General features: G+C 70.9%; 50 protein-coding genes (1 of these 50 running past the window's edge). 16 read left to right on the forward strand and 34 right to left on the reverse strand.

Annotated elements, in window-relative coordinates; all coding sequences use genetic code 11:
* Together sucD and sucC are read right to left on the reverse strand one after the other, a co-directional pair.
* Positions 1–218 carry the 5' end (the start) of a succinate--CoA ligase subunit alpha gene (sucD, locus tag BIU89_RS06900; RefSeq protein WP_071245403.1) on the reverse strand. 670 nt of this gene lie to the left of the window's left edge, so the window shows 218 of its 888 coding nt (coding positions 1–218); it begins with the start codon at positions 216–218; its stop codon lies beyond the left edge, outside the window.
* A gap of 11 nt (positions 219–229) precedes the next feature.
* Entirely contained in the window at positions 230–1,399 is a 1,170-nt protein-coding gene (gene sucC, locus BIU89_RS06905; protein ID WP_071245405.1) for an ADP-forming succinate--CoA ligase subunit beta, read from the reverse strand.
* 242 nt (positions 1,400–1,641) lie between these two features.
* Between sucC and BIU89_RS06910 the strand changes: the two genes are divergently transcribed.
* The 7 genes from BIU89_RS06910 to BIU89_RS06935 all read left to right on the forward strand — a co-directional run bounded on the left by BIU89_RS06910 (position 1,642) and on the right by BIU89_RS06935 (position 7,095).
* The gene (locus BIU89_RS06910) at positions 1,642–3,273 is read left to right on the forward strand and encodes a RecQ family ATP-dependent DNA helicase (protein ID WP_071245407.1); all 1,632 of its coding nucleotides are present in this window, start codon (positions 1,642–1,644) and stop codon (positions 3,271–3,273) included.
* A gap of 229 nt (positions 3,274–3,502) precedes the next feature.
* Entirely contained in the window at positions 3,503–3,802 is a 300-nt protein-coding gene (locus BIU89_RS06915; RefSeq protein WP_071245409.1) for a hypothetical protein, read from the forward strand.
* A 76-nt stretch (positions 3,803–3,878) separates the two neighbouring features.
* Entirely contained in the window at positions 3,879–4,211 is a 333-nt protein-coding gene (locus tag BIU89_RS06920) for a hypothetical protein (RefSeq protein WP_071245411.1), read from the forward strand.
* On the forward strand, positions 4,208–5,041 hold the full coding sequence (locus BIU89_RS06925; RefSeq protein ID WP_175474983.1) for an oxygenase MpaB family protein: 834 nt from the start codon (positions 4,208–4,210) through the stop codon (positions 5,039–5,041). The genes BIU89_RS06920 and BIU89_RS06925 overlap by 4 nt, the downstream gene beginning before the upstream one ends.
* Before the next feature lie 65 nt (positions 5,042–5,106).
* Complete coding sequence (locus BIU89_RS18455; protein ID WP_175474984.1) at positions 5,107–5,253, forward strand: hypothetical protein; 147 nt, start codon at positions 5,107–5,109, stop codon at positions 5,251–5,253.
* Positions 5,254–5,275: 22 nt separating this feature from the next.
* The gene (locus BIU89_RS06930; protein ID WP_071245413.1) at positions 5,276–6,385 is read left to right on the forward strand and encodes a hypothetical protein; all 1,110 of its coding nucleotides are present in this window, start codon (positions 5,276–5,278) and stop codon (positions 6,383–6,385) included.
* Positions 6,386–6,456: 71 nt separating this feature from the next.
* Entirely contained in the window at positions 6,457–7,095 is a 639-nt protein-coding gene (locus tag BIU89_RS06935) for a pyridoxal 5'-phosphate synthase (protein WP_071245415.1), read from the forward strand.
* 35 nt (positions 7,096–7,130) lie between these two features.
* Here the strand turns inward: BIU89_RS06935 and BIU89_RS06940 are convergent, their stop codons facing one another.
* The 6 genes from BIU89_RS06940 to BIU89_RS06965 form a co-directional block, all read right to left on the reverse strand.
* The gene (locus BIU89_RS06940; RefSeq protein ID WP_254791524.1) at positions 7,131–9,572 is read right to left on the reverse strand and encodes a GNAT family N-acetyltransferase; all 2,442 of its coding nucleotides are present in this window, start codon (positions 9,570–9,572) and stop codon (positions 7,131–7,133) included.
* A complete protein-coding gene (locus BIU89_RS06945; protein WP_071245417.1) occupies positions 9,569–10,972 on the reverse strand; it encodes a lysine N(6)-hydroxylase/L-ornithine N(5)-oxygenase family protein in 1,404 nt (467 codons plus the stop codon). Before BIU89_RS06945 ends, BIU89_RS06940 begins: the two co-directional genes overlap by 4 nt.
* Positions 10,969–12,393, reverse strand: a complete 1,425-nt coding sequence (locus BIU89_RS06950; RefSeq protein WP_071245419.1) for a pyridoxal phosphate-dependent decarboxylase family protein — start codon at positions 12,391–12,393, stop codon at positions 10,969–10,971. Before BIU89_RS06950 ends, BIU89_RS06945 begins: the two co-directional genes overlap by 4 nt.
* A 98-nt stretch (positions 12,394–12,491) precedes the next feature.
* Complete coding sequence (locus BIU89_RS06955; RefSeq protein ID WP_083404227.1) at positions 12,492–14,474, reverse strand: LamG-like jellyroll fold domain-containing protein; 1,983 nt, start codon at positions 14,472–14,474, stop codon at positions 12,492–12,494.
* A gap of 99 nt (positions 14,475–14,573) precedes the next feature.
* The gene (locus tag BIU89_RS06960; protein WP_071245421.1) at positions 14,574–17,021 is read right to left on the reverse strand and encodes an ATP-dependent helicase; all 2,448 of its coding nucleotides are present in this window, start codon (positions 17,019–17,021) and stop codon (positions 14,574–14,576) included.
* A gap of 12 nt (positions 17,022–17,033) precedes the next feature.
* Positions 17,034–18,044: a glycerophosphodiester phosphodiesterase family protein gene (locus BIU89_RS06965; RefSeq protein WP_071245423.1), complete on the reverse strand. Its 1,011-nt coding sequence runs from the start codon at positions 18,042–18,044 to the stop codon at positions 17,034–17,036.
* Between the two features lie 106 nt (positions 18,045–18,150).
* Here BIU89_RS06965 and BIU89_RS06970 point away from each other — a divergent pair, with 106 nt between their 5' ends.
* Both BIU89_RS06970 and BIU89_RS06975 read left to right on the forward strand, forming a co-directional pair.
* The gene (locus BIU89_RS06970; protein WP_071245425.1) at positions 18,151–19,146 is read left to right on the forward strand and encodes a DUF817 domain-containing protein; all 996 of its coding nucleotides are present in this window, start codon (positions 18,151–18,153) and stop codon (positions 19,144–19,146) included.
* Positions 19,147–19,177: 31 nt separating this feature from the next.
* Positions 19,178–20,041 (forward strand): Bax inhibitor-1/YccA family protein, encoded by an 864-nt coding sequence (locus tag BIU89_RS06975; protein WP_071245426.1) that lies wholly within the window; start codon positions 19,178–19,180, stop codon positions 20,039–20,041.
* A gap of 421 nt (positions 20,042–20,462) precedes the next feature.
* Here the strand turns inward: BIU89_RS06975 and guaA are convergent, their stop codons facing one another.
* Genes guaA through BIU89_RS07000 form a run of 5 tightly spaced genes read right to left on the reverse strand, consistent with a single transcriptional unit; the run spans position 20,463 to position 25,264 of the window.
* Positions 20,463–22,043 (reverse strand): glutamine-hydrolyzing GMP synthase, encoded by a 1,581-nt coding sequence (gene guaA / locus BIU89_RS06980; protein ID WP_027466690.1) that lies wholly within the window; start codon positions 22,041–22,043, stop codon positions 20,463–20,465.
* Positions 22,040–22,486, reverse strand: coding sequence for a DUF3817 domain-containing protein (locus BIU89_RS06985; protein WP_027466691.1), 447 nt, complete (start codon positions 22,484–22,486; stop codon positions 22,040–22,042). Before BIU89_RS06985 ends, guaA begins: the two co-directional genes overlap by 4 nt.
* 10 nt (positions 22,487–22,496) lie before the next feature.
* The gene (locus BIU89_RS06990; protein WP_071245427.1) at positions 22,497–23,273 is read right to left on the reverse strand and encodes an SURF1 family cytochrome oxidase biogenesis protein; all 777 of its coding nucleotides are present in this window, start codon (positions 23,271–23,273) and stop codon (positions 22,497–22,499) included.
* Between the two features lie 5 nt (positions 23,274–23,278).
* Positions 23,279–24,730, reverse strand: coding sequence for a cation:proton antiporter (locus BIU89_RS06995; protein ID WP_027466692.1), 1,452 nt, complete (start codon positions 24,728–24,730; stop codon positions 23,279–23,281).
* Positions 24,731–24,733: 3 nt separating this feature from the next.
* Positions 24,734–25,264, reverse strand: a complete 531-nt coding sequence (locus BIU89_RS07000) for a cation:proton antiporter regulatory subunit (RefSeq protein WP_017885470.1) — start codon at positions 25,262–25,264, stop codon at positions 24,734–24,736.
* 75 nt (positions 25,265–25,339) lie between these two features.
* Between BIU89_RS07000 and BIU89_RS07005 the strand changes: the two genes are divergently transcribed.
* Entirely contained in the window at positions 25,340–25,843 is a 504-nt protein-coding gene (locus tag BIU89_RS07005; RefSeq protein WP_071245428.1) for a hypothetical protein, read from the forward strand.
* Positions 25,844–25,931: 88 nt separating this feature from the next.
* On the opposite strand, the gene BIU89_RS07010 is transcribed toward BIU89_RS07005, so the two are convergent.
* The 7 genes from BIU89_RS07010 to BIU89_RS07040 form a co-directional block, all read right to left on the reverse strand.
* On the reverse strand, positions 25,932–27,818 hold the full coding sequence (locus BIU89_RS07010) for a glycerol-3-phosphate dehydrogenase/oxidase (RefSeq protein WP_071245430.1): 1,887 nt from the start codon (positions 27,816–27,818) through the stop codon (positions 25,932–25,934).
* Between the two features lie 62 nt (positions 27,819–27,880).
* On the reverse strand, positions 27,881–28,999 hold the full coding sequence (locus BIU89_RS07015) for a GuaB3 family IMP dehydrogenase-related protein (protein ID WP_027466694.1): 1,119 nt from the start codon (positions 28,997–28,999) through the stop codon (positions 27,881–27,883).
* A gap of 226 nt (positions 29,000–29,225) precedes the next feature.
* Entirely contained in the window at positions 29,226–29,417 is a 192-nt protein-coding gene (locus tag BIU89_RS18060) for a hypothetical protein (protein ID WP_027466695.1), read from the reverse strand.
* Positions 29,418–29,740: 323 nt separating this feature from the next.
* Positions 29,741–30,547 carry an ABC transporter ATP-binding protein gene (locus BIU89_RS07025; RefSeq protein ID WP_071245432.1) on the reverse strand — a complete coding sequence of 269 codons (807 nt, stop codon included), beginning with the start codon at positions 30,545–30,547 and terminating at the stop codon, positions 29,741–29,743.
* Complete coding sequence (locus BIU89_RS07030) at positions 30,544–31,434, reverse strand: ABC transporter ATP-binding protein (protein ID WP_027466697.1); 891 nt, start codon at positions 31,432–31,434, stop codon at positions 30,544–30,546. The genes BIU89_RS07025 and BIU89_RS07030 overlap by 4 nt, the downstream gene beginning before the upstream one ends.
* Positions 31,427–32,413, reverse strand: a complete 987-nt coding sequence (locus BIU89_RS07035; protein WP_027466698.1) for a branched-chain amino acid ABC transporter permease — start codon at positions 32,411–32,413, stop codon at positions 31,427–31,429. Before BIU89_RS07035 ends, BIU89_RS07030 begins: the two co-directional genes overlap by 8 nt.
* A 12-nt stretch (positions 32,414–32,425) precedes the next feature.
* A complete protein-coding gene (locus BIU89_RS07040) occupies positions 32,426–33,736 on the reverse strand; it encodes a branched-chain amino acid ABC transporter permease (RefSeq protein ID WP_027466699.1) in 1,311 nt (436 codons plus the stop codon).
* A gap of 326 nt (positions 33,737–34,062) precedes the next feature.
* Between BIU89_RS07040 and guaB the strand changes: the two genes are divergently transcribed.
* Positions 34,063–35,565, forward strand: coding sequence for an IMP dehydrogenase (gene guaB / locus BIU89_RS07045; RefSeq protein WP_027466700.1), 1,503 nt, complete (start codon positions 34,063–34,065; stop codon positions 35,563–35,565).
* A gap of 499 nt (positions 35,566–36,064) precedes the next feature.
* On the opposite strand, the gene BIU89_RS18760 is transcribed toward guaB, so the two are convergent.
* Positions 36,065–36,349, reverse strand: coding sequence for a hypothetical protein (locus tag BIU89_RS18760; RefSeq protein ID WP_139178856.1), 285 nt, complete (start codon positions 36,347–36,349; stop codon positions 36,065–36,067).
* A gap of 24 nt (positions 36,350–36,373) precedes the next feature.
* Between BIU89_RS18760 and BIU89_RS07055 the strand changes: the two genes are divergently transcribed.
* Together BIU89_RS07055 and BIU89_RS07060 are read left to right on the forward strand one after the other, a co-directional pair.
* On the forward strand, positions 36,374–36,667 hold the full coding sequence (locus BIU89_RS07055) for a hypothetical protein (protein WP_139178858.1): 294 nt from the start codon (positions 36,374–36,376) through the stop codon (positions 36,665–36,667).
* A 166-nt stretch (positions 36,668–36,833) separates the two neighbouring features.
* A complete protein-coding gene (locus BIU89_RS07060; RefSeq protein WP_071245439.1) occupies positions 36,834–37,235 on the forward strand; it encodes a VOC family protein in 402 nt (133 codons plus the stop codon).
* 93 nt (positions 37,236–37,328) lie between these two features.
* On the opposite strand, the gene BIU89_RS07065 is transcribed toward BIU89_RS07060, so the two are convergent.
* The gene (locus BIU89_RS07065) at positions 37,329–38,129 is read right to left on the reverse strand and encodes an SDR family oxidoreductase (RefSeq protein ID WP_071245669.1); all 801 of its coding nucleotides are present in this window, start codon (positions 38,127–38,129) and stop codon (positions 37,329–37,331) included.
* A 262-nt stretch (positions 38,130–38,391) separates the two neighbouring features.
* On the opposite strand from BIU89_RS07065, the gene BIU89_RS07070 reads away from it, so the two are divergent.
* Positions 38,392–39,720, forward strand: a complete 1,329-nt coding sequence (locus BIU89_RS07070) for an ABC transporter substrate-binding protein (protein WP_071245441.1) — start codon at positions 38,392–38,394, stop codon at positions 39,718–39,720.
* Between the two features lie 154 nt (positions 39,721–39,874).
* Here the strand turns inward: BIU89_RS07070 and rarD are convergent, their stop codons facing one another.
* Both rarD and groES read right to left on the reverse strand, forming a co-directional pair.
* On the reverse strand, positions 39,875–40,837 hold the full coding sequence (rarD, locus tag BIU89_RS07075) for an EamA family transporter RarD (protein WP_071245443.1): 963 nt from the start codon (positions 40,835–40,837) through the stop codon (positions 39,875–39,877).
* Positions 40,838–41,002: 165 nt separating this feature from the next.
* Positions 41,003–41,299, reverse strand: coding sequence for a co-chaperone GroES (groES, locus tag BIU89_RS07080; protein ID WP_017885484.1), 297 nt, complete (start codon positions 41,297–41,299; stop codon positions 41,003–41,005).
* A 160-nt stretch (positions 41,300–41,459) separates the two neighbouring features.
* On the opposite strand from groES, the gene BIU89_RS07085 reads away from it, so the two are divergent.
* A complete protein-coding gene (locus BIU89_RS07085) occupies positions 41,460–42,662 on the forward strand; it encodes a class I SAM-dependent methyltransferase (protein ID WP_071245445.1) in 1,203 nt (400 codons plus the stop codon).
* Positions 42,663–42,704: 42 nt separating this feature from the next.
* On the opposite strand, the gene BIU89_RS07090 is transcribed toward BIU89_RS07085, so the two are convergent.
* From BIU89_RS07090 to glmS, 10 genes are all read right to left on the reverse strand, one after another.
* A complete protein-coding gene (locus BIU89_RS07090) occupies positions 42,705–43,460 on the reverse strand; it encodes a DUF4190 domain-containing protein (RefSeq protein WP_071245451.1) in 756 nt (251 codons plus the stop codon).
* Positions 43,461–43,615: 155 nt separating this feature from the next.
* On the reverse strand, positions 43,616–44,671 hold the full coding sequence (gene tsaD / locus BIU89_RS07095) for a tRNA (adenosine(37)-N6)-threonylcarbamoyltransferase complex transferase subunit TsaD (RefSeq protein WP_071245453.1): 1,056 nt from the start codon (positions 44,669–44,671) through the stop codon (positions 43,616–43,618).
* Entirely contained in the window at positions 44,658–45,203 is a 546-nt protein-coding gene (gene rimI / locus BIU89_RS07100; RefSeq protein ID WP_139178860.1) for a ribosomal protein S18-alanine N-acetyltransferase, read from the reverse strand. The genes tsaD and rimI overlap by 14 nt, the downstream gene beginning before the upstream one ends.
* A complete protein-coding gene (gene tsaB / locus BIU89_RS07105; protein ID WP_083404244.1) occupies positions 45,200–45,835 on the reverse strand; it encodes a tRNA (adenosine(37)-N6)-threonylcarbamoyltransferase complex dimerization subunit type 1 TsaB in 636 nt (211 codons plus the stop codon). Before tsaB ends, rimI begins: the two co-directional genes overlap by 4 nt.
* Positions 45,836–45,855: 20 nt before the next feature.
* Entirely contained in the window at positions 45,856–46,218 is a 363-nt protein-coding gene (locus BIU89_RS07110) for a GNAT family N-acetyltransferase (protein ID WP_368073332.1), read from the reverse strand.
* A 92-nt stretch (positions 46,219–46,310) separates the two neighbouring features.
* Positions 46,311–46,820: a tRNA (adenosine(37)-N6)-threonylcarbamoyltransferase complex ATPase subunit type 1 TsaE gene (gene tsaE / locus BIU89_RS07115; RefSeq protein ID WP_175474986.1), complete on the reverse strand. Its 510-nt coding sequence runs from the start codon at positions 46,818–46,820 to the stop codon at positions 46,311–46,313.
* Positions 46,817–47,983 (reverse strand): alanine racemase, encoded by a 1,167-nt coding sequence (gene alr / locus BIU89_RS07120; RefSeq protein WP_175474987.1) that lies wholly within the window; start codon positions 47,981–47,983, stop codon positions 46,817–46,819. The genes tsaE and alr (BIU89_RS07120) overlap by 4 nt, the downstream gene beginning before the upstream one ends.
* A complete protein-coding gene (alr, locus tag BIU89_RS07125) occupies positions 47,980–49,083 on the reverse strand; it encodes an alanine racemase (RefSeq protein WP_071245459.1) in 1,104 nt (367 codons plus the stop codon). Before alr (BIU89_RS07125) ends, alr (BIU89_RS07120) begins: the two co-directional genes overlap by 4 nt.
* On the reverse strand, positions 49,080–49,475 hold the full coding sequence (locus BIU89_RS07130) for a holo-ACP synthase (RefSeq protein ID WP_071245460.1): 396 nt from the start codon (positions 49,473–49,475) through the stop codon (positions 49,080–49,082). Before BIU89_RS07130 ends, alr (BIU89_RS07125) begins: the two co-directional genes overlap by 4 nt.
* A gap of 8 nt (positions 49,476–49,483) precedes the next feature.
* Entirely contained in the window at positions 49,484–51,331 is a 1,848-nt protein-coding gene (gene glmS, locus BIU89_RS07135) for a glutamine--fructose-6-phosphate transaminase (isomerizing) (protein ID WP_071245461.1), read from the reverse strand.
* A 70-nt stretch (positions 51,332–51,401) separates the two neighbouring features.
* On the opposite strand from glmS, the gene BIU89_RS07140 reads away from it, so the two are divergent.
* On the forward strand, positions 51,402–51,887 hold the full coding sequence (locus tag BIU89_RS07140; RefSeq protein ID WP_071245463.1) for a glutathione peroxidase: 486 nt from the start codon (positions 51,402–51,404) through the stop codon (positions 51,885–51,887).
* Positions 51,888–51,940: the final 53 nt, after the last annotated feature.

Genomic DNA, 51,940 nt, shown 5'->3' on the forward strand with positions numbered 1-51,940 from the left:
GAGACGTCGGCACCGGTGGTGTCGATGGCCTCGCGCACCGAACCGAAGACCGGCAGCGACACGTCGCCGTGGGTGACGGTGGTGCCGGCCTTGCGGGCGTTCACGCCGCCGACGACGTTCGTGCCGGCCTTGAGCATCAGGGCGGTGTGCTTCGTGCCCTCGCCACCGGTGATGCCCTGGACGATGACCTTGGAGTCCTTGTTGAGGAAGATCGACATGGTCAGTCCCTTCAGGCCGCTGCGGCGGCGAGTTCGGCGGCCTTCTCGGCCGCATCGTCCATGGTCGCGGCGACGGTGACGAGCGGGTGCGCTGCCTCCGCCAGGATCCGGCGACCCTCTTCCACGTTGTTGCCGTCGAGGCGCACGACGAGCGGCTTGGTGGCCGCGTCGCCGAGGATGCCGAGTGCGGCGACGATGCCGTTCGCGACGGCGTCGCAGGCGGTGATGCCGCCGAAGACGTTCACGAACACGCTCTTCACCTGCGGGTCGCCGAGGATGACGTCGAGGCCGTTGGCCATGACCTCGGCCGAGGCGCCGCCGCCGATGTCGAGGAAGTTGGCGGGCTTCACGCCGCCGTGGCGCTCACCGGCGTAGGCGACGACGTCGAGCGTCGACATGACGAGCCCCGCGCCGTTGCCGATGACGCCGACCTGGCCGTCGAGCTTGACGTAGTTCAGCCCGTGGGCCTTCGCCTTGGCCTCGAGCGGGTCCTCGCTGGCGGTGTCCTCGAGCTCCTTGTGGCCCTCGTGGCGGAAGTCGGCGTTCTCGTCGAGCGAGACCTTGCCGTCGAGTGCCAGGATCTGGCCGTCGCCGGTGCGGACGAGGGGGTTCACCTCGACGAGGGTCGCGTCCTCGCCCTTGTAGACGTCGTAGAGCTTCACGAAGACGTCGGCGACGGCGTCCCGCAGCTCCGATGGGAAGTTCGCCTGCCGAGCGATCTCGAGCGCGGCGGCCTTGTCGATGCCCGTCAGCGGGTCGACCTCGACCCGGGCGAGCGCCTCGGGCTTCTCGACGGCGAGCTGCTCGATCTCCATGCCGCCCTCGACGCTGGTGAGCGAGAGGTAGGAGCGGTTGGCCCGGTCGAGCAGCACGGAGAAGTAGAACTCCTCGGCGATGTCGGCACCCTGGGCGACCATGACGCGCTGGACGGTGTGGCCCTTGATGTCGAGGCCGAGGATGGCCTGCGCGTGCTCGAACGCCTCGTCCGGGGTCTTCGCGACCTTCACGCCGCCGGCCTTGCCGCGACCGCCGACCTTCACCTGCGCCTTGACGACCACGACGCCACCGATCTTCTCGGCCGCCGCCTTCGCCTGCTCGGGGGTGTCGGCGATGATCCCCTGCAACACGGGGACGCCGTAGGACTCGAAGAGGTCCCTGGCCTGATACTCGAAAAGATCCACGCTGTTCTTCTTCCCGCACGGTTCGTGCGATCGGCATCGGTTTCCCGGTCGCGCTCTCCACATCGAGGGTCGCTCGATGTCGAGACAACGGCCGCCACGCAGCCTAGCGCTGCTCGGTGGACGGCCGGTGCACGTCGGGGCACACCCGAGGACAAGCCGATCGGGACCGGGCACCGGAACCGCATGAGCCGCTGCGCGCACCGCTGGGACGGGCCCGAGCTCCCGCTCGGCACTGTGGATCGGTGCAACCCGAACTCCGTACCCGCGCCACCGAGGTCTTCGGCTGGAAGCTCCGCCCCGACCAGGAGTCCGTCATCGACGCGGTGCTCGAGGGCCGCGACGCCCTGGCGGTCATGCCCACCGGATCGGGCAAGTCCGCGATCTACCAGGTCGCCGGCCTCGGACTGGACGGCCTCGTCGTGGTCGTCTCCCCGCTCGTGGCGCTGCAGGAGGACCAGGTGGTCGGGCTCGAGCACCATCCCGACGCGCCCAGAGCCGTCGCCCTGAACGCCACGAAGAAGGCACGGGACGTCGCCGATGCGTGGGACGCCGTCGCCGCGGGCGAGGTCGGCTACGTGTTCCTCGCCCCCGAACAGCTGGTGAAGGACGACGTGCTCGAGCGCCTCCGCGATGCCGGGGTCGCGCTGGTCGCCGTCGACGAGGCGCACTGCATCTCGTCGTGGGGTCACGACTTCCGACCGGACTACCTGGCGCTCGGCGAGGTCGCGGAGCGCCTGGGCCGCCCGCCGGTGCTCGCCCTGACCGCGACGGGTTCCGCTCCGGTCCGCGACGACATCGTCGAGCGGCTCGGCATGCGCGACCCGTTCGTGCTCGCCTCGGGGTTCGACCGTCCCGGCATCCGGCTCGAGGTGGTCCGGCACGCCGAGGACGCCGAGAAGCGCCAGGCCGTGGTCGACCAGGTCGCCGAGCTCGACGGACCCACGGTCGTCTACGTCGCCACCCGCGCCGCGACCACGGAGTACGCCGACGCCCTCGCCGCCCGTGGTCGCCGCTCGCAGCCGTACCACGCCGGCATGCGGGTGGCGGAGCGCGAGGCCGTGCACACCGGGTTCCTGGACGGCGACGTGGACGTGGTGGTCGCGACGAGTGCCTTCGGCATGGGCATCGACAAGCCCGACGTCCGGTACGTCGTGCACGCCGACGTCCCAGAGTCGATCGACGCCTACTACCAGGAGATCGGGCGAGCCGGGCGGGACGCGGAACCGGCCGGCGCCACCCTGCACTACCGCGCCGAGGACTTCGGCCTGCGCACGTTCTTCGCGTCCGGCTCGCCGCGACCCGCCTCGGTCCGGGCCGTGTTCGACGCCGTCCCGGCGACCGGCTCGATCGCCCGCTCCGCACTGGTGGAGGCCGCTGGTCTGTCGGCCCGCACCGCCGGTCGAGCACTCAACGCCCTGCTCGACGCCGGCGCCCTGCGCGACGACGTCGACGGTGTCTCCCGGGTGCCGGACGGCCCGCAGGACGCCGACCGTGCGGCACGTGCGACAGCCGACCGTGCCGCCGAACGGGAACGGGTCGAGGAGTCCCGTATCGCCATGATGCGCCAGCTCGCCGAGACGACCGGGTGCCGCCGGCAGTTCCTGCTCGGCTACTTCGGCGACGAGCTGCCGGAGCCGTGCGGGAACTGCGACACCTGCTCGTCCGGCACGGCTCGCGAGGCCTCCGCCCACGTCGCCGACGGTGCGAACGACGAAGCGTGGCCGCCGGATGCGCGCGTCGAGCACGCCGAGTGGGGCACGGGCGTGGTGATGAGCACGGAAGAGGACCGCATCACGGTGTTCTTCGAGTCCGCCGGCTACCGCACCCTCGCACTCGCCGACGTCGAGCAACGCGACCTGCTCGAACGCGTCTGACCGAAACCAGGACGGATCACGCACGAAGCGCACCGGTCCGGACGACCCGGGCGGGGAAGGCGCGGTCGCTCGACCACCCGTCGGCGACCGCGCTCCACTCCCCCGAGCATCGGCGATGCTGCCGTGGCGGTGTGACCGGCAGGTGACGCCCGGGTGAACACGACACGAAACCGGACGGCCGCCAAGCGCCGGCGGGTAGGCAGGAAGCCCGCAACGGAAAGGAACCACCATGAGCGACCCCGGCATCAGCCCCGTCGACGACTTCGAGTCCCAGCAGCGTCGCGACGACGACATCGACCGTGAGCACGTCGGCCCGTACGAGGTGGACGAGGCCGAGGAGTCCCTCGAGACGGTGACGAACGACGCGGTCGCCGGCGAGACGGTCGAGCCCCAGCCCGGTGACGGCTCCGACGACGGTCCGACCGGTGGCTCCCCGCGCGAGGGTTCGCCCGACCTGTGGGAGCACGAGAACGAGCAGGACGAGGACCGCGCCGACCTCGGCAACGACCTCGGCAGGAAGCCGCTCTGAGCTGATCAGGCTCCCCCGGAACACGGCTCGGTAGCATCGGGCCGTGTTCCGACGAGTCCGAGCCAGCGTCCGCAGCATGCCCTCGGCAGCGCGGCTGCTGGCGGTCGCGGCCCTGCTCCTGGTCGCCGCCGCGGCACACCTCGCCGCCCGCTCGGAGCCCGGAGGCCGCTGGGTCCCGCTCCTCGTCGTCGGCGTCGTCGGTGCGGTCGTCACCGGATCACCGGCCCGCCTCTGGCCGCTCCCCGCGATCTGGCTCGTCGCGACGCTCCTCGCCCAGACCGGTGACGCACCCGTCGACGCCTCGTGTGCACTGGTCGCCCTGGTCGTCGGCGCCGTCGCGCTCCTGGCGGCGATCGCCGTGGACCTGTGGCCCGTCCTGCGGGCGCGACGCCGACGGGGTGCGGCGTGACCACCCCACGGCCTGGAGGCGCGACACACGACCCGCACCGTGCCTCCCGTCCGCCTGCTGGGCGCGTCCACGACCGTCACCTGCGTCGGTTCCTCGCCGACAGCACCCCCGTGGCCGCGGGCGGCCGCGCCATCCTGCTGCAGATCGCCGACCCGGTCGTCGCGGCCGGTGTCCGACGGCACTCGGACTTCGCCCGGCGACCCCAGCAGCGGCTCGCGCACACCCTGATGTTCGTCTACGCCGTCGTCATCGGCACGGAGACCGACTCGGCGACCGCGGCCGGCTTCGTCAACCGTGCGCACCGGCCCGTCGCCGGCGCCGACGACGTCGACCGGCAACTCTGGGTGGCCGCCACCCTGTTCGACTCCGCCCGGCGGGCGCACGACCTGTTCGGCACACGCGTCTCCGCGGCCCGCGCCGAGCAGGTCCTCGCCGCCTACGCCCCGATCGCGACCGCGCTGCGGGTGCCGCCGGAGCGTTGGCCGACCTCGGTGGCGGCGTTCGACCGGTACTGGCAGCGGACGCTGGAGGGGCTCGAGGTCACCGACGACGCCCGCGGGGTCGTCCGCGACCTGCTGCACCCGCGGTTCGCGCCGCTGTGGGTGCGGGCGGCGATGCCCCTCGTCCGCATCGTGACCGTGGGGATGCTGCCGGAAGGGGTGCGCACGGCGTACGGCTTCGCGTGGGGGCCGCGGGAGGAACGGCGTTTCCGGCACACCGTCCGGGTGGTGTCCGGGGTGCGGGCGCTGGTGCCGAGCGCGCTGCTGCGGCTGCCGGGTCCGTTGCTGCTGCGGGCGATGCGGCGGACCGCCGGGCGACACGTCACGTGACCCAGCTCGGTACGTCGCGCCGGACTCCCCGAGCGCTGACCGCCGGCGCACGGTTGGGTGGGTGCATGTCCTCTGCCTCGCTCTCCGGTGACGACTCCCTGCACCTGCCCGAGTTCGACGACCCGCACGCGGCCCTGCAGGCGTCCTGGCGCGAGACGATGCAGCAGCTCCGGTTCTCCGAGCTCGTGTCGGTGCAGGTCCCGACGCCGTGACACGTGGACACGGCGGGCGGCGATGACGACGTACGACCGGATCGCGTACCGAAACGGCACCAGCGCCCCGGCGACCGTCACGGTGGAGGTGGACCTGACGAACCCCGACCACCAGGTGCACTCCACGGTGACGGTGTCACTGCTGGGCGTCGAGCACTCGGCCACGGCCGACAACGCCTTCGAGGCGCTGAGCCTGGTGCGCGCGGCACTCGACCGCGACGGGTGGCTCCTGGGCGTGCAGGGGGCTTGCGTCGACGTGTGGCCGAGCGGGATGGCACGCCAGCAGGGTGGTGGCCTGCGTGCGTACCGACACCGCCGCGGTCGTCGTCCACGCCTCGACGACCTGGTCGACGTGTTCGCCCCGGCCGACGGACGCCTCGGCACGGTGGAGGCACAGCGGGCGTTCGTCGGAGTGAAGCCGCTGGTCGCGCGACCAGAGGCCGTCGACGACACCGAGTCGATCGCCACCTCGACCACGCTTGCTCCGACCAGCTCCATCGACGGACGGTCTTCCCTGATCGATCGCCTCCTCGGTCGCACGCAGCCGGCCTCGTGGTCGGCACCGCAACGGTGGACCGCCGTGCGGGCGACGCTCGGTGACGCCCTGACTCCGGCCGAGTGGTCAGAAGCGGAAGTGCTCGCCGGCACGGTACTGACCGGCCGGCACCAGCCGAGCACGCACCGGATCACCCGAGCGGTGGGGTGGGACGACGAGGACACCCGGTGGGCCGACCTCATCGACGTCGCGGTCGAACCGAACGGCACGATCGGCATCCGGGTGTTCCGCAGGCGGTACGTCGAGCGTCCCGGAGCGCCGTTCGAGGTGGTGCACGACACCCGCCTGGACGACCTGCCACCGACGGAGTTCCGCCCGAGCGGACTCGAGACGTCCACGCGCCAGGACCAGGTGGCCGCGCTCTGGCAGCACCTCCGTCGGCTCGCGCTGATCCCGGACGAGGCGCTGTCCGTCATGTTCTGGCCGGATCACGGACGTGTCCCGACCGGCAGCGACGACGACCAGGGGCGAACCGTCACGTTCTCGGGCCCGGCGGACGGATCCGTCTGGACCGTCCTCGTCAGTGCGGTCGGACACCTCCGCATCACCCGGACGCTGCCGTCCGCCACGTCCTGACGAGGCCGAGGTCGACCCCGGCCTACGACCCCTTTCGAACACCGAGCCCTCGGGCACGGTTGGGTGGGTACATGTCCTCTGCCCCGCTCTCCGGTGACGACTCCCTGCACCTGCCCGAGTTCGACAGCCCTCCGGCGTCTCCGCTCGACCTCGCTCGCGACTGGCTGTCCGCGGCGCAGGACCGACAGGTCTCCGAGCCGTTGTCGATGACCCTCGCCACGGCCGGGGCCGACGGCCGTGTGTCCGCTCGCACCGTCGACGTGAAGCGCATCGAGGCGGACGGACTGGTCTTCGGCACGTCGGAGGACAGCCCGAAGGGGCGGCAGCTCGCCGAGAACCCGCACGCGGCCCTGCAGGCGTACTGGCGCGAGACGATGCAGCAGCTCCGGTTCGAGGGCCACGTCGTCCGGCTGTCGGACGCCGAGTCCGACGCCCTGTTCGCCGACCGCTCCCCGAAGTCACGCGCGGCGACGGCCATCGCAGACCAGTCGGCCGTGCTCGAGCCGCGGACCCTGCAGGACCTGATCGACGACGCGAACGACCTGCTCGACGACTCCGGCGACGACGTCCCCCGGCCTGCACGGTGGGTTGGCTGGCGTCTCGAGCCCGACATCGTGGAGTTCTGGCACGGCAGCCGCGACCGGATGCACCGACGACTGCAGTACGCATTCACCGAGGGCGCCTGGACGGCCACCCGCCTGCAGCCGTAGTCGGCGCGGCTCCCGCACCGAGAGCCCCCGCCCCTCTACCGCCCGATCGGGTTCGCCATCGCCCCCGCCCGGATGAGCGACGCCGACTGGTCCGCCAGGTCCACCATCGACAGGGTGTTCCGCAGCTGCAACCGGTTCAGGCACGAGTGCTCGAACGTCGGCACCCGCAGGTCCAGGGGACGACGGCGGTCCGGGTGCGCGGCGGCGTGGGCGTCGATGCACTCCCCCACGACCTGCCAGAAGCGGGACTCGGGCAGCACCGCGTCGTCGTCGAGGATCGCGGCGACGAACCGGAGCACCCCGTCGAACACGTCGGTGAAGACCGCGAGCGCGGCCTCGTCGTCGGACACCGGGTGCACGATCCGGTCGATGTCGGCGGGGACCGGCCGGTCGTCGTGCCGACCGAGCACCGCGGCCTCCTCGCCGATGTCCTTCATCACTGCCCGGACCACGACGCCGTCGCGCACGACGAGCACCAGGTTCTCGCCGTGCGGCATGAACACCAGGTCGTGCACGGTCAGGCAGTGCACGACGGGCAGCAGGTAGGCGTCGAGCCAGCGCCGGACCCAGACGTCGGCGGGCAGACCAGAGGCCTCGATCAGCGCCGAGACCACGGCGTTCCCCGTGGCGTCCCGGTGCAGCAGCGCCGCCATCGTCAGCAGCCGCTCGCCGTCCGTCGCCCGCGGCAGCGGGCTCTCCCGCCACAGGGCTGCGAGCATCTTGCGCTGCGGCGAGGACACGTCGACCCGGTGGTAGGCGTCCCCCGTGTAGCCGATGGCGGCGTGCTCCCGGAGCACCGAGAACCCGGCGGCGGCGAGCGTGGGGTCGGCGGAGACGATCGACTCGACCCAGTCGTTCACGGCCGGGGTGTTCCGCATGTACGCGGGCGACATCCCCCGCAGGAACCCCATGTTCTGCACGGCGAGCGCCGTCTTCACGTACGAGCGTGCCGGCTCGGTGCGGTTGAACGCGGTGCGGATGGACTGCTGCGGCTGGTACTCGTCGGGTCCCTCGCCCAGGTCGACCAGGTCCTGTCGCCCCAGGTCGGGCGCGAAGGTCACGGCGATCCGGTGCTGCCACTGCCACGGGTGCACGGGCAGCCACACGTAGTCGTCGGGGTCGAGCCCGCGACGCTCCAGCGTGGCACGGAACCCGGCCACGACCGCCGGTGGCAGCTCTGCCTCCCAGTGCGCCTGCTCGGTCCGGTCGGCGGCGAGCGCCAGGTGCGTGTGCTCGCGTCGGGCAGCGAGCCACCGGTACCGGAACCGGCCGCCGGACTCCGGCGCGAACGCCCGGTACTCGTCGAGCCCGAACCCGATCCGGCCGTTGGCAGCGACGAACGCCGGGTGCCCCTCGGTCATCGCCGCCTCGACGTCCTGGAACGACGCGACGACGTCCTCGACGGACCCGGCCGATCCGGACGACCCGGCCCCGCCCCGCCCCCGTGCCAGCTGCCCGGCCGACCGTCCGCCCCGCCGGTGCTTCGCCGCGGCACTCGCCAGCGTCGACGCGATCTCCTCCAGGTACGTGCCGAGCAACTCGTCGGGGATCCCGAGCACCGCGCGCAGCTCGAGCACGAGCTCCTGCGCGCTGAGCGGCGCCGGCACCCCCGCACGGGTCCGCGTCAGCGAGGCCTCGTCCATCGACCAGTGCTCGAGCACGTGCTGCCGGGCCCGGAACCGGTAGGTCGACTCCCCCGCGTCGAGCCGCCACCCGTCCCCGTCCGGTACGGGTGCGATCAGCCGTTCGTGGGTGAACTCCGCGATCGCCTTGGCGACCAGGTGCCGTTCGGCGGGTTCCAGGTGCTCGGGCCGCAGGTGTGCGGCCGGCCCGTCGTCGTCGGGGACGCCGATCCGGTCGGTGTCGAGCACCGACAGCAGGGCCCGCTTGCCGTCGACGTCCACCTGTCGCAGGGCGCGGAACCCGACCTCGGCGTTCTTCGCCTGCACGGCGGTGTTGCGCACGTCGGGTTCGACGACGACCCGGCGTGCGCCGAGGGCGTCCCGGCAGTGCTCGACGACGGCACGCATCACCGCGCTGGTCAGTCCGTGGACACGACCCTCGGCGGGCACCGGCGCGACGAGTAGGTGCATGCCGACGTCGCCGGGTTCGGCCGCCCACACGTCGGTGAGCAGGACGGCGGAGGGGTCGTAGGTCTCCGCCAGGAAGCACGGTTCGCCGTTCCGGCGGCCGAGCCACGCTGCCTGCGCGGGGTCCGCCTGCACGCCGACCAGGTAGGCGCGCACCCCGTCCACGTCGAGGTCGCCCATCTCCCACCACGACGACGCCGGGTGGGCGAGCCACGACTGCACGACGGCGGCGTCGCGTTCCGGGTCCACGGGCTCGACGGTCAGGAGGCCCGGCTCGGCTCCCCCGGACGCGGTCGCCCCGTGCGCGTCGACCGTCGCAGTGCCCTCCACACCGGTGCCCGCCGAACGGGCGCCCGTCACACCGGTGCTGCCGACGACGGCGCTCATGCGGACACCTCCGCCCGCTCGGACGCGCGCGGGGCCGGCGCGCGCTCCGCGGCGCCGGGGCGGGCGGTGGACGGCTCCGAGGCGGGCAGGCCGAACTCCTGGAAGGCGATCCGGGCCTCCAGGCCGTACACGGGGCGACCCGTGACGGACCGGATGATCGACGCGTTCCGCCACGCACCCATGCCGAGGTCGGGCGCGGTCAGGCCGTGCGTGTGCTCCTCGGCGTTCTGCACCCAGATGCGTCCGCCCAGGGTGTCGACGTGGTGGTCGCGGGCGACCGCCAGGCGACCGTGGGAGTCGCGGGCGACGAGGTGCTCGACCGGGTCGAGGAACCGCGGGACCCGCGGGTTGTACCCGGTGGCCAGCACCAGCTGCTCGACCTCGTGCTCGTACGTCTGGTCGAGCTGCTCGTGGCGGAGCGTCAGCCGGTACGTGCCACGGTCGGCGAGCCAGGCGGCGTCGACGACGCTCGTCTCGGTCCGGAGCGTCGTCGGGACCGGGCCGCGCGCGCTGATCCGGTAGAGCTGGTCGTACAGGTCGTCGACCAGGTCGGCGCTGATGCCCTTGTACAGGCCACGCTGTTCCCGCCCCAGGCGGTCGCGGACGGCTTCGGGCAGCCCGTGGAAGTGGTCCGTGTACTCCGGGCTCGTCATCTCGAGGGTGAGCTTGGTGTCCTCCATCGGGAAGAACCGGGGCGAACGTGTGATCCAGTCGAGGCGGTACCCGTCCTGCCGGATGTCCTCGAGCAGTTCGCGGTAGACCTCGGCGGCGGACTGCCCGCTGCCGACGACGGCGATGGACCCGGCGTCGCGCAGGGCGTCGCGGTTCGGCAGGAAATCGGCGGAGTGGACGGCCGGTCCGCCGATCCCGCGCAGCGGGGCGGGGACGGACGGCTCGGTGCCGATGCCCACGACGACGTGGTGTGCGCGGTACGTCTCGGGACCCTGATCGGTCTCGGCGTGCACCGTGAACGTGTCGGTGACCGGGTCGTGCTCGACGGCGGTCACCCGGCGGCCCCACCGCAGGGTGTCGAGCCGGTCGGCGGCCCAGCGGCAGTAGGCGTCGTACTCGCTGCGCAGGGGGTGGAAGTCCTCGCGGATGTAGAACGGGTACAGGCGCCCGGTCTCCTTGAGCCAGGCGAGGAACGAGAACGGTGAGGTCGGGTCGGCCATCGTCACCAGGTCGGCGAGGAACGGCACCTGGATCGTGGCGTCGTCGAGCATCATGCCGTGGTGCCAGGCGAAGCCGTCGGCGGCGTCGAGGAACACCGCGTCGACGTCGGCGATCGGGTCGGTCAGGCAGGCGAGGCCGAGGTTGAACGGGCCGATGCCGATGCCGACGACGTCGTGCACGGCGGGGTCGGCAGTGGTGCGGTCGGCGGCGGTGCGGTCGGCGGTCATCGGTTCGCTCCCTCGGTCTCGGTGGTGGCTGCGCGCACCCGGGCGGCCGTCGCGACGACGTGCTCCAGCGACGCGCGCATCTGCTCCGCCGTCGTCTCCGGGTTGAGCAGCGTGAGCTTGTTGCACGGCCGGCCGTCGATGACCGTCTTGGCGATCAGCACCCGGCCCTCTGCGAGCAGGGCCGAGCGGATCGGGGCGACCAGCGCGTCGGCGGCCTCGTCCGTCATGCCGGCGGGCTGCCAGCGGAACAGCACCGTGCTGAGCTGCGTCGGCGCGACGAGCACCAGGTCGGGGTGCTCCTCGACCATCCGGTGGGTGACCACGGCGAGGTCGATGACGGCGTCGAACGCGGCCCCGATCGCGTCGGCACCCGTCGCCCGCAGGGTGGCCCAGAGCTTCAGTGCGTCGAACCGGCGAGTGGTCTGCAGCGACTTGTCGACCTGGTTCGGCTCGGCGGCGTCCTCGGGGTTCAGGTAGTCGGCGTACCAGGCGGTGCGGCGCAGGTCCTCCGGGCGCTGCACGAGCAGGGCGCTCGACGACACCGGCTGGAAGAACGACTTGTGCAGGTCGGCGGTCACGCTCCGGGCCCGTTCGACGCCGTCGAGCAGGTGCCGGCGGGTCGGGGACACGAGCAGCCCGCAGCCGTACGCGGCGTCGACGTGCAGCCAGACTCCCTCGAGATCACAGACGTCCGCGATCGGCTCGAGCGGGTCGATCACCCCGCGGTCGGTGGTGCCGGCGGTGGCGACGACGGCCATCGGCGTCTGCCCGGCTGCGCGGGCGGCGGCGATGGCATCGGCGAGGGCGGCGGGCACCATCCGGCCGGCGTGGTCGGTGGCGACGGCGACCACGGCCTCGAGCCCGAGCAGCCGCGCCGACTTCGCGATGCTGAAGTGGGTCTCCGCGGTCGTGAACACGGTGCCGCCGGTGCCGAGGGCCTCGCGCGCCAGCAGCAGGGCCTGCAGGTTCGACTGCGAGCCGCCCGAGGTGAAGATGCCGTCACCCGCGGCGAACCCGATCCGACCGGCGAGCCAGGCGACGACGTGCCGCTCGATCTCGGTGCCGATCCGGGACTGGTCCCAGGTGTCGACCGACGGGTTCACGGCGGCCAGGACCGACTCGGCGGCGACCGCGGGCAACGCGACCGGGCAGTTCAGGTGCGCGAGGTACGCCGGGTCGTGGAACCAGACGGCCTCACGGACGAACAGCTCGTCGAGTTCGGCGAGCGCGCGGTCCGTCCCGAGGGGTTCGGCGTCGAGGTCGACGTCCTGCACCCGGGCCCGGAGGACCTCGGGAGCGGTGTCGGTCGTCGGACGGTCGGCGGCGGCGAAGCGGTCGGCCAGACGGTCCACCGTGGACGTCACGGCGGAGCGGTAGCGCTCGGCGGTGGCGGTGGTCAGGAGTTCGATGGGAGGTGTCACGTTAGGTAAGGCTAACCTCACAAAGCGCGATCGTGCCACCCGAACGAGGGGCGCGCCGAACGGCCGGGCGTGTCAGACGCCCGTATGCCGGCGGGGTGTCAGGCGTTCATGAACTCGCTCGGCTGCAGCGCCCGGCCGACGATGCGCACGTCGCCGATCGACCCGACGTACACCTGGTCGAGCTTGCCGCCGTAGCGGTAGCCACCGAGCAGCCACGGCTTGCCGATCGTGCTCAGACCGCGGTTCGGGGTGGACGGGTTCCGCACGACCGGGCACCCGTCGACGTACAACACGGTGTGGCTCCCGTCGTTCACCACGGCCACGTGCCACCAGGCCCCGAGCGGCAACTCGTGCCCCCAGTTCGTCAGTGACCCGTCCTGGCTCGCCGGGTACACGCACCACTGCAGTTCGCGGTCCCCCGACAGGCTCAGGGTCACGGCAGGTTCGTCCGGGTCACCGTCGGCTCCGGTCGCCTTCCCCACCTGACCGGCGCTCGAGTACTGCGACAGCAGGGCGCTGAACCCGTTCGCGCTCGGGTCGAACGTGGTCGGTAGCGCGAAGAACGCCTCGACCGTGTAGCCGTGGGGGAACCGGGTCCGGTTGAGCGGAGCCGCGTCGACGGTCTGCAGGTGGTCCCCACCGCTCTTGCCGCCCTGCAGCGCGAGGCCGCCGGCGCCCGGCTGGTCGGCGTGGTGCGCCGCCGTCCAGCGCAGCGCCCCCGCGACGGCACCGGTCCGGCGAGCGACCACCAGGTCGTTCCCCCGCCCACTCTGGTCGCGCACCCGCGTCGTCGGCGCGAGCGCCGCCCCGTCCGGGTTGCCGTCGAACCGCCAGTACGCCAGCGTCCCCGGCACCAGCATGCGTGCCGCCGGCCGGGAGGCCCGTGGTGCGACCGGCGCGAACCCCGCGAAGCGTGCGTCGAAGTCCACCGCCACGGTGAAGCGGTCGACGTCACCGCTGAGGGTGATCTCCTGGGCCGCGAGCTCGTTCGTCTCGCCGAGCCCACCGGCGAGCAGGAACGGCGACAGCGTCTCGACGTCGATGACGTTCCGCTCGAGGTCGACGTGGTACAGCCGGATCATGGCCGCTCCGCCGTAGTAACGGTTCTGGTAGTTGGTCAGGTGCAGGGCGACGTCGTGCCCCACGGCGTTCTTCGCCGTCGTGCGGCCCGGCCCCCAGTAGTGCCCGTTGAGCGTCAGGAACACCTGGTCGTGCTTCGAGATGAAGGAGTCCCAGAGCTGCTGGCCGTAGGGGTCGAACGCCGCTCCACCGCTGGCGTCCGAGTCGACGAGGGCGTGCGTCGTGAGGATGACCGGGGCGTGCGGCCGTGCCGCGAGCACGGAGCTGGCCCAGGCGAGCCCGCTCGCGCTCGTCCGCCAGTCGAGCGCCAGGACGACCCACTCGCGGCCGGCCGCGGTGAACCGGTGGGCGGTGTTGTAGCCGTCCGGGCTCGAACCGATCCAGCCCGGGGCCCTCCGGAACCGCTGCGGACCGAACACGTCGAGGTACGGGGTTCGGCCACGCTGGTCGTCGGTCGAGGAGTCGACGTCGTGGTTGCCGGCGAGCACGCTGTAGGGCGCACCGGCACGATCGAGCACGTCGAAGACCGCGCCGGACGCACGCATCTCGGACGCCGCACCGTTCTGCGTCAGGTCGCCGAGGTGGATGAGGAACACCGTGTTGTGCCGGGCCTGCTCGCGGACGACGTACTCGAGCGAGGCGCGCATCGGCGCCGGGTCCACCGCGGCGCCGTCGAACATGTACTGCGTGTCCGGCATCACGGCGACGGTGAAGCGTGGCGAGGTCGTGTCCGGGCGCCACCGTCCGGTGTGCCCGCGCGCCACCGCGGCCTGAGCGGCGGCCTCGGTCGATCCGCCCAGCGCCGCCGGGGCGACTGCGGGTGCCGCGGTCAGCGCATCGGCGACGGCCGGGGCACTGCCGAAGCCGTTCGAGGCCACGAGACCGGCGGCACCGGCGAGTCCGGACCCGACCAGGAAGCCCCGGCGGGAGACCGGGATGCGCTTGCTGCGGTCTCCGGCGTGGTCGTTGGCGTCGTCACGATCGTCAGGGCTGTTCTGCACAGCACCGCACCGTACGGACCGCGGGGGAACGCCCTGGGTCCGTTCCGTGAACTCCAGACCGGCTGCGGCTGCCGGTTCGGTGTGGACCGGTGAGGGCTCCTACAGCTTCTCGATCGGGGCGATCTTGATGAGGAGCTTCTTGCGGCCCGCGGAGTCGAACGCGATCTCGGCGATGCGCTTGGCTCCCTGACCCGTCACCGCGGACACCGTGCCCTCGCCGAAGTCGACGTGCTTGATGCGGTCGCCGGCCACGAGTTCCATGTCGCCGTTGTCGCGCACCTGCCCGGACACCCGGTTCGCCCACTCGGTCTTCGGGCGGGTCTTCGACGCTGCCGCTGCGCGGTCGTACGAGCCGCCACCCCAGCCGCCACCACCGCGGTAGCCCCCGCCGCCGCCACCGCCGCCGAAGCCGCCGTCGCGCTTGGCGTTCAGGGCGCGGGGCTGTGTGCCACCACGGCTGTTCGCCATGCCCGGGGACTGCTTCCACTCGATGAGCCCCTCGGGGATCTCCTGCAGGAAGCGCGAGGGCATCGCCACGTTCACGTCGCCGAACTGGGCACGGGTCATCGCGAGGGACAGGAACAGGACCTTCTTGGCGCGGGTGATGCCCACGTAGAACAGCCGGCGCTCTTCCGACGGCCCGCCGGGCTCGTTGGCGGACATCCGGTGCGGGAGCAGGTCTTCCTCGACGCCGGTCAGGAACACCGCGTCGTACTCCAAGCCCTTCGCGGTGTGCAGCGTCATGAGCGACACCGTGCCCGACGAGTCGTCGAGCTCGTCCGCCGCGGCGACCAGCGAGACCTCGGTCAGGAAGTCCGACAGCGTGCCCTCGGGGTTGTTCTTCTGGAACTCACGCGTCACGGCCACGAGCTCGTCGATGTTGTCGGCACGGGCGGCGTCCTGCGCGTCGGGCGACTTCCGCAGGTTGTCGAGCAGCCCGGAACCGTCGAGCAGTTGCGTCAGGGTGTCGACCACCGGCTGCGTCGGGGCCTTCTCGGACACGGAGTCGAGCAGCGCCGCGAACTCGGTGATGGCGTTCCGCACCTTCGGCCCGAACCCGAGCGCACCCGCGTGCCGCAGGGCGTCGCGCATCGTGGTCTCGTGCTCGTCGGCGTAGCGCTGGAGCGTGGTCTCGGTGACCGAGCCGATGCCGCGCTTGGGCACGTTGAGGATGCGGCGCAGGGCCATCGGGTCGGCCGGGTTGGCGACGGTGATCAGGTACGCCATGGCGTCCTTGATCTCGGCGCGCTCGTAGAACTTCGTGCCGCCGAGCACCCGGTACGGGATCGCCGCACGGATGAAGATCTCCTCCAGCGCACGGGTCTGCGAGTTGGTCCGGTAGAACACCGCCATGTCGCGGTAGTCCATGCCGTCTTCACGCAGGCGCTGGATCTCGTCGGCGACGAACTGCGCCTCGTCGTGGCCGGTGTACCCGGTGAAGCCGACGATCTTCTCGCCGGCACCGACGTCGGTGAACAGGCTCTTCGCCTGGCGGTCGAAGTTGTTCGCGATTACCGCGTTCGCCGCGTCGAGGATGTTCTGCGTCGAGCGGTAGTTCTGCTCGAGCAGGATCGTCTTGGAGTTCGGGAAGTCCCGCTCGAACTCGACGATGTTGCGGATGTCCGCCCCGCGGAACGCGTAGATCGACTGGTCGGAGTCGCCGACCACCGTCAGGGACGCGGGCGCGATCGACCCGTCGGTCTCCCGCATCCGGGCGACGTGCTGGCCGGAGTCCTCGAGCTTGTCGACCTGTTCGACCGGCACCGGGCGGGTGAGCTCACGGATCAGGGCGTACTGGGCGTGGTTCGTGTCCTGGTACTCGTCGACCAGGATGTACCGGAAGCGGCGCTGGTACAGGGCGGCGACGTCCGGGAAGGCCCGGAACAGGAACACCGTCTGGCCGATGAGGTCGTCGAAGTCGAACGCGTTCGCCCGGCGGAGTTCGTTCGTGTAGCGCCGGAACACCTCGGTGAACATGACCTCTTGCGGGTCGTTCACGTTGATGTTGCGCGCGTAGGTGTCGATGTCCTGCAGCTCGTTCTTGAGCTTCGAGATCTTCGACGCCGCGGCACCGACGGTCAGCCCGAGGGAGTCGGCCTCGAGCTCCTTGATGATCCGCTTCAGCAGCGCCTTGGAGTCGGCGGAGTCGTAGATCGTGAACGACTGCGGGAACCCGAACCGCTCGGCTTCGCGCCGCAGGATGCGCACGCACGCCGAGTGGAACGTGGAGATCCACATCCCCTCGGCCTCGCCACCGACCAGGGCCCGGACGCGCTCGCGCATCTCGGCCGCGGCCTTGTTCGTGAACGTGATCGCCAGGATCTGCGACGGCCAGGCTTCGCGGTTGGCGAGCAGCAGTGCGATGCGGCGGGTGAGCACGCTCGTCTTGCCGGAACCGGCACCGGCCACGATCAGCAGGGACTCGCCGCGGTACTCGACGGCTTCCTTCTGCTGGGGGTTCAGACCCGCGGTGAACGGGTCTTCGTACGCGCGGGCACCGGCGCCCGGTTCGGGCGTCGATTCGAAGGGGTCGAGCACGATCGTCATGTCCGGGACAGTCTAGGCGGGACCCCCGACAGCGGACCGGGCGAGCACCGCCAGGTCCGGGTGGTCGGCGAACACCCCGTCGAGTCCGGTGCGGATCACGGACGTGAACCACCGCTCCCAGTCGCCGAACGCCGCGACGTCGCCACCACGACGCAGCGGCGACGGCAGGAACCGGTTCTCCGGCCGGAGGGTCCACGTGTAGACGGCGAGCCCGGCGGCGTGAGCGCGGTCGACGATCGCGCTGCGCACCGGCGTCGGGTCGTCGAGCGCGACGCTGTCGACGCCGGCCATCAGGGTGCCGAGGTCGACGCTGATGCCGTGGAACTCGGTCGCGAACGACGCGAGCGCGTCCTCGGAGCGCTCGGCGGCGTAGGTGGGGGCGAGCGATCCGTGGGACGCGACCTCGTCCGCGGCGCTGCCACGGGCCTCCTGGAGGTACACGAGCCGACCACCGGTCCCCCGCTCGCGCAGGTCGCGCAGCACGCCCTTCTCGAAGCTCTCCACCGTGAGCCGCTCGTCCTGCCGCCACCCGGCCTCGCCGAGCGCGGCGTCGACGAGTCCACCCATCGGGAACCCGGCGCGGTCGAAGTACGCGGCGTGCTTGACCTCGGCGACGAGCCCGACCGGGCGGGGTGCGGCGTCGAGGATCGCGAGCAGGTCGACGAGCCGCAGGATCGGCTGCGCACCGTCGTGCTCGGCGGATCCCGGGCGCAGCACCGGCAGGCGCTCGCGGGTGCGAAGCGTCTGCAGCTCGGCCCACGTGAAGTCCTCGGTGAACCAGCCCGTCAGGGTCTGGCCGTCGACGGTCTTCGTCGTGCGCAGGTGCCGGAACTCGGGGTGGTCGGCGACGTCCGTGGTGCCCGAGACCTCGTTCTCGTGCCGGAGCACCAGGACGCCGTCCCTCGTGGGCACCAGGTCCGGTTCGATCGCGTCGGCACCGAGCTCGATCGCGAGCTCGTACGCGCTCCGCGAGTGCTCGGGGCGGTAGCCGGACGCACCACGGTGGGCGATCACGAGGGTCATGGCGCGACCCTACTTGCCGCGGGTGACCAGCGTGGCGCCTGTGTCGCGGGACACACCCGTGGCTCCGGGGGCCCTCGTTCCCAGGGACGGCACCGAGCATCACCGCATGACCGTCCGTTCGCTCTCCACCGCCGTCGAGGCCCGGATCGACCGGGCTGCACGCCGTCTGCTCGACGCCGGGCACCAACCGCACCGGCCCGTCCGGGTGTTCGTCACCGAGTTCCTGGTGTTCGGCGCGAAGCAGGCCTGGGCGTGCGCGTTCGGGGCGCTGCTGCTCACGACCATGGCCGTGGTGCACCTGACCGTGCCGGCGGCGATGCGGAACGACGTCCTGACGATCGCGGCCGTGCTGCTGCAGGTCGGGATGCTCGTGTTCGGGCTCGAGACCGTGCGCGAACTCCGGGTCGTGCTGCTGTTCCACGTCGTCGGCACCGCGATGGAGGTGTTCAAGACCCACATGGGCTCGTGGACCTACGAACCCGGAGGGCTGTTCGTCCTCGCCGGGGTGCCGCTGTTCTCGGGGTTCATGTACGGCGCCGTCGGGTCGTACATGGTCAGGGTCCACCGACTGTTCGACCTGCGGTTCGACCGGTACCCGCGGCAGTGGCTGCTGGCGGTCGTGGCGGGCGGGATCTACCTGAACTTCTTCGGCCACCACTTCGTCGCCGACGCCCGGTACCTGCTGCTCGCGCTCGTGCTGCTGCTCTTCGCCCGCACGACCATGCACGTCCGGATCCACCGGGCGACGCTGCGGATGCCCGTGCTCGTCGCGATGGGACTCGTCGCGGTGTTCATCTGGGCGGCCGAGAACGTCGCGACGTGGGCCGGGGCGTGGAGCTACCCGGCGCAGCTCGCGGTGTGGCAGCCGGTGGCACCGACGAAGATCGTGGCCTGGTTCCTGCTCATGACGATCTCGGTCGCGCTCGTCACCTGGCTCTACCCGGCGCTGCCGTCGAGACGGGTGGGCTCGACGGCGGACTCTCGACTTCCTCGGGGCGCGCGTGCAGCGGGCGACCCTAGGCTTCCCTTGTCGGGGCCCGCTGGGCCCGCGTCCGCTCGCCGCGAATCCTCAGCCTTCCGCGACCGAGCGCCCCTAGGCTGAGAGGACTCGAATCTCCTAGGAAGAGGACACCATGGCCTTCAAGCCCGGTTTCGACCAGTCCCCCGCCTTCAACGCACAGGGGGCAAACACCTGGGGCGGGCGCGGTGCTGGTCAGCAGCAGGCCGGCTGGGGACAGACCCCGCAGCAGGCCCAGGGCGGCATGACCCCCGAGCAGCTGCAGTACATGTACGACCGTCCGACTGCGTCCCCGGTGGACACCGACCGCATGTCGTACGAAGACACCATCGTCAAGACGCTGCTCGCCTTCGGCGTGCTCGTCGTCGGCGCGGTGGCCGGTTGGAACCTGCCGCCGGTCGTCTGGATCATCGGCGCCGTCGTCGGGTTCATCCTGGCGCTCGTGAACATGTTCAAGAAGAAGCCCTCCCCGGGCCTCGTCCTGGCGTACTCCTTCGCCCAGGGCCTGTTCGTGGGTGGCATCTCCGGCGCGTACAACTCCATCTGGGGTGGCATCGTCACCCAGGCGGTGTTCGGGACGCTCGGTGTCTTCGCCGTGACGCTCGCGCTGTTCGCATCGGGCAAGGTCCGCGCCACGCCGAAGGCCACGCGCTTCTTCCTCGTCGCGATGGTCGGGTACATGGTGTTCTCGCTCATCAACCTGGTCCTGATGTGGACCGGCGTGACGAACACCGCGTTCGGCGCACTCGGCATCACGATCTTCGGCATCCCGCTCGGTGTGATCATCGGCATCCTCGTCGTGGTCATGGCGGCGTACTCGCTGATCCTCGATTTCGACCAGATCCAGACCGGTGTCCGTCGTGGCGCTCCCCGGATCTACGCCTGGACCGCGGCGTTCGGCCTGATCATGACGATCGTCTGGCTGTACCTCGAGATCCTGCGCATCCTCGCCATCGTCGCGAGCAGCGCGCGCAACTAGTACCACCGCACACGCGAAGGGCCACGGCGCTGCCGGGGCCCTTCGTCGTTCCCGGGCAAGTGGTCGGCGGCAGCCGGGGCGGGAGGGCGGGGGTGGTCCCGGTGGCGGTCCCGGCCCGAGTGGCGGTCCCGGCGTCGGTCCCAGTGGTCACAACACCCCGCCGGTCGCCCGCCGAGTGGTCACGAAGTGTTGTCCGGGCTGGGGCCAACCGACACTTCGTGACCGCTCGGCACCGGGCTCGCGGGGTGTTGTGACCACTCGACGGACCCGGCAGCGCCCGCGAACCGCGCCGGCACCGCCCGCACCGCCCCCCCCCCCCCGCGGCAGCACCCGCGCCCTCGACCCCGGCAGCGCCGCCCCCGGATGCACGAAGGCCCGGCACGCGTGACGCGTACCGGGCCTTCCGTTGCTCAGGGGAGCCCTACTCCCACTCGATCGTCCCCGGCGGCTTCGACGTGACGTCGAGCACGACCCGGTTGACGTCGGGCACCTCGTTCGTGATGCGGTTCGAGATCTTCGCGAGGGTGTCGTACGGCAGACGCGTCCAGTCGGCGGTCATGGCGTCCTCGGACGAGACCGGACGGAGCACGATCGGGTGCCCGTAGGTCCGGCCGTCGCCCTGCACGCCCACGGAGCGGACGTCGGCGAGCAGCACGACCGGGCACTGCCAGATCTCCTGGTCGAGGCCGGCCGCGGTGAGCTCTTCGCGCGCGATCTTGTCAGCAGCGCGGAGCAGTTCGAGCCGCTCCTTCGTGACCTCGCCGACGATGCGGATGCCCAGGCCCGGGCCGGGGAACGGCTGGCGACCGACGATGACCTCGGGCAGCCCGAGCTCGCGGCCGACCGCACGGACCTCGTCCTTGAACAGGGTGCGTAAGGGCTCGACGAGCTCGAACGTCATGTCCTCGGGCAGCCCGCCGACGTTGTGGTGCGACTTGATGTTCGCGGTGCCTGCTCCGCCGCCGGACTCGACGACGTCGGGGTAGAGCGTGCCCTGCACGAGGAACTTGACCTCGGCATCAGAGTCGGAAGCCTGCGCCTCGAGCACGAGTGCCTCGGCCGCCCCCTCGAACGTGCGGATGAACTCGCGCCCGATGATCTTGCGCTTCTGCTCGGGGTCGCTCACGCCGGCGAGGGCGTCGAGGAACTGCTGCTCGGCGTCGATCGTGATGAGCCGGACGCCGGTGGAGGCGACGTAGTCCTCTTCCACCTGCTTGCGCTCGTCGGCACGCAGGAGCCCGTGGTCGACGAAGACGCAGGTCAGCTGGTCGCCGACGGCCTTGTGCACCAGGGCTGCGGCGACGGCGGAGTCGACACCACCGGAGAGCCCGGCGATGACCCGTGCGGAACCGACCTGCTCGCGGATGCGGGCGACCTGCTCCTCGATGACGTTGCTGGAGTTCCAGTCGCCGGGCAGGCCCGCGGCACGGTGCAGGAAGTTCTCGAGCACGGCCTGGCCGTACACGGAGTGCTTGACCTCGGGGTGCCACTGCACGCCGTAGAGCTTGCGCTCGTCGGACGCGAACGCCGCGACGGGCGTCGACGCGCTCGAGGCGAGCACCTCGAAGCCAGCCGGTGCCTTGGCCACGGAGTCGCCGTGCGACATCCACGTCACCTGGTCCGCCGGCTGGTCGCCGAGCAGGGTGCTGGTGCCGGGGGCGAGGGTCACGTCGGTGGCGCCGTACTCGCGCAGACCGGTGTTCGCGACCTCGCCACCGAGGGCGGTCGCCATGGCCTGGAAGCCGTAGCAGATGCCGAGCACGGGGACGCCGAGGTCGAGGATGTCACCGTCGAGGGACGGCGCGCCTTCTTCGTACACGGACGACGGACCACCGGACAGCACGATCGCCGCCGGGTCCTTGGCGCGGATCTCGTCCGCGGTGATGGAGTGCGGCACGATCTCGCTGTAGACGTTCGCTTCACGGACCCGACGCGCGATGAGCTGCGCGTACTGGGCCCCGAAGTCGACGACGAGGACGGGACGCTGTTCGGTCTCGCTCACCGAGCGGCCTCCTTCTCACGCTGCTGGGCAGCGATCAGCTCGTGGTAGGTGTCCATGGCCTGCTGCTGCATGCGGTGTTCGACCACGAAGGACATGAACGGGATGATGCCCCCGAGGGCGATGAGCAGGAAGCGCGACGGCCTCCAGCGCATGATGCTCCACAGACGGAAGTCCGTGAAGAGGTAGAGCACGTACAGCCAGCCGTGGGCGATGAGGATCGCGATCGACAGGTTGAACGTGCCCGGGGTCTCGCCCGCCGTGCCGTTGGGCACGAAGAACGGGCCATTGCCGAGCTGCATCTCGAGCTGCAGCGGCGTGTACTTGATGATGACCTCGACCACCAGGGCGAGCAGCAGTACACCGGTGATGTACGCCGAGACGCGGTACCACTTCACCGCCCCCGGGATCTTGGGGATGTCACGGGTTCGGACGGTCAGGGCCATGCCGGCAATCCTACCGTCGGAGCGCGTCGGCTTCGGTGGCGAGCGCTGCCTCGCGCTCCTCTTCCTGCTCGCGCTCCCAGGCGTCCTTCACGAACCGGTACCAGAGGAACACGGCGAAGCCGGCGAAGACGACCCACTCGATCGCGTAGAACAGGTTGAGCCAGTCGAACTGGACCTCGCGCGACGGTGCACGGTCGGCGATGGTGCCGAGGTCGGCGGCCTTCGCGGTGGTGCCGTCGGCGACGACGTACCCGAGGTACATGCGGTCGTCGAAGGCCTGCCAGGTGTTCACGAACCGGGCGGGGGCGACCGCGGAGTACTCGCCCTTCTTGTAGGCGTCCTGGTCGGGCGACTCTGCCGGGTAGTAGCGACCCTGGATCGTGAGCGTCTGCCCGTCCGCCAGGCGCTCGCCCCCGGCGACGGCGGCCGCCCGCTGGTCGGACCAGCCGATGACGACCGGGAGGCTCGCCCCACCGTCCGAGTCCACCAGGTGTCCGACGGTCTGGTACTTCCCACCCCCGGTGCGGCCGGTCAGGACGGTGGTGTCGTCGGCGACGAAGGTCCCGGTGACGGTGACCTTCTGCCCGGCGAGACTCTCGCTGACGGGGCGCTCGGGGGTGGTGACCGCCTCGAGCGTGCGGCGGGTCTCGGTGGTCGCCGGCAGGGGCTTGCCGTTGGCGATCGAACGCTCCAGCTGCCACTTGCCCAGCCCGGCGAACACCGCCGCCAGCACGAGCGCCAGCAACAGCAGCGCGATCCACCTCGGTCGTCGGGCAACGGCCCACATCTGTATCAGTACTCCGGATCGCGCTGTCGGACCGGGCGCTCGGGGCGCTCGGCGGGGATCTCGACCGGCGACGTCACGGGGGCGGACGTCGGTTCGGACCCCTCATTGTCTCGCTCGTCCCTGCCAGCTGCCTCGACGAGCGCGAACTCCTCGGCGAACTGGCGGTCCCGCTCGGCCTTCCGCGCCGCGGCGGTGGCGTCCGCCTCGGCCTCGGCCGCTTCGGCGCTCTCGGCAGCGGCTGCCGCGGCGACGGCACGTCGGCCGCCCAGGCGTCCGCGCAGGCGGATGAGCCGGCCCGGGCGCACCACGAGGCGGCCGATCCGGTCCGAGTTCACCGCGAGCAGCGGCCCGAGGACGGCCATGCAGAGGACGTAGAGGCCCGCGAAGGCGGTGATCCGCGCCTCCAGCCCGGCGGCAGCCGACAGCGTCGCGAGGATCAGCGCGAACTCGCCACGGTTCACCAGGATGACGGCGGTGTTGATGCCCTGCTGGACGTTGAAGCCGTTCATCCGCGCGACGATCTGGCCGGCGACCGCGTTGAGCACGACCGTCATGCCGATCGCGCCGAGGACGGGCCAGAGCACCTCGCCGAAGGTCGACAGGTCGAGGCCGAGCCCGAAGTTGACGAAGAAGAACGCGGCGAAGACGTCGCGCATCGGCAGGGCGAGCTGTTCGATGCGGTCGCGGTACCGGGTCGCTCCGCAGAGCAGGCCGATGACGAAGGCACCGATGGCGTCGGTCACGCCGAGCAGGTCGCCGATGCCGCCGAACATGACCGCGAGTCCGAAGAACAGCACCGTGAACAGCTCGTCGTCGCGGGTGGCGAAGATCTTCGAGACCCACTTGCCCGCGAAACGCGCGAGCGTGAACATCACGATGAGGAACCCGAACGCGAGTGCCAGCTTGCCGACGACGGCCCAGACGTTGGTGTCGCCGGACAGCACGACGGAGACGATCGCCAGGTAGACGGCGATGAAGACGTCCTCGATCACGGTGACGCCGAGGATCATCGGGGTCTCGTCGTTCGCCAGGCGCCGGAGCTCGATGAGGAGCTTCGTCACGATGGCGCTCGAGGACGTCGCCGTCATGCCCGCGATGATCAGGGCTTCACGGGTGCCCCAGCCGAGCGAGAACCCGAAGGCGAACCCGACGCCCATGTTGATGACGACGTAGGTGCCGCCCGACACCAGGAGCTTGCCGGCGTTGCCGTAGAACTCCTCTTGGTCGAACTCGAGCCCGAGGTTGAACAGCAGCAGGATGAGCCCGAAGGTCGCGATGAGCTCGATCGTGTGGGACTCGACGCTCAGCCCGAACCACGGCGTGTTCGGACTCGCGACGAGTCCGACCACCATGTAGATCGGGATGGCCGGCAGACCGATGGTCTTGCCGAGCCGGCCCAGGACGTAGGCGATGACGAAGAGCACACCGATGGTGAGCAGCTCACCACCCAGGTGCATGCGCTAGCTCTTCCGCGGGGCCTCGGCCGAGGCGGCCGCAAGCTCTCCGCTGCGGTAGAAGGAGAACGCCTTGGCGACCTTCTCGGGGGAACCGGCGACGACGATGGTGTCTCCGGGGAAGACGACGAAGTCCGACGAGGGCGCCGGGTTGGCGCTGTCGCCACGGACCACGGCGACGACGGTCAGGCCGATGAAGCCCGAGTCGTGCAGGTCGCCGAGGGGCTTGCCCGCGATGGCGTCGTCGTAGTCGACGGAGAACCAGTCGATGGACAGCCCCGGGATCTCGTCGAGCTTGTCGAGGCCCTCGGTGATCCGGGTGCCGCCGAGCAGCTCGGCGAGCGTGTGCGCTTCGTCCTCGCTGAGACGCAGCGAGACCTTCTCGGACTTGTCCGCGCCATCCGAGACGTCGGCGAACGAGATGAGGTCGGAGTGCCCCGACCGGTGCGTGATGACACCGCACTTGCCACCGTCGTCGGTGTAGAAGCTGTGCAGCACGCCGACTCCGGGGAGTTTGACGCGATGGACGTCGACCATGATGGCTCCCTCTTCGAGTACCCCCATGCTAACCACCCGGTGGTCCCGCGCATTCCGCTCACTAGAGTTCTGTGGATGGGGAGAACACGGATCGTCATGGCCGTCGTCGGGGTGCTGGTCGTGACGCTGTACGCGGCCTTGCTCACGGTGCAGCAACTCGTGCTGGATCCGCTCGCGGCGGTGCCGGGCACCTCGCTGGGCGCGATCCACGCGCACCTCGAGGGGCAGGGGTTCGACGTCCGCGGTGACGTCGTCGCCGTCCTCGTCACCGCGGCGATCGGTGTCGCGCTGGCGATCGTGGTGGCCACGGTGACGCTGTGGCGGCGAGTGGAACCGCACTTCGTCGTCGCCTGGATGCTCGGGATCATCGCGGCGGGTGCGGTCCCGTTCTTCGTCGCCGGCTTCCAGCTCGGCATGGACGTCGCCGACGGCTACGGGGTCAGCGGCGGCGCCCACACCGCCTGGGCCGGCGTCCTGTACGTCACGAGCCTGGTCGCGTTGGTCGCGATCCCGGTGGTGATCGTGTTCGGCGAGCGGCGGCGCGCCCTCCGGGCCACGTCGGGACCGCGGGTCGCCTGACGGACGCGGGTCGCGCCTCCAGGCCGTTCGTCAGCCTGGAGGCGCGACACCCGTCGTCGACGCCGGTCGCGTCCGACCGGGGTCGGCCCTACTCCGGCTCGCTCGTCTTCTCGCCGACGACCTGCTCGTCGGACGCCTTCGCACCCTCGGCACCGTCCGAGCGACCGCCGCCCACGACCACGTCGTCCTCGTCGAAGCCGAATGCGATGTCCGGGGCCTCGAGCCGCACGCGGTCCGCGCTCTCGTCGTCGGGCTGCAGCTGCGACTCCCGTTCGGCGGCGACGCGCTTCAGGTAGTTCGCGACCTCGTGCTCGGTCGTCTCCTGGTCCCACCCGAGCACGTCCGCCATGAGCTTCGCGGCGACGGGCGCTGCTGATTCGCCGCGGTCCCAGGCTTCGATGGAGATGCGGGTACGACGGGCGAGGACGTCCTCCAGGTGCAGAGCACCCTCGTGCGAGGCGGCGTAGACGACCTCGGCGCCGATGTAGTCGTCGGCCCCCGGCAGCGGCTCGGCGAGCGCCGGGTCCTGCTCGACGAGCTGCAGCACCTCGGTCGCGAGGGTGCCGTACCGGTTGAGCAGGTGCTCGATGCGCACCTTGTGCACGTTGAAGCTCCGTGCGGTGCGGGCGCGTCGGTTCCACGCGGCGGGGTACCCCTCGGCGCCGAGGAGTGGGATGTCCTCGGTCGTCGACTCCGGGATCCTGCCGTCCATGGCCGCGACGGCCTCGTCGATGGCGTCCTTGCCCATCACCCGGTAGGTGGTCCACTTGCCGCCGGCGACCACGACGAGGCCCGGGACGGTGTGCGCGACGACGTGCTCCCGGCTGAGCTGCGAGGTCTGGTCGGACTCCCCCGCCAGGAGCGGGCGGAGTCCGGCGTAGACGCCCTCGACGTCCTCGCGGGTGAGCGGGACGGCGAGCACCTTGTTGACGTGCTCGAGGATGTAGTCGATGTCCGCCGCGGTCGCTGCCGGGTGCGCCTTGTCGAGGTACCAGTCGGTGTCGGTCGTGCCGACGAGCCAGTGCCGGCCCCACGGGATGACGAAGAGCACGCTCTTCTCGGTGCGCAGGATCATGCCCGTGTTCGACTGGAACCGGTCACGGGGGATCACGAGGTGGACGCCCTTCGACGCCCGCACCTTGAACTGGCCACGGGTGCCGATCATCGCCTGGGTGTCGTCGGTCCAGACACCGGTGGCGTTGACGACCTGCTTCGCGCGGATCTCGAACCGTTCGCCGGTCTGGATGTCGTGGGCCTGCGCGCCGACCACGCGCTCTCCGACCTTGATGAACCCCTCGATGCGGACGCGACTCGCTGCCTCGGCGCCGTACGAGGCCGCGGTGCGCACGAGCGACGCGACGTAGCGGGCGTCGTCGACCTGGGCGTCGTAGTACGTCATGCCGCCGACGAAGGCGTCCTTCTTGAGCCCGGGCATGTTCCTGAGCACCTGCTTCCGGCTCAGGTGCCGGTGGTGCGGGACGCCGGGCGGACGGCCGCCGGACCAGCTGAACACGTCGTACATCGCCATGCCGATGCCGATGTAGAAGCGCTCCCACACCCGGTGGTTGAGCGGGTAGAGGAAGCGCACGGGCTTCACCAGGTGCGGGGCGATGCGCTGGAGCAGCAGGCCGCGTTCGATGAGGGCCTCGCGGACGAGCGCGAAGTTGAGCTGCTCCAGGTAGCGGATGCCGCCGTGCACGAGCTTGGACGAGCGGCTCGACGTCCCCGAGCCCCAGTCGCGGGCCTCGACGATGCCGACGCTCAGGCCGCGGGTCACGGCGTCGAGCGCACTGCCCGCACCGACGATCCCGCCGCCGACAACCAGGACGTCGAGCTCCTTGGTCTTCAGCGTCTCGATCGCGGCCGCACGTTCGTCCGGGCCGAGCTTCGCCGCGGGGTCGAACCCCACGCCGGGCGCGACGTCACGTGGACGTCCGGCCGTGCTGGTCTGCTTCGTCGTGCTGGACTTGGCCATCGTCGCCTCCGGGTCACGGTCGGCGCCGTGGCGTCACCCGGGGTCGTGCCCGGGTGCCACCGTCACTGGTGGTACGGCGCCACGACCACTTCTACTCGCTGGAACTCCTTGGCGTCGGAGTATCCGGTCGTCGCCATCGAGCGGCGCAGGGCACCGACGAGGTTCGCGCGGCCGTCGTGGGTCGGCGTCGGGCCGTTCAGGACGTTCTCGAGCGGGGCGATCGTGCCCACCTCGACCCGGCGGCCGCGGGGCAGCTCGGGGTGGTGCGCCTCGGCACCCCAGTGGTAGCCACCACCCGGAGCCTCGGTCGCACGGGCCAGTGCGGTGCCGAGCATGACGGCGTCGGCGCCCACGGCGATGGCCTTGACGATGTCGCCCGCGGTGTCGAGCCCGCCGTCGGCGATGACGTGCACGTAGCGGCCGCCCGACTCGTCGAGGTAGTCACGACGGGCGCCGGCGACGTCCGCGACGGCGGTGGCCATCGGGGCGTGGATGCCGAGCGCGGCGCGGGTGGTCGACGCAGCGCCGCCACCGAAGCCGACGAGCACGCCGGCCGCACCGGTGCGCATGAGGTGCAGCGCCGACGTGTACGTCGAGGCGCCACCCACGATCACCGGGACGTCGAGCTCGTAGATGAACTTCTTGAGGTTGAGGGGTTCCTCGGTCTGGGAGACGTGCTCGGCCGAGACCGTGGTGCCGCGGATGACGAACAGGTCGACACCGGCGTCGACGACCGTCTTCGAGAACTCCTGGGTGCGCTGCGGGCTGAGCGAACCGGCGACCGGCACCCCGGCTGCGCGGATCTCGGCCAGGCGTGCGGTGATCAGCTCGGCCTTGATCGGCTCGGAGTAGATCTCCTGCATGCGCTTCGTGACGTTGCCGTCGGTGAGCGACTTGATCTCGTCGTAGTAAGGGGTCGGGTCCTCGTAGCGGGTCCACAGGCCCTCGAGGTCGAGCACACCGAGGATGCCGAGCTTGCCCATCTGGATGACCGTCGCCGGCGAGGACACGGAGTCCATCGGCGCCGACAGGATCGGCGACGCGAACGTGAACGCGTCGATCGACCACTGCACGCTGACGTCGCGCGGGTCACGCGTCCGCCTGGAGGGGACCACCGCGATGTCGTCGAACGCGTACGCCCGACGTCCGCGCTTGCCTGCACCGATCTCGACTTCGCTCACTCGGACAGCCTACCGGGCGGGCTCTGCGGCGTGCACGGGCCGGACGGTGCGGGCGGAGGGCGCCCTCGCACCGTGCGAGGCCTGCCGCGTACGGTGCGAGGGCGCCGCGTACGGTGCGAGGTTCCGTGTCCGGTGCGAGGTCGCGAGGGTCGCACGACGTGCGGAACCTCGCACCACGCAGTCGTCAGCGCGGAGCCGTCAGCGCGGGGCCGTCACCACGCAGCCGTCAGCGCGGACGCCGCGGCGCCCGCCGGCGCTTCCGGAGCGCCCGCAGCACGAAGCCGAGCAGGAGCGCGAGCACCACGAGGACGACGAGCAGCACGGCCGCGACCTTGACGAGCAACGCCGCCCCGACGAAGAGCGCGATGAACACGAGCCAGACGAGGGCGTCGAGCACGAGGGGTCCGGAGGTGCGCACCCGCGGAACGATACCGACCCGCGCGGGGCGAGCCGCGCCTCCTGGCCGGGTACGACGGGCGACGCCGTCGTCAACGGAAGACGCCGTCGTCCGCGGAGGACACCGCCACGCCCACGAGACGCCGCCGAATTTCGAGGCGTCTCGACGGGACCGCGGCGTCAACGGAACACGACGGCGTCATGCGACCACAGTCATGCGACGCGGGGCGAGCCGCGCCTCCGGGCCGGGTACAGGAGCGGGGCCGTGCGGCGCGAAGCGACCACGCACGGCCCCACCCGTCACGGATACCACCCCCACAGCGGTACCCGTAGTCGACGACAGCGCTAGCGCTGTGCGTCGACGTCCTTGGCGAGCGTCCCCAGGTAGAGCTCGATGACCTTGGGGTCGTCAGCGAGTTCCTTCCCGGTGCCCGAGTACGCGTTCTTCCCCTGGTCGAGCACGTACCCACGATCGCAGATCTGCAGACAGCGTCGCGCGTTCTGCTCCACCATGATGATCGACACACCGGCCTTGTTGATCCGGCGGGTCCGCAGGAACGTCTCGTCCTGGCGCGCGGGGGACAGTCCGGCGCTCGGCTCGTCGAGCAGCAGCACCTTCGGGTCCATCATCAGCGCACGGGCCATCGCGACGGACTGCCGCTCGCCACCCGAGAGCGATCCGGCCCGCTGGTTGCGCCGCTGGGCGAGGACGGGGAACAGGTCGTAGATGACCTCGAGCCGTTCGGCGAACTTCCGGGGCCGCAGGTACAGCCCCATCTGCAGGTTCTCCTCGATCGACAGCGAGGGGAACACGTTGTTCGTCTGCGGCACGAAGCCGACACCGGCCTGCACGAGCTTGTTCGCCTTGAGGTTCGTGATGTCGTCCCCCTGCAGGGTCACCGATCCCTCGCGGATGGACACGAGCCCGAACAGCGCCTTGAGGAGCGTCGACTTGCCCGCACCGTTCGGCCCGATGATGCCGATGAGCTCGCCCGGGTAGCAGTCCAGGTCGCAGCCGTTCAGGATGTTCACACCCGGCAGGTAGCCGGCGACGAGGTTCTTCGCACTGAGCACCGGCTCGCGTTCCAGCGTGGCCGCCGGGGACGGACTGGAGGCACTGCTCGCGTTCGTGGGGTCCGTTGCGTCCGTCATCGGGTCGTCTCCTCTGCTGCGTCCTCTTCGGCGACTTCCTCCGCCAGTTCCTCGAAGGTCTCCTCGGTGAGGAGCGAGTCGTCACCCAGGTCGGTGTCGTGGTGCGCACCGAGGTAGGCGTCGATCACGGCCTGGTCGTCCATCACCGTGTCCGCCGGGCCCTCGGCGACGACCTTGCCCTCGGCCATCACGACCACCCAGTCCGAGATGTGCCGGACCATGTGCATGTCGTGCTCGACGAAGAGCACGGTCATGCCGTCGTCGCGCAGGGACTGGATGTGCCCGAGGAGCGACTGGGTGAGCGCGGGGTTCACACCGGCCATCGGCTCGTCGAGCATGATCATCGTCGGGTCGGACATCAGCGCCCGGGCCATCTCGAGCAGCTTGCGCTGGCCGCCGGACAGCGAACCGGCGTAGTCGTCCGCCTTCGTGTCGAGCTTGAACCGGGCGAGGAGGTCCTCGGCCTTGGCCGTGATCTCGCGCTCCCGCTTCGCCCACACCGGCTTGACCAGGGCGGCGAAGAAGTTCTCGCCGGGCTGGTCGCGGGCACCGAGCAGCATGTTCTGCATCACGGTGAGCCGGGACAGCGCCTTGGTGAGCTGGAAGGTGCGGACCATGCCCTTGTTCGCGATGTGCGTCGCGCTCGTCTTCTGCAGCGTGGCACCGTTGAACTGGGTCTTCGCACCCGGGCTCGGCTTGTCGAACCCGGTGAGCAGGTTGAAGAACGTGGTCTTGCCGGCGCCGTTCGGGCCGATCAGGGCCGTGATGGAACCGCGCTGGACCTCGAGGTGGTCGACGTCCACGGCGGTCATGCCCCCGAAGCGGCGGGTGACGTCGTCGACGGTGAGGATCGGGTCGGCCTTGGGGTGGCCGTAGGTCTCAGACACTGAACGTCAGCTCCTTCTTGTTGCCGAGCAACCCCTGTGGACGGAACACGATGAGCAGCATGAGCGCGACGCCGACGAGCACGTACGAGAACTGCTCGGCCTGCTGCGCGTTCATGATCGAGTCGGGGATGAAGTCGCCGGCCAGCGTGCGGATGAAGAGCCGGACGACGAAGAAGAGCACGGCTCCGAGCACCGGTCCGAACACCGTCGCCGCACCACCGAGGATGAGCGCCGTCCAGATGAAGAACGTCATCGAGCGGCCCATGGCGTCCGGTTGCACCGAACTCGGCAGCACGTAGATGATGCCCGCGATCGCACCGAGCGCCCCACCGAACACGAGCGCCTGCATCTTGTACGAGTAGACGTTCTTGCCGAGCGAGCGGACGGCGTCCTCGTCCTCGCGGATGGCCTTCACCACGCGGCCCCACGGGCTGCGCATGAGCAGGAAGAGCACCAGGGTGAACAGGGCGACCATGGCCCACGCCGCGATGCGGATCCACCAGCCGTTGACGCCGTTGTTCGCGTACGTGAACCACAGGATCGTGGTGGTGCCGTCGGGCAGCGGGCTGAGGGCGGTGAACGGGTCGCGGTAACTCGACCCGGTGATGCCGTTCGAGCCGCCCGTGGTCGAGGTGAGCAGGCTCGAGCGACCAACCATGCGGATGATCTCGGCGCCGGAGATCGTGACGATCGCCAGGTAGTCGCCGCGCAACCGCAGGGTCGGGATGCCGAGGATGATCGCGAACACGATCGCGACGAGCAGGGCGATGAGGACCGCCATCACGAACGGCAGTCCGTTCGTGATCGAGATCGCGAAGCCGTAGGCGCCGAGCAGCAGGAACGCCGCCTGGCCCATGTTCACGAGGCCGGTGAGCCCGAAGTGCACGTTCAGGCCGATCGCGGCCAGGGCGAACGCGGCCGTCGTCGGGGCGAGTGCCTCCTGGGTGAGCGAGGACAGCAGGTTGAGGATGTAGTCCATGCGCGTGCTCCCTTAGCCGATCCGCTCGGCGCGGCCGAAGATGCCCTGCGGCCGGAACAGCAGGATGAGGATGAGGATGACGAGGGCGGTGGCGTACTTGAAGTCACCGGGGAGCACCAGGTTCGTGAGCTCCACGACGACGCCGATGATCATCGAGCCGACCAGGGCGCCGTAGGCCGTGCCGAGGCCACCGAGCGTGACCGAGGCGAACATGAGCAGGAGCAGCTGGAGCCCGGTCTGCCAGTTCACGCCGTTCAGGACGAGTCCGAGCATCACGCCGGAGAGCCCCGCGAGGCCGGCGGCGAGCGTCCACACGAAGCGGATCACCCGGTCGACGTCGATGCCGGAGGCCGCGGCGAGCGCCGGGTTGTCGGACACGGCGCGGGTCGCTCGGCCGAAGCGCGTCTTCGCCAGGAAGAGCCCGGTCGCGACGAGGACCACGAGGGCGATCCCCATGGCGACGTAGGACTGCACCGTCAGGGTGACGCCGGCGAACCGCACGGTCTCCGGGTTGCCCTGCTGGATGCGGACCGTCGAGGCGCCGAAGAAGTACTGGAACGCATACTGGGCGGCGATCGACAGACCGATCGTCACGATCATGAGCTGCGTCAGGCTGATGCGCCGTCGCCGGAGCGGCCGCCAGATCGCGGCGTCCTGCAGGTACCCGGTCGCGGCGCACAACAGCGTGACGACGATGCCGGTGACCCAGATGTTCCAGCCGAGCTGGTTGGCGAACACGTACGCCAGCAGACCGCCGAGGGTGACCTGCTCACCGTGCGAGAAGCTCGACAGCCCCGTCGTGCCGTAGATGAGCGAGAGCCCGATGGACGCCAGGGCGATGAGCAGCCCGAGCCGGAGCCCGGAGGCGAACTGCTGCCAGGCCCGCTGGATGCTCACACCCGACGAGTCCGTCGAGGTCGTGGCGCCCTTCTGGTCGGACAGCTGGAAGATCTGCCCGACGTTGGCGTTCAGGGTGGCCTGCACCTTGCGCTCGGCGTCGGCGGCGTTCGTCAGGTACTGGCCCTTCGGCAGGGTGCCCTGGTCGACGCTCACCGTGTACTCGCCGGCCGTGTCGACGCTGACCGACCAGCGGCCGTCGCCGTTGGTCGTGGCCGTCTGGTCGAAGCCACTCGGGCCGGTCACGTCGACGTCGACGCCCTCGGCCGGTTCACGCTCGGAGTCGGTGATCGTGCCCTGGATGCACCCGTTGTCGGGGCTGACGGTGCACGCCTGGCTGGTGGCCGGTGCCGAGGTGGCACTGAAGGCCGGCAGGGTGACCGCCCAGTCGATCAGGAAGGTCGCCAGGAACGCGGCGACGAGCACGGCCGCCAGGACCGGTCGTCGTCGTGCGTGGCGGAGGCGGAACAGGCGCGGCTGCGCCCGTCCCGGAGGAGTGATGGATCCCACGGAAGAGCCTCTCGTTCGGATGACGAGGAACCTATGGGGATTTTGTGACACCCGTGTTTCCAACACGTTCCCTGTGTGATTCGTACCCGAACTGTGACGTTGTGGAGGAATGCTCCGAGGCGGGCGCGATCCGTGCCTCCAGGCGGAATGCGGCGACAGCCGCTCGCGTTACCATGTCCTATCCGGAACCCGTCGTCGTGTTCCCGGTGTCTCGACACTTCACTCGCCCACGAAGGGGACCCATGGACCAGCCGGATCCGTTCGGATTCATCGGACTCACGTACGACGACGTCATGCTGCTGCCCGGGCACACCGACGTCATCCCGAGCGAGGCGTCCACGGCGTCCCGGCTCACCAAGCGGATCTCCGTCAACGTCCCGCTGCTCTCCGCCGCGATGGACACCGTCACCGAAGCCCGCATGGCCATCGCCATGGCGCGCCAGGGCGGCATCGGGATCCTGCACCGCAACCTGTCCATCGAGGACCAGGCTGCCTACGTCGACAAGGTCAAGCGCTCCGAGTCGGGCATGATCACCAACCCGGTGACCACCACCCCGGACGCCACCGTGGCCGAGGTCGACGCGCTCTGCGGCCAGTTCCGTGTCTCCGGCCTGCCGGTCGTCGAGCAGGACGGCACCCTCGTCGGCATCATCACGAACCGCGACATGCGCTTCGTGGCCACGTTCGAGCAGGCCACCACGTACGTGCGCGACGTCATGACGAAGGCCCCGCTGATCACCGCGATGGAGGGCATCGACCCCGAAGAGGCGATCGCCATCTTCGCGCAGCACAAGATCGAGAAGCTGCCGCTGGTCGACGCCGAGGGCAAGCTCCGCGGCCTCATCACCGTCAAGGACTTCGACAAGAGCGAGCAGTACCCGGACGCCACGAAGGACGACGAGGGCCGGCTCCGCGTCGGTGCCGCGATCGGCTTCTTCGGCGACGCGTGGCAGCGTGCCGAGGCCCTGCGCGACGCCGGCGTCGACGTGCTCGTCGTCGACACCGCCAACGGCGAGAGCGAAGGCGTTCTCGACATGGTCCGCCGCCTCAAGGCCGACCCGACGTTCGACGCGATCGACGTCATCGGCGGCAACGTCGCCACCCGCGCGGGGGCCCAGGCGCTCATCGACGCCGGTGTGGACGCCGTCAAGGTCGGTGTCGGCCCGGGCTCCATCTGCACCACGCGCGTCGTCGCCGGTGTGGGTGTGCCGCAGGTGACCGCCGTGTACGAGGCCTCCCTCGCCGCACGCGAAGCCGGTGTGCCGATCATCGCCGACGGTGGCCTGCAGTACTCCGGCGACATCGCGAAGGCCCTGGTGGCCGGTGCCGACACCGTCATGCTCGGCTCGCTGCTGGCCGGCACCGACGAGTCCCCTGGTGACCTGGTGTTCGTGAACGGCAAGCAGTTCAAGGCCTACCGCGGCATGGGGTCCCTCGGGGCTCTGCAGACCCGTGGCAAGAAGACCTCGTACTCGAAGGACCGCTACTTCCAGGCGGACGTGCCGAACGACGACAAGCTCATCCCCGAGGGCATCGAGGGCCAGGTGCCCTACCGCGGTTCGGTCGGCAACGTCGTCTACCAGCTCACCGGCGGGCTGCGCCAGTCGATGTTCTACGTCGGCGGTCGCACGATCCCCGAGCTGAAGGCCCGTGGCAAGTTCGTCCGGATCACGGCGGCGGGGCTCAAGGAGTCCCACCCGCACGACGTCCAGATGGTCGTCGAGGCGCCGAACTACCGCAGCTGAGTGCTGGTCCGGGCCAAGTCTGGTCCGGAAGACGCCGTCGTGTCGTTGAGACGCCGCCGAATTCGGCGGCGTCTCAACGCTTTCCGGGCGTGGTGCGGAGACGACGGCGTCTTGCGACTCCTCCACAGCCGACAACGGCCTGGAGGCTCTCCACCGGTCCGACGTGCGAGTCGCCGCGCGCCGTGGCCGCGTTCCAAGCTGCCGGCATGAACGCGCTCGCCCAGACCGTCCTGGTCCGTGTCCCGTCGGCCCTGCACGAACCGGTGCGTCTGTTCCACGGCGCCGCCGTCGAACGCCCCGAGTGGGAGGCGCTCTCACTCCTGGAACGCCGGCGCCTGTTCGTCCGCGCACGGTACGGGTCCCTGGAGTCCGACTGCGTCGTCTCGGGGACCTCGGCCGCGGCGCTCTGGGGGTTGCCCGACTTCGACGCTGCCGACTGGCGGTTGCACGTGATCGACGTCCGGCTCGACAAGACGCACACCGGTCGGGGCGTCGTTCGTCACACCGGGCGGATCCGGAGCGGCGAGCGCGTCGTGGTCGGCGGTATCCCGACGACGTCCCTCGAGCGGACGGTCATCGACATCGCACGGCGGCAGTCGTTCACCCACGCCGCGTCGTCCTCGACCACGTGCTCCGGTTCGACCTGCTCCGTCGTGAAGTACTCGCCGGCGCACTCGAAGCCCTCGGACGCGTGCGTGGATGCCGACAGGCTGCTGCGGCGGTCGCCTTCGCAGATGCGCGGGCCGAATCCCCGGGGGAGTCGATCAGCCGCGTCACCGCTCATCTCCTCGGGGTTCCTGCCCCGGAGTTGCAGCACGAGTTCGAGACGCCGCGCGGCAAGTTCAGAACGGACTTCTGGTGGCCCGACGCAGGCGTGATCGGGGAGTTCGACGGTCGCCTGAAGTACGACGTCCCCCGAGCCCTCTGGGACGAGAAGACCCGTGAGGACACCCTCCGTCGACTGCCGGAGGTACGCGGGTTCGCGCGGTGGACGATGCGGGAGGCCGGGGATGCACGAGCGCTGGCTGCGGTGCTGTCGGCTGCCGGGCTCCCCTTGTTCCGTGCTGCGCCGATCAGCGCACGTCGCCAGCCGGACTCGTGAGCAGCGGCTGGCGGAGAGCGCAAGACGCCGTCGTGTGGGTCGGACGCCGCCGAGTCCCCGAAACGCCACCGAATTCGGCGGCGTCTCGCGAGCACCGCGGCGTCAGAGCACCACGACGGCGTTTTCACCCCCGGCGTGCTGCGTTGCCCGGCGGTAGTGTCACCGCATGGTCAGCGCCGTCTCACACACCACGATCGACTCCCGCGACGCCTACGCCCAGTCGGAGTGGTGGAAGCAGGTGCTCGGCTACGTCGACCTGCCCGACGACCCGAACGCTCCCGGACACGAGGAGTGCGAGATCACGGCACCCGACCGATCGCACACCGTGCTCTTCATCCAGGTGCCCGAGGCGAAGACCGTGAAGAACCGGATCCACTTCGACCTGCGCCCCACCGACCGCACCCGCGACGAAGAGGTCGAGCGGCTCCGCGGCATCGGTGCCGTGGAGCTCGCCGACCTGCGCCACCCGGACGGCGGATGGGTGGTCTTCGCCGACCCGGAGGGCAACGAGTTCTGCGTCCTGCGGTCCCAGGCCGAACTCGACGAGGAAGCCGGCCAGCCGAGCTGAGCAGCCCGGCGACCGGCATGCTGACCGGACCGCCGGACCGCCGGACCGCCGGACCGGCCGGACCGCCAGGGTGCCGGACCGCCGGCCGAGCTCCTACGCCGAACGCCAGTCGTTCGACGTGATGTGCGAGCCGCCGTGCGGGCCCATCTGCAGCATCCCGCCGTCCACCGGCAGGGACACCCCGGTGATGTAGGACGACGCACGCGAGGCCAGGAACGCCACGGCTGCCGCGATCTCCCACGCGTTGCCCGGACGGCCGAGCGGGACACCGGGGCGGTCGATGGTGTGCGGGTCCTCGTCCTCGGCGCCGGTCATCCGGGTGGCGATCTCGCCGGGGGCGACGGCGTTCACGGTGATGCCGTGCTCGGCGAGCTCGATCGCCATGGTCTTCAGCAGGCCGCCGAGCCCGTGCTTGGCAGCGTCGTAGGCGCTCGACCCGTAGCGGGGCTGGTGTTCGTGCACGCTCGTGATGCCGATGATCCGGCCGCCGGTGCCGGCCTGCACCATGTGCTTCGCGGCGGCCTGCATCGTGACGAAGGCGCCGTCGAGGTCGGTCGACACCGTGTGGCGCCACTGGTCGAGGGTCATCTCGAGGAACGGGGCGTTGTCGCCGGTGCCGGCGTCGGCCACGAAGACGTCGACGCCGCCCAGCTGCGAGACGAGGCGGTCGACGACGGCGGCGGCCCCGGCGAGGTCGGAGACGTCGATCTGCTCGACGAAGGCCTGACGACCGGTCTTCCGGACCTCCTCCGCGGTCTCCTCGGCACGGTCGGGCTCGGACAGGTAGGTGATGCCGACGTCCATGCCGGCTTCGGCGAGCGCGACGGCGGTCGCACGGCCGATCCCGGATTCGGAGCCGGTGACGATGGCTTTGGTGGGCTGGAAGTCGCTCATGCGGCGGAACGTACGCCGGGCCTCCCGGGCGCCCTGCCGGACCATCCGCCTGGCGCAGGTCGGGTCGCCACGCTGGCACCGCCGCTTCTGCGCCGATCCCTGTCCCTGCGCACAGGAACGTCACGGCTCGGTAACGAAACACCTTTGCGTACCGCCCCGTCACACGGGCGAAACACATGGACCCTACGTTTCTCGACATCCAGTGGAGGCGTCGCATTCACCCGAAGCGGCACAGCCTCCGCGCAGAGAAAGGGCTCCACGGATGATCAGAACCACCCGTGCCACCGCGGCACTGGCGTTGGCGGGCGCAGCAGCCGTCCTCCTCGCCGCGTGTTCCACCACCGGCAGTGCTTCCCCCTCGAGCTCGGCGTCGAGCGATGCGAAGAAGGATCCCGCCGCCAGCTGCAAGGCCCCGGACACCCCCGGTACGGACGCGCTGAAGATCGGCACGATCCTGCCCCTGACCGGTTCGCTGGCCTACCTCAACCCGCCGGCCGAGTCCGGTGTCGGCCTGGCCGTCAAGGACATCAACGCCGCGGGCGGCGTCCTCGACAAGGACGTCACGATCGACCCGGCGACCGACTCCGGTGACAGCAACGACATGACCGTGTCGAGCTCCGCCGCGACGAAGCTCGTCAACGCGAAGGTGCCGGTCGCGATCGGCGCCGAGTCCTCGTCCGTCACGCTGAACGTCATCGACCAGCTGACGAGCAACTGCATCGTCGAGATCTCGCCCGCGAACACCGCGACCGACCTCTCCGGCTACTCGTCGTACTACTACCGGACCGCACCGCCGGACTCGGTGCAGGGTTCCGCGCTCGGCCAGCTCGTGACCGGTGACGGCAACGCGAAGGTCGCCTTCCTGGTCTTCAACGACACGTACGGCACCGGCCTCCGCAACTCCGTGCAGGCTGCGGTCGAGGCGTCGGGCGGCCAGGTCGTCTACGGCGGCAAGGGTGAGGGCCAGGAGTTCCCGCCCGGCCAGACCACGTTCTCGTCCGAGGTGACCGCGGCCCTGGCCGCGAAGCCCGACGCGATCGTCGTCCTCGCCTTCGACGAGACGAAGTCGATCATCCCGGAGCTCGTCTCGCAGGGCAATGAAGCGAAGATCTACATGTCCGACGGCAACACGGCGGACTACTCGAAGGACTTCGACAAGGGCACCCTGACCGGCGCCCAGGGCACCATCCCCGGTGCCTCGCCGAAGGACGACTTCAAGAAGCAGCTCGCTGCGTTCTACAAGGACTCGTCGGGCAAGACGCTCGCCGACTACTCGTACGCGGCGGAGTCCTACGACGCCACCGTCCTCGCCGCCCTCGCCGCGGTGAAGGGCAAGGGCACCGACTCCGGCACCATCCAGGCCAACATGGCTGCGGTGTCGGGTGCTGACGGCGGCACCGAGTGCGCGACGTTCAAGGAGTGCAAGACGCTCCTGGACGACGGCAAGGACATCCACTACACCGGCCCGTCCGGCATCGGTCCGTTCGACGAGAACAACGACCCGTCGGCCGCCTACATCGGCATCTACAAGTTCGACGCCGACAACAAGCCCGTCTACCAGAGCGCCATCCAGGGTGCGGTGAAGAAGTAGGGCTCAGCCCAGCACCGCTCGCGAAGGCGACAGTCCCCCACGGAACTTCCGTGGGGGACTGTCGCTTTCGCGTCGGTGGCCGGGACGCCCGGCAGGGTCCGTCACCGGGTGCAGGACGGACCGACGGGCGGACTGGAGGCCCGTGGTTCGTTCGTCAGACCGGCTCGACCCGGGTGGGTGCGAGCGCCCGGCGACGGGACGCCCGCGCGGCGGCGAACGAGTCCGCCGTCAGCACCACGAGCGCGAGCCACACGATGCCGAAGCCGAACCAGCGCCCGGCGGACATCTCCTCGTGCTGCACCAGCACCCCGACGAGCAGCTGCATCACGGGCGCCAGGTACTGGGTCAGCCCGAGCGTCGACAGGCTCACCCGCCGTGCCGACGACGCGAAGAGCAGCAGCGGCACCGCGGTCGCCGGCCCGGTCAGCACGGTGATGACCGCGTGCCCCCAGCCCTCGCTCGTGAACGTCACGCCGCCACCGAGCCCGGTCACACCGAGCACCACCAGCGCCACGACCGCGATCGGCAGCAGCCACACGGTCTCGATCGTCAGGCCGCTCAGGGCGTCCACGGTGCCGCCGACCCGCTTCTTCACCAGGCCGTACAGTCCGAACGAGAACGCCAGGGCCAGCGAGATCCACGGCATCTGCCCGTAGCCGATCGCGATGACGACGACCGCCACGACGCTCAGCCCGACGGCTGCCCACTGCGCCGGACGCAGGCGTTCGCGCAGGACCACCACGCCGAGCGCGATCGTGACGAGCGGGTTGATGAAGTAGCCGAGCGCCGCCTCGACGGTGTGGCCGGTGGTCGTCGCGAGGACGTAGACGGTCCAGTTGACCAGGATCAGGACTGCGGCGAGCCCCATCACGAGCATCACACGGCGCTGGGCCATCAGGGTGCGGGTGCGGAGCCACGACCGGGTCACCGCGATCGCCACCGCGCAGAACACCAGGCCGAAGACGATCCGCCACGACACGATCTCGAACGCCGCCGCGGGGGCCATGGCCGCGAAGAGCAGGGGCATCAGCCCCCAGAGCCCGTAGGCCACGATGGCCTGCACCACGCCGACAGATGCCTCGCTGCGGACGGGTCGCGCCGGACTCGGTTCACTCACGGAACCATCCTAGGAACGACCGCCGACCCGTGGGACGCGCACCGGGCCTCCAGGCGGGCTGATGGCGGGCTGGTCAGGACCGGAGCACCGGGGTGACCGTCCCCGGACGCACGGACGCCCCGTCGGCCCGAAGGCCGGACGGGGCGTCCGAGGTGAGTACTCGACTCAGTGAACGATGACCGCGAGGACGTCGCGGGCCGACAGGACCAGCAGGTCCTCGCCCGAGTACTTGACCTCGGTTCCGCCGTACTTGGAGTAGATGACCTTGTCACCCACGGCGACGTCGAGCGGGACGCGGTTGCCGTTGTCGTCGATGCGACCCGGACCCACGGCGACGACCTCGCCCTCCTGGGGCTTCTCCTTCGCGGTGTCGGGGATGACCAGACCGGAAGCGGTGGTCTGCTCCGCCTCGACCTGGCGGATGACGATGCGATCCTCGAGCGGCTTGATGCTGACGGCCACGGTGACCTCTTCTTTCTCGGTACGGACTCGGTACAGATGAAAACCGGGTTGGCACTTCGCACAGGAGAGTGCCAACGCCAACTCTAGGGGGCCTCTGGCACTCGGTCAATCCGAGTGCCAGCACATCCGGAGAACACGCAGCACCTGCGAGGATCGACGCATGGACGCCGCCGAACTCACCGCACTGCTGACCCCCGACGGGATGGCCCTGCTCGACCGTACCCCGGGCGTCTCCGACGGTGGCGAGATCGTCCGCGTGGTGTCCCGGCTGCGCGCCGAAGGCCACGATCCCCGACTGGTCGCCGCGGTGCTGACCCAGGCGAAGCTGCGGCTGAAGGCCCGCGGCAAGTTCGGCGACTTCGCCTCGCGGATGCTCTTCACCGAGGCCGGGCTCGAGCAGGCCACCCGGCTGCAGGTCGCGGCCCAGCACGCCGGGCGCTTCGCCGCGGCCGGGCTGACCCGTGTCGCCGACCTCGGCTGCGGCATCGGCGGGGACGCGATGGCGATGGCGGCGCTCGACCTCGACGTCACCGCCGTCGATCGCGACGAGGTGACCGCGGCCGTCGCGACCCACAACCTGGCGGTCTGGCCGAACGCGCGGGTGGAACTCGGTGATGCCGCGTCCTTCGACCTGTCCTCGGTGGACGGCGTGTGGATGGACCCCGCACGACGCACCTCCGGCCACTCGGACACCCGCCGGCTCGCCGACCCCGATGACTGGTCACCCTCGCTCGACACCGTGTTCGCCGCGGCGACGACGACGCCGACCGGCGTGAAGCTCGGACCGGGCATCGACCGCGACCTGATCCCGGACACCGCCGAGGCGCAGTGGACCTCCGTCGACCGCGAGGTCGTGGAGCTCGCCCTGTGGTTCGGCCCCCTCGCCCGCCCCGGGATCCGCCGCGCCGCCACCGTCATCGGCGCGCACGGCATCGCCGAGATGACCGGAGCGGCCGACGCCGACGACGCCGAGGTCGGACCGCTCGGCGCCTACCTGTACGAGCCCGACGGCGCCGTGATCCGCGCACGGCTGATCGGCGACCTCGCACGGGGCCTCGACGGGCACATGCTGTCCGACGGCATCGCCTACGTCACGTCCGACCGCGCCGCCTCGACCCCCTTCGCGCAGGGCTTCCGGGTGCTCGACACGATGCCGCTCGACGTCAAGCGACTGGCCGCGCGGCTCGCCGCCGACGGCATCGGCACCGTCGAGATCAAGAAGCGCGGCGTCGACGTCGACCCGGCGCAGTTCCGCAAACGGCTGCGGTTGCGCGGATCGGGCCGCGTCACACTCGTGCTCACCCGCCTGGAGGGACGCCACACGGCGATCCTGTGCGAGCGGCTCACCGACACGGTCGGCTGACGGCCGGGGGCCGCTCGTGGTGGCCGTTGCGCGGTGGCTGCGTCAGCTGACGAAGGCGCCGGAGTTCGAGCTGTAGTCGGAGTAGTCCGAGTAGTCCGACGCGTTCGCGATCGAGATCCACACCAGGGCGACGATCAGGATGAACAGGCCCGTCAGGATCCAGCCACCGATGATGCCGGCGAGCGCGAGGCCGCGGCCACCCTCGCCGGTCTGCTTGATCTTGCCGAGGGCGATGTGGCCCATGATCGCGCCGGCCGGGCTCGTCAGGATGACGATCGGCCAGATGATGATGCCGCCGAACGCGAAGACGATCGACAGGATCGACAGGACGTTCGTCTTCGGGCGCTGCGCGTAGGGCTGGTACGCGTACGGGTTCGACGCGTAGGGCTGCTGCTGCGGCTGCGCGTACGGGTTCTGCTGCTGGCCGTACGGGTTCTGCGGGGCACCGTAGGCGTTCTGCTGCTGCGGGGCCGCGTACGGGTCCTGCTGCTGCGCGTACGGGTTCGACTGCTGCGGGGCCGCGTACGGGTTCTGCTGCTGGCCGTACGGGTTCGACTGCTGCTGCTGGCCGTAGGGGTTCTGGGGCTGCTGCGGCTGGCCGTACGGGTTCTGCTGCTGCGGGGCCGCGTACGGGTCCTGCTGCTGGCCGTACGGGTTCTGGGGCACTTCCGGGGCCGACGGCGCCTGCGGTGCGTCGGGGGCCTGCGGGGCGTCCGGGGCCGGCGAGCCGTCGGGCTGTCCGTTCGCTGGGCCGTTCGGCGTCTCGCCCGGCTTCGGCCACTCGTTCTGATCGGACACCGTCCACCCCTCTCGGGCGTCCGGTCTCTCCGACGCCCGTGTGAATCCTCCCACAGGCTCCCGACGACCGACCGGGTGCGGCCGGTCAGACCTGATCAGAGCGGGTCAGAGCTGGTCAGAGCTGGTCAGACCTGGTCAGACCTGGTCAGACCTGGTCAGACCTGGACGGTCGTCACCGGAAGGGTCGAGTCCGCGGCGATGCCGAGGTCGCTCGGCGCGTGCCCCTCGGCCACGAGGCGGGCGCCGACGGCGGCGATCATCGCGCCGTTGTCGGTGCACAGGTCGAACGGCGGGATCCGGAGCCGAACGCCAGCGGCCGCGCAGCGCTCCTCAGCGACCTGTCGCAGTCGGGCGTTCGCGACGACCCCACCGCCGAGCAGCAGCCGGTCGACCCCGGTGTCGCGGCACGCGTTCAGGGCCTTGGTCAGCAGGACGTCGACGACGGCCTCGCGGAAGCTCGCGGCGACGTCGGCCACCGGCACCTCGCGGCCCTCGTCGCGGCAGCGCTCGACCCACCGTGCGACGGCGGTCTTGAGCCCCGAGAACGAGAAGTCGTACCGGTGCGCGGCCATGTCCTTCGGCAGCGTCAGTCCCCGGGGGAACCGGATGGCAGTGGGGTCGCCGTCGGCCGCGGCTCGGTCGATCTGCGGGCCGCCGGGGTAGGGCAGTCCGAGCAGCCGCGCGACCTTGTCGAACGCCTCGCCCGCCGCGTCGTCGATCGTCTCGCCGAGCAGTTCGACGTCGCCGACCAGGTCCCGCACCAGCAGCAGTGACGTGTGACCGCCGGAGACCAGCAGCGCGATCGTCGGCAGCTCGATCTCGCTGCCGTCCTCGCGCAGCACGTCGGCGCCGACGTGCCCGACCAGGTGGTTCACGCCGTACAGGGGCTTGCCGGTGGCCACGGCGAGCGCCTTCGCGGCCCCCACTCCGACCATGAGCGCCCCGGCCAGGCCCGGCCCGGCGGTCACCGCGACGGCGTCGAGTTCGTCGAGGGTGACGCCGGCACGGTCGAGCGCCTCGTGCAGCGTGGGGGTCATCGCCTCCAGGTGGGCCCGTGCGGCGACCTCGGGCACGACCCCGCCGTAGCGCGCGTGCTCCTCCATGCTCGAGGCGATCACGTTCGCGAGCAGGGTGCTCCCCCGCACGATGCCGATGCCGGTCTCGTCGCAGCTCGTCTCGATGCCGAGCACCAGTGGTTCAGTCGCGCTCACCGAGGGCCTCCTGTCCGATGGGTCCGACGCCCGACGACCGCTCGGCGTCCGGGCCGGGCAGCTCTGCCCGCATCACCCACGCGTCGACGCCGTCCGGTTGGTAGTAGCGCGGTCGGGTCGCGATGTGCTCGAACCCGAACGCCGTGTACATCGCCTGCGCCACGGGGTTGTCCGCACGCACCTCGAGGAACACCTCGCGTACACCGCGGCGCCGCGCCTCGTCGAGCAGCTCCGTGAACAGGACCCTCCCGAGCCCCCTGCCGCGCTGGTCCGCGGCGACCGCGATGGTCTGCACGTCGGCCACCGGGTTGCCCGCGAGCGACGAGAGGCCGGCGTACCCGACGACCAGCGGGGCAGAGGCGTCGTCGGCCGTCTCGATCACGACGTAGTACCCGTGCGGTGAGTACAGCTCGCCGGACATCTGCGACGCCGACCAGGCGTCCGTCGGGAACGAGACGTGCTCGAGCCACATGATGTCGTCGAGGTCCTGCGGGTGTGCTCGCCGCAGGCGGAGCCCGTCCGGCAGGGTCACTGCTTCACCCGCTTCGGCGCACCCGGCACCGTGACGTCGGGGTCGCGCAGGTACAGGGGCGTGTCCTGGTCGAACGCCGCACCGGACGCGAGCCGGTCCGCGGCGAGCGAGCCGAGCCTCCAGGCCGGGATGGACGCGACCGTCACTCGGTCCCAGCCCACCGCTTCGGGCCGGGAGGCGCGGATCGCGTCGTCGAGATCGGCGGGCTTGGCGAGTCCGGGGCCGGCCACGCGGACGCCGTCGGCGTCGTAGGCGCTCCAGTAGACCTCGCGGCGGCGGGCGTCCGTGAGGACGACGAACGGCCCGGCGATCCCCGAGTCGCGCTGGTCGAGGGCGACGGCGTCGTGGCTGACGAGGGGCAGGACGGGGACGCCGCGGGCTGCGGCGAAGGTGCGGGCGGCGGCGATGCCGACGCGCAGGCCGGTGAAGGGGCCGGGGCCCATGCCGGCGACGACGCCGGTGACGTCGGCTCCGGTGATGCCGGCCTCGGCGAGGGTCTCGGCGAGGAACGGGCCGATCACCTCGGCATGCCGGCGGCTGTCCTCGGTGTCGCGGGTCGCGAGGGCCTGGCCGGTGGCCGGGTCGACGACGGCGACGGAGGTCCCGGCGGAGGTGTCGATCACGAGCAGCACCCGTCCATCGTAGGCGGCGGTCAGCGCACCGGCAGCCCGCGGGACCATGCGACCTCGTGGTCCAACTGCCCGGTCCGGCGGAACAGTCGGACCTGGTGGGTGTCCGGCAGCGCGGCGGCCAGTGCATGTCGGTCGGCGGGCGTGAAGCCGAGCGACTGCCAGAACGGACCGGAGCGACGCGAGAACAGCCACGCACGCTCGGCACCGGCCTCGGTCGCCCGCTCGATCGCGAACCGCGCCAGGCGCGAACCGGCCCCGGAACCGCGGTGCTGCGGCGCGACGGCCACGCTCCGGACGAGGACGTGCCGGCCGTCAGCGCTCGCCTCGAATCCGGTGCTGCCGACCACCCTGCCGTCGTCGTCGCGATCGAGCCAGAGCCGCACCGTCGGCTCGTCGAGGCCAGCGATGGTCAGGTCCGCACCGACGAGGAACGCGCGGAGCGCCTCGACGTCGTCCGCGTCGACGGGCTGCAGGGTCAGAGGGCCACGCCTTCCCAGCGCGGGCCGGTGGCGGTGACGACGACACGACGGGGCTCGTCGGGGACGTCGTCCGGGTCCGTGTCGTGAGCGGCCGCGTCATCGGCACCGGTGGCACGCGTGATCTCGACGTCGAGCACGCTGTCGCTGATGCCGTCGACCATGCCGCGGCCCCACTCGACGACGACGATCGCGGCGTCCCAGTCGAGGTCGAGGTCGTCGAGCTCGACCGGGTCGGACAGGCGGTAGGCGTCGACGTGCACCAGGTCGGGTCCGGCGGTCGTCGGGTGCGTCCGGGCGAGGACGAAGGTCGGGCTGGACACCTGGCCGCGTGCACCGAGTGCGGCGCCGAGCCCGCGCGTCAGGGTCGTCTTGCCGGCACCGAGTGGTCCGGTCAGCACGACGAGGTCCCCGGCGCGCAGCACCGCGGCCAACCGGGCCCCGAGCTCCCCCATCGCCTCGGTGCCGTCGACGGAGGTGTCGAGCAGGACGTGCGGCGACCCGGTCACGGCCGCTCGCCCCGCAGGTACTCCCCGACCCGTCCCTCGATGTCGTGGCCCTCGTAGAACCGGGGCACACGGCTGCCGATCCGGCAGACGATCTCCTCGCCGATGGTCTCGAGCGCCGCGCCCCACTCGAGCACGGTCATCTCGTCGTGCTCGCCGGTGCCGAACAGCACGACGGTGTCGCCGGTCTGCACGTCGTCCTCGCCGACGTCCACCAGGAACTGGTCCATCGCGACGCGGCCGGCGATCGGGTAGCGCTTGCCGCGGATCGCGACCTCGATGCGCCCCTGCGCCAGACGCGGGACCCCGTCGGCGTAGCCGACGGGCACGAGGGCCAGGGTCGTCTCGGTCGCGGTGCGGTACGTGTAGTCGTAGGAGACGCCGGTGTCGACGGGGACGCGCTTCGTCTTCGCGACCGACGCGGTCAGGGTCATCACCGGCTCGAGTCCGAGGTCGGCCGCCGAGACGCCGTCGGCTCCGGGGATGCCGAACAGGTTCGCGCCCATCCGGACCATGTCCTTGCGGAACTCCTTGCGCTCCAGCCCCGCGAGCGACGCGGCGACGTGCTCCATCGGGACGTCGAGCCCCAGGTCCTCGGCGATCTCGATCGCTGCGTCGAACACGGCGACCGCGGCGCTGTCCTCGTGGTCGGACGCCTCGGCCAGGTGCGTGTACGCGGCGACGACCTCGATGCGGCCGTTCCGCTGGGCGTCCCGGGCGAGCTCGACGAGCGCCGGCCAGTCCGCCGGGGTCGCGCCGTCGCGGTGCAGGCCGGAGTCGACGCCGAGGTGCACCCGGGCCGGTCGCTGGTCGACGGCGTCGACGATGCGCTGCAGCTCGGCGACGTTCGAGACGCCGAGGTCGACGGCCGAGTCGATGGCGTCACGGAAGTCCAGGTCGGGGTCGTGCTGCCAGGTGAACAGGTGGACGTCCTCGCCGACGCCGATCGAGCGCAGGCGCAGGGCCGCGGGCACCGTCAGCACACCGATCCAGCGGATGCCGGCGTCGACGGCGGCGAGCGCGATCGGCTCGAGGCCGTGCCCGTAGGCGTCGGCCTTCATGATCGCCATCACCTCGACCGGGTCCATCCACTCGCGGACACGGTCGAGGTTGGCACGGTAGGCGTCGAGGTCGATGCGGGCCTGACGCAGCGGTGCGGAGCTCACGTCGTCCTCCGTTCCACGCTGCGGCCGATCCGGGCGACCACCTCGTAGTTGATCGTGCCGATGGCTTCGGCCCAGTCCTCGACGGCGGGGTCGCCGTTCGCGGGGTCGCCCCACAGCACCGCCTCGTCGCCGACCTGCACGTCGGCGTCGCCGATGTCGACGTGCATGGCGTTCATCGCGACGCGTCCGACCACCGGGAACGTCCGGTCGCCGATCCGCACCGAGACCCGGTTGCCGAAGTCGCGGTCGAAGCCGTCCGCGTAGCCGAGGCCGATCACGGCGAGACGGGTGTCCGTCTCGGCGCGCCAGGTGTAGCCGTAGGAGACGCCGTCGCCCGCGGCGACCGGCACGGTACGGAGCACGGCGGCGGTGACCCGCATCGCCGGGCGCAGCCCCAGGTCGGCCGAGGTGCGACCGTCGAAGGGGCTCAGCCCGTACAGGGCGAGTCCGACGCGGGACAGGTCGTGGCGGGTCTCCGGAACGGCGATGCTCGCGGCACTCGCGGCGAGGTGCACCACGTCCGGCACGATGCCGTTCGCGGCGAGGCCGTCCAGCGCCCGCTGCAGCGCGGCGTCCTGGTCGAGGTCGTCGGTGCGCGACGCGTTCGACAGGTGGGACATGAGCCCCTCGACCCGGGTGCGGTTGCCGCCGCGGGCCAGGGCGCCGGCGGTCGCGAAGAGCTCGGCCCACTCGGACTCGACCGCACCGTTTCGGCTGAGGCCGGTGTCGACGCACAGGTGCACGGCGCGGACGTCGGAGTCGGCTGCTGCGGAGAGCTGCTCGACGCTCGACACCGCTGGCGTGACGTCGAACTGCGCCGCGCGGCGGAAGTCCTCGTCGGGGGCGTGCAGCCACGCGAGGATCCGGACCCCCTCGTCGATGCCGCCCTGACGGAGCAAGACGGCCTCGTCGATGTCGGCGACCCCGAGCCACTCGGCACCGGCGTCCACGAAGGCCTGCGCGGCGTCGAGGGCCCCGTGGCCGTAGGCGTTCGCCTTGACCACCGCGATGACCCCGGCCGGGGCGACCCGGTCGGCGATGGTCGCGTAGTTCTCGATCAGGGCTCCGCGATCGACCGTGATGCCGGTGAACGCGCTCACGGGACCGTTCCTTCCAGGACCACGTCTGTTCCTTCCAGGACCACGAACGCGGTCGCGATCCCTCCATCATGCGAGAGCGACAGGTGCACGCTCGTCACGCCACGCGCGTCCGCCACCTGCCGGGCGCCCTGGTGCAGGGTGAGCGACGGGTTCCGCTGGTCGTCGGACACGACCTCGAGGTCCTGCCAGCTCAGCCCGGCACTCGACCCGAAGGCCTTGATCAGGGCTTCCTTCGCCGCGAACCGTGCGGCGAGGGACGCGATCGGCCGGGGTTCGCCGTCACGGACCTGCTCGGACGGCGTGAACAGCCGCGCCCGCATCGCCGGTGTGCGCTCCAGCACCCGTTCGAACCGCTCCAGGTCGACCACGTCGACCCCGATCCCGATGATCACCGTCGCGACTACTCGACGGTGACCGACTTCGCGAGGTTGCGTGGCTGGTCGACGTCGAGGCCCTTGGCGGCGGCGAGCTCCATGCCGAACATGTGCAGCGGTGCCACGGCGAGCAGCGGCTCGAACAGCGGGGTCGCGAGCGGGATCCGCAGGACCTCGTCGGCGAAGGGCAGCACCGCGGCGTCGCCTTCTTCGGCGATCGCGATCACCCGGGCACCGCGGGCGCGGATCTCCTGGATGTTCGAGACGACCTTCGGGTGCAGCGATCGGGGGTCGCGCGGCGACGGCACGATGACGAAGACGATCTGACCCGGCTCGATCAGGGCGATCGGGCCGTGCTTGAGCTCACCGGCGGCGAAGCCCTCGGCGTGGATGTACGCGAGCTCCTTGAGCTTGAGGGCGCCCTCGAGTGCGATCGGGTAGCCGACGTGGCGGCCGAGGAACAGCACGCTCCGGGTGTCCGCCATCCAGCGGGCCAGGTCCTTGATGCCGGCGGCGTCCTCGATGGTCTGCTGCAGCTTCGGCGCGAGCCCCTCGAGCTCGGCCACCTGCTCGGCGATCTGCTCGGTGGTGAGCGTGCCGCGCAGCGTCGCCAGGTGCAGCCCGAGCAGGTAGAGCGCGACGCCCTGGGCGATGAAGGCCTTGGTCGACGCCACGGCGACCTCGGGCCCGGCGTGCGTGTAGATCACGGCGTCGGACTCACGCGGGATCGTGGCGCCCTGGGTGTTGCAGATCGACAGGACCTGCGCGCCCTGCTCGCGGGCGTACTTGACGGCCATCAGCGTGTCCATGGTCTCGCCGGACTGGCTGATCGAGACGACCAGGGTGCGCTCGTTCAGCACCGGGTCGCGGTACCGGAACTCGTGCGCGAGCTCGACCTCGACCGGCACACGTGCCCACTGCTCGATGGCGTACTTGCCGAGGATGCCGGCGTAGGCGGCGGTGCCGCAGGCGATCACGATGACGCGGTCGACGGTCGCCAGGCGGTCGGCGATCGGGTCGAGGTCGGTCAGCGTGACGGCGCCGTCGTGGACGCGACCGAGGATCGTCTTCGCGACGGCCTCGGGCTCCTCGCTGATCTCCTTCGCCATGAACGAGCTCCAGCCGCCCTTGTCGGCGGCGGAGGCGTCCCAGTTGACCTCGAACTCGCTCGGCGTGGCCGGGGTGCCGTCGAAGTGGATGACGTCGACGCCGTCGGGGCGGATCGTGGCGATCTCGTCCTGCCCGATCGACAGCGCGCGCTGCGTGTAGGCGACGAACGCGGCGACGTCCGAGCCCATGAAGTTCTCGCCGTCACCGAGCCCGACCACCAGGGGCGAGTTGCGACGGGCACCGACGACGACGCCGGGCTGGTCGGCGTGCACGACGAGGAGCGTGAAGGCCCCCTCGAGTCGCTGCACGGCCTGCTGCATGGCGGCCGTCAGGTCACCGGTCTCGCGGAAGGCGCGTCCGACCAGGTGCGCGGCGACCTCGGAGTCGGTCTCGCTGCGGAACTCGATGCCCTCGGCCTGCAGTTCGGCGCGGAGCTCGGAGAAGTTCTCGATGATGCCGTTGTGGATGAGGGCGAGCTTGTCGCCGTCGGCCAGGTGCGGGTGGGCGTTGCCGTCGGTCGGGCCACCGTGGGTCGCCCAGCGGGTGTGCCCGATGCCGGTCGCGCCGTCCGGGATCGGCGACGACTCGAGCTCGTCGACCAGGGCCTGGAGCTTGCCGGCCTTCTTGGCCGACACGAGGTCTCCGGCTGGGTCGACGACGGCGATGCCCGCCGAGTCGTAGCCGCGGTACTCGAGGCGACGGAGGCCACCGAGGAGGACGTCCTGGCTGCTGTTGCTGCCGACGTAGCCGACGATTCCACACATGGAACCGATCCTACGGTCTGCCTGGACGCCCACCCTGCGAAGTCCCGGGGGTGGGGATAACGTTTCGGCCATGGGACGCTTCGACGACATCGCCATCACCACGCTGCACGGCGAGGACACCACGTTCGGCGCCTACGCCGACAAGGCCGTACTGGTCGTGAACGTCGCCTCCCGGTGCGGCCTCGCCCCGCAGTACGAGCAGCTCGAGGCCCTGCAGAAGCAGTACGGCCCCCGCGGGTTCACGGTGCTGGGCTTCCCGAGCAACCAGTTCCTGCAGGAGCTCGGCTCGTCCGAGGCGATCGACGAGTACTGCTCCACCACGTGGGGTGTGACGTTCCCGATGTCCGAGAAGGTCAAGGTCAACGGCAAGAGCGCGCACCCGCTCTACCAGGCCCTCAAGGAGACCCCGGACGCCGACGGCAAGGCCGGCCGGGTCGCCTGGAACTTCGAGAAGTTCCTCGTCGCCCCCGACGGCACCGTCACGCGCTTCCGTCCCACCACGAAGCCGGACGCCCCCGAGGTCGTCGCCGCCATCGAGGCGGCCCTGCCCGCCTGACGCGTCGCGTCCTGCGGGCGCGCACCGAGCACTGGACGGGAGGCCCGGGGCAC

The sequence above is a fragment of the Curtobacterium sp. MCBA15_005 genome (genome assembly GCF_001864855.1).
Taxonomy (GTDB): Bacteria; Actinomycetota; Actinomycetes; order Actinomycetales; family Microbacteriaceae; genus Curtobacterium; species Curtobacterium flaccumfaciens.

Coding starts and splice junctions, on each gene's coding strand:
- BIU89_RS06995 (WP_027466692.1), bottom strand. CDS start 24,730: ATGCACCTGGGTGGTGAGCTGCTCACCATCGGTGTGCTCTTCGTCATC.
- BIU89_RS07005 (WP_071245428.1), top strand. CDS start 25,340: ATGGGGAGAACACGGATCGTCATGGCCGTCGTCGGGGTGCTGGTCGTG.
- BIU89_RS18760 (WP_139178856.1), bottom strand. CDS start 36,349: ATGAGCGGTGACGCGGCTGATCGACTCCCCCGGGGATTCGGCCCGCGC.
- BIU89_RS06920 (WP_071245411.1), top strand. CDS start 3,879: ATGCCCTCGGCAGCGCGGCTGCTGGCGGTCGCGGCCCTGCTCCTGGTC.
- BIU89_RS06975 (WP_071245426.1), top strand. CDS start 19,178: ATGGCCTTCAAGCCCGGTTTCGACCAGTCCCCCGCCTTCAACGCACAG.
- BIU89_RS06985 (WP_027466691.1), bottom strand. CDS start 22,486: ATGGCCCTGACCGTCCGAACCCGTGACATCCCCAAGATCCCGGGGGCG.
- glmS (WP_071245461.1), bottom strand. CDS start 51,331: ATGTGTGGAATCGTCGGCTACGTCGGCAGCAACAGCAGCCAGGACGTC.
- BIU89_RS06970 (WP_071245425.1), top strand. CDS start 18,151: ATGACCGTCCGTTCGCTCTCCACCGCCGTCGAGGCCCGGATCGACCGG.
- BIU89_RS07070 (WP_071245441.1), top strand. CDS start 38,392: ATGATCAGAACCACCCGTGCCACCGCGGCACTGGCGTTGGCGGGCGCA.
- BIU89_RS06915 (WP_071245409.1), top strand. CDS start 3,503: ATGAGCGACCCCGGCATCAGCCCCGTCGACGACTTCGAGTCCCAGCAG.
- BIU89_RS07000 (WP_017885470.1), bottom strand. CDS start 25,264: ATGGTCGACGTCCATCGCGTCAAACTCCCCGGAGTCGGCGTGCTGCAC.
- BIU89_RS06965 (WP_071245423.1), bottom strand. CDS start 18,044: ATGACCCTCGTGATCGCCCACCGTGGTGCGTCCGGCTACCGCCCCGAG.
- BIU89_RS18455 (WP_175474984.1), top strand. CDS start 5,107: ATGTCCTCTGCCTCGCTCTCCGGTGACGACTCCCTGCACCTGCCCGAG.
- BIU89_RS07065 (WP_071245669.1), bottom strand. CDS start 38,129: ATGAGCGACTTCCAGCCCACCAAAGCCATCGTCACCGGCTCCGAATCC.
- BIU89_RS06960 (WP_071245421.1), bottom strand. CDS start 17,021: ATGACGATCGTGCTCGACCCCTTCGAATCGACGCCCGAACCGGGCGCC.
- BIU89_RS07025 (WP_071245432.1), bottom strand. CDS start 30,547: ATGACGGACGCAACGGACCCCACGAACGCGAGCAGTGCCTCCAGTCCG.
- BIU89_RS07140 (WP_071245463.1), top strand. CDS start 51,402: ATGGGACGCTTCGACGACATCGCCATCACCACGCTGCACGGCGAGGAC.
- BIU89_RS07010 (WP_071245430.1), bottom strand. CDS start 27,818: ATGGCCAAGTCCAGCACGACGAAGCAGACCAGCACGGCCGGACGTCCA.
- BIU89_RS07085 (WP_071245445.1), top strand. CDS start 41,460: ATGGACGCCGCCGAACTCACCGCACTGCTGACCCCCGACGGGATGGCC.
- BIU89_RS06940 (WP_254791524.1), bottom strand. CDS start 9,572: ATGAGCGCCGTCGTCGGCAGCACCGGTGTGACGGGCGCCCGTTCGGCG.
- guaB (WP_027466700.1), top strand. CDS start 34,063: ATGGACCAGCCGGATCCGTTCGGATTCATCGGACTCACGTACGACGAC.
- BIU89_RS06935 (WP_071245415.1), top strand. CDS start 6,457: ATGTCCTCTGCCCCGCTCTCCGGTGACGACTCCCTGCACCTGCCCGAG.
- BIU89_RS06945 (WP_071245417.1), bottom strand. CDS start 10,972: ATGACCGCCGACCGCACCGCCGCCGACCGCACCACTGCCGACCCCGCC.
- BIU89_RS07035 (WP_027466698.1), bottom strand. CDS start 32,413: ATGGACTACATCCTCAACCTGCTGTCCTCGCTCACCCAGGAGGCACTC.
- BIU89_RS06930 (WP_071245413.1), top strand. CDS start 5,276: ATGACGACGTACGACCGGATCGCGTACCGAAACGGCACCAGCGCCCCG.
- BIU89_RS07060 (WP_071245439.1), top strand. CDS start 36,834: ATGGTCAGCGCCGTCTCACACACCACGATCGACTCCCGCGACGCCTAC.
- BIU89_RS06990 (WP_071245427.1), bottom strand. CDS start 23,273: ATGTGGGCCGTTGCCCGACGACCGAGGTGGATCGCGCTGCTGTTGCTG.